The sequence below is a fragment of the Kitasatospora sp. NPDC038210 genome (genome assembly GCF_055600605.1).
This window is the reverse complement of the sequence record NZ_JBVJYK010000003.1, coordinates 281608-337472: the sequence shown is the minus strand read 5'-3', so window position 1 is coordinate 337472 and position 55865 is coordinate 281608. Positions and strand designations below refer to the sequence as shown.

At 72.6% G+C, this 55865-nt stretch carries 52 protein-coding genes and 4 tRNA genes (2 of these 56 only partly in view); 15 read left to right on the top strand and 41 right to left on the bottom strand.

What is annotated here, in order from left to right:
• The 8 genes from ACZ7KX_RS08000 to ACZ7KX_RS07965 form a co-directional block, all read right to left on the bottom strand.
• A protein-coding gene (locus tag ACZ7KX_RS08000; protein ID WP_350519877.1) for an SCO4651 family lipoprotein crosses the window boundary here: on the bottom strand, window positions 1-411 show its 5' portion. It extends 456 nt beyond the left edge of the window; only the first 411 of its 867 coding nucleotides appear in the window; it begins with the start codon at window positions 409-411; its stop codon lies beyond the left edge, outside the window.
• A 299-nt stretch (window positions 412-710) separates the two neighbouring features.
• A complete protein-coding gene (locus ACZ7KX_RS07995; RefSeq protein ID WP_470325797.1) occupies window positions 711-1553 on the bottom strand; it encodes an SCO4651 family lipoprotein in 843 nt (280 codons plus the stop codon).
• Window positions 1554-1687: 134 nt separating this feature from the next.
• Window positions 1688-2470 (bottom strand): hypothetical protein, encoded by a 783-nt coding sequence (locus ACZ7KX_RS07990; protein ID WP_470325796.1) that lies wholly within the window; start codon window positions 2468-2470, stop codon window positions 1688-1690.
• Window positions 2471-2695: 225 nt separating this feature from the next.
• Entirely contained in the window at window positions 2696-3418 is a 723-nt protein-coding gene (gene rplA, locus ACZ7KX_RS07985; protein WP_030290441.1) for a 50S ribosomal protein L1, read from the bottom strand.
• A 76-nt stretch (window positions 3419-3494) separates the two neighbouring features.
• On the bottom strand, window positions 3495-3929 hold the full coding sequence (gene rplK, locus ACZ7KX_RS07980) for a 50S ribosomal protein L11 (protein ID WP_030232334.1): 435 nt from the start codon (window positions 3927-3929) through the stop codon (window positions 3495-3497).
• A 165-nt stretch (window positions 3930-4094) separates the two neighbouring features.
• Window positions 4095-4979 (bottom strand): transcription termination/antitermination protein NusG, encoded by an 885-nt coding sequence (nusG, locus tag ACZ7KX_RS07975; protein WP_470325795.1) that lies wholly within the window; start codon window positions 4977-4979, stop codon window positions 4095-4097.
• 210 nt (window positions 4980-5189) lie between these two features.
• Window positions 5190-5549 (bottom strand): preprotein translocase subunit SecE, encoded by a 360-nt coding sequence (gene secE / locus ACZ7KX_RS07970; protein ID WP_350519872.1) that lies wholly within the window; start codon window positions 5547-5549, stop codon window positions 5190-5192.
• A 150-nt stretch (window positions 5550-5699) separates the two neighbouring features.
• Window positions 5700-5772: transfer RNA gene (locus tag ACZ7KX_RS07965), tRNA-Trp, on the bottom strand.
• A gap of 285 nt (window positions 5773-6057) precedes the next feature.
• Here ACZ7KX_RS07965 and ACZ7KX_RS07960 point away from each other — a divergent pair.
• Both ACZ7KX_RS07960 and ACZ7KX_RS07955 read left to right on the top strand, forming a co-directional pair.
• Window positions 6058-7305 carry a pyridoxal phosphate-dependent aminotransferase gene (locus ACZ7KX_RS07960; protein ID WP_350519871.1) on the top strand — a complete coding sequence of 416 codons (1248 nt, stop codon included), beginning with the start codon at window positions 6058-6060 and terminating at the stop codon, window positions 7303-7305.
• 109 nt (window positions 7306-7414) lie between these two features.
• Window positions 7415-8488, top strand: coding sequence for an adenosine deaminase (locus ACZ7KX_RS07955; RefSeq protein WP_470325794.1), 1074 nt, complete (start codon window positions 7415-7417; stop codon window positions 8486-8488).
• Window positions 8489-8539: 51 nt separating this feature from the next.
• Here the strand turns inward: ACZ7KX_RS07955 and ACZ7KX_RS07950 are convergent, their stop codons facing one another.
• From ACZ7KX_RS07950 to ACZ7KX_RS07915, 8 genes are all read right to left on the bottom strand, one after another.
• Complete coding sequence (locus ACZ7KX_RS07950; RefSeq protein WP_470325793.1) at window positions 8540-9583, bottom strand: UDP-N-acetylmuramate dehydrogenase; 1044 nt, start codon at window positions 9581-9583, stop codon at window positions 8540-8542.
• 79 nt (window positions 9584-9662) lie between these two features.
• Window positions 9663-11120, bottom strand: coding sequence for an MFS transporter (locus tag ACZ7KX_RS07945; RefSeq protein WP_470325792.1), 1458 nt, complete (start codon window positions 11118-11120; stop codon window positions 9663-9665).
• A gap of 107 nt (window positions 11121-11227) precedes the next feature.
• Complete coding sequence (locus ACZ7KX_RS07940; protein WP_470325791.1) at window positions 11228-11773, bottom strand: TetR/AcrR family transcriptional regulator; 546 nt, start codon at window positions 11771-11773, stop codon at window positions 11228-11230.
• Window positions 11774-11931: 158 nt separating this feature from the next.
• Window positions 11932-12354, bottom strand: coding sequence for a MaoC family dehydratase (locus tag ACZ7KX_RS07935; protein ID WP_470325790.1), 423 nt, complete (start codon window positions 12352-12354; stop codon window positions 11932-11934).
• A 5-nt stretch (window positions 12355-12359) separates the two neighbouring features.
• A complete protein-coding gene (locus ACZ7KX_RS07930; RefSeq protein WP_402221063.1) occupies window positions 12360-12818 on the bottom strand; it encodes an FAS1-like dehydratase domain-containing protein in 459 nt (152 codons plus the stop codon).
• A 132-nt stretch (window positions 12819-12950) separates the two neighbouring features.
• Complete coding sequence (gene rpmG / locus ACZ7KX_RS07925; RefSeq protein WP_006604855.1) at window positions 12951-13115, bottom strand: 50S ribosomal protein L33; 165 nt, start codon at window positions 13113-13115, stop codon at window positions 12951-12953.
• A gap of 83 nt (window positions 13116-13198) precedes the next feature.
• Window positions 13199-13271, bottom strand: a tRNA-Met gene (locus ACZ7KX_RS07920).
• 43 nt (window positions 13272-13314) lie between these two features.
• Window positions 13315-13387: transfer RNA gene (locus ACZ7KX_RS07915), tRNA-Thr, on the bottom strand.
• Window positions 13388-13639: 252 nt separating this feature from the next.
• Here ACZ7KX_RS07915 and ACZ7KX_RS07910 point away from each other — a divergent pair.
• The gene (locus tag ACZ7KX_RS07910) at window positions 13640-14908 is read left to right on the top strand and encodes an amidohydrolase family protein (protein WP_470325789.1); all 1269 of its coding nucleotides are present in this window, start codon (window positions 13640-13642) and stop codon (window positions 14906-14908) included.
• 334 nt (window positions 14909-15242) lie between these two features.
• Here the strand turns inward: ACZ7KX_RS07910 and ACZ7KX_RS07905 are convergent, their stop codons facing one another.
• The 12 genes from ACZ7KX_RS07905 to ACZ7KX_RS07850 all read right to left on the bottom strand — a co-directional run bounded on the left by ACZ7KX_RS07905 (window position 15243) and on the right by ACZ7KX_RS07850 (window position 29237).
• Window positions 15243-15917: a response regulator gene (locus tag ACZ7KX_RS07905; RefSeq protein ID WP_350519863.1), complete on the bottom strand. Its 675-nt coding sequence runs from the start codon at window positions 15915-15917 to the stop codon at window positions 15243-15245.
• Window positions 15910-18528, bottom strand: coding sequence for an ATP-binding protein (locus ACZ7KX_RS07900; RefSeq protein WP_470325788.1), 2619 nt, complete (start codon window positions 18526-18528; stop codon window positions 15910-15912). The genes ACZ7KX_RS07905 and ACZ7KX_RS07900 overlap by 8 nt, the downstream gene beginning before the upstream one ends.
• Before the next feature lie 125 nt (window positions 18529-18653).
• Entirely contained in the window at window positions 18654-19289 is a 636-nt protein-coding gene (gene kdpC, locus ACZ7KX_RS07895) for a potassium-transporting ATPase subunit KdpC (protein ID WP_470325787.1), read from the bottom strand.
• Between the two features lie 23 nt (window positions 19290-19312).
• Window positions 19313-21427: a potassium-transporting ATPase subunit KdpB gene (kdpB, locus tag ACZ7KX_RS07890; protein WP_470325786.1), complete on the bottom strand. Its 2115-nt coding sequence runs from the start codon at window positions 21425-21427 to the stop codon at window positions 19313-19315.
• Window positions 21427-23091 carry a potassium-transporting ATPase subunit KdpA gene (kdpA, locus tag ACZ7KX_RS07885; RefSeq protein WP_470325785.1) on the bottom strand — a complete coding sequence of 555 codons (1665 nt, stop codon included), beginning with the start codon at window positions 23089-23091 and terminating at the stop codon, window positions 21427-21429. The genes kdpB and kdpA overlap by 1 nt, the downstream gene beginning before the upstream one ends.
• A gap of 1 nt (window position 23092) precedes the next feature.
• Window positions 23093-23182: a K(+)-transporting ATPase subunit F gene (gene kdpF / locus ACZ7KX_RS07880; RefSeq protein WP_350519858.1), complete on the bottom strand. Its 90-nt coding sequence runs from the start codon at window positions 23180-23182 to the stop codon at window positions 23093-23095.
• Window positions 23183-23579: 397 nt separating this feature from the next.
• Window positions 23580-25409: an APC family permease gene (locus ACZ7KX_RS07875; protein WP_470325784.1), complete on the bottom strand. Its 1830-nt coding sequence runs from the start codon at window positions 25407-25409 to the stop codon at window positions 23580-23582.
• Between the two features lie 938 nt (window positions 25410-26347).
• On the bottom strand, window positions 26348-27361 hold the full coding sequence (locus ACZ7KX_RS07870; RefSeq protein ID WP_470325783.1) for an ImmA/IrrE family metallo-endopeptidase: 1014 nt from the start codon (window positions 27359-27361) through the stop codon (window positions 26348-26350).
• A complete protein-coding gene (locus tag ACZ7KX_RS07865; protein ID WP_470325782.1) occupies window positions 27334-27657 on the bottom strand; it encodes a hypothetical protein in 324 nt (107 codons plus the stop codon). Before ACZ7KX_RS07865 ends, ACZ7KX_RS07870 begins: the two co-directional genes overlap by 28 nt.
• Window positions 27650-27925, bottom strand: coding sequence for a colicin E3/pyocin S6 family cytotoxin (locus ACZ7KX_RS07860; protein ID WP_470325781.1), 276 nt, complete (start codon window positions 27923-27925; stop codon window positions 27650-27652). The genes ACZ7KX_RS07865 and ACZ7KX_RS07860 overlap by 8 nt, the downstream gene beginning before the upstream one ends.
• Before the next feature lie 209 nt (window positions 27926-28134).
• On the bottom strand, window positions 28135-28824 hold the full coding sequence (locus ACZ7KX_RS07855; protein ID WP_470325780.1) for an HAD family hydrolase: 690 nt from the start codon (window positions 28822-28824) through the stop codon (window positions 28135-28137).
• A complete protein-coding gene (locus ACZ7KX_RS07850) occupies window positions 28821-29237 on the bottom strand; it encodes a hypothetical protein (RefSeq protein WP_470325779.1) in 417 nt (138 codons plus the stop codon). Before ACZ7KX_RS07850 ends, ACZ7KX_RS07855 begins: the two co-directional genes overlap by 4 nt.
• 599 nt (window positions 29238-29836) lie before the next feature.
• Here ACZ7KX_RS07850 and ACZ7KX_RS07845 point away from each other — a divergent pair.
• The 4 genes from ACZ7KX_RS07845 to ACZ7KX_RS07830 all read left to right on the top strand — a co-directional run bounded on the left by ACZ7KX_RS07845 (window position 29837) and on the right by ACZ7KX_RS07830 (window position 33923).
• Window positions 29837-30124, top strand: a complete 288-nt coding sequence (locus ACZ7KX_RS07845; RefSeq protein ID WP_470325778.1) for a hypothetical protein — start codon at window positions 29837-29839, stop codon at window positions 30122-30124.
• Entirely contained in the window at window positions 30121-32097 is a 1977-nt protein-coding gene (locus ACZ7KX_RS07840; RefSeq protein ID WP_470325777.1) for a YfjI family protein, read from the top strand. The genes ACZ7KX_RS07845 and ACZ7KX_RS07840 overlap by 4 nt, the downstream gene beginning before the upstream one ends.
• Before the next feature lie 240 nt (window positions 32098-32337).
• Window positions 32338-32523 (top strand): helix-turn-helix transcriptional regulator, encoded by a 186-nt coding sequence (locus ACZ7KX_RS07835; protein ID WP_148644327.1) that lies wholly within the window; start codon window positions 32338-32340, stop codon window positions 32521-32523.
• Window positions 32523-33923, top strand: coding sequence for a tyrosine-type recombinase/integrase (locus tag ACZ7KX_RS07830; protein WP_470325776.1), 1401 nt, complete (start codon window positions 32523-32525; stop codon window positions 33921-33923). Before ACZ7KX_RS07835 ends, ACZ7KX_RS07830 begins: the two co-directional genes overlap by 1 nt.
• 20 nt (window positions 33924-33943) lie before the next feature.
• Here the strand turns inward: ACZ7KX_RS07830 and ACZ7KX_RS07825 are convergent, their stop codons facing one another.
• Entirely contained in the window at window positions 33944-34426 is a 483-nt protein-coding gene (locus ACZ7KX_RS07825) for a hypothetical protein (protein WP_470325775.1), read from the bottom strand.
• Window positions 34427-34888: 462 nt separating this feature from the next.
• A tRNA-Tyr gene (locus ACZ7KX_RS07820) sits at window positions 34889-34969 on the bottom strand.
• Window positions 34970-35186: 217 nt separating this feature from the next.
• Here ACZ7KX_RS07820 and ACZ7KX_RS07815 point away from each other — a divergent pair.
• Complete coding sequence (locus ACZ7KX_RS07815; protein ID WP_350521529.1) at window positions 35187-35675, top strand: YajQ family cyclic di-GMP-binding protein; 489 nt, start codon at window positions 35187-35189, stop codon at window positions 35673-35675.
• A 123-nt stretch (window positions 35676-35798) separates the two neighbouring features.
• On the opposite strand, the gene ACZ7KX_RS07810 is transcribed toward ACZ7KX_RS07815, so the two are convergent.
• Window positions 35799-36479, bottom strand: coding sequence for a hypothetical protein (locus ACZ7KX_RS07810; RefSeq protein WP_470325774.1), 681 nt, complete (start codon window positions 36477-36479; stop codon window positions 35799-35801).
• A gap of 106 nt (window positions 36480-36585) precedes the next feature.
• A complete protein-coding gene (locus ACZ7KX_RS07805) occupies window positions 36586-37074 on the bottom strand; it encodes a hypothetical protein (protein WP_470325773.1) in 489 nt (162 codons plus the stop codon).
• Window positions 37075-37772: 698 nt separating this feature from the next.
• On the opposite strand from ACZ7KX_RS07805, the gene ACZ7KX_RS07800 reads away from it, so the two are divergent.
• From ACZ7KX_RS07800 to mug, 4 genes are all read left to right on the top strand, one after another.
• A complete protein-coding gene (locus ACZ7KX_RS07800; protein ID WP_470325772.1) occupies window positions 37773-39161 on the top strand; it encodes a M20/M25/M40 family metallo-hydrolase in 1389 nt (462 codons plus the stop codon).
• Between the two features lie 101 nt (window positions 39162-39262).
• On the top strand, window positions 39263-40342 hold the full coding sequence (locus ACZ7KX_RS07795; RefSeq protein WP_470325925.1) for an aminopeptidase P family protein: 1080 nt from the start codon (window positions 39263-39265) through the stop codon (window positions 40340-40342).
• Between the two features lie 190 nt (window positions 40343-40532).
• Window positions 40533-41453 (top strand): phosphatase PAP2 family protein, encoded by a 921-nt coding sequence (locus ACZ7KX_RS07790; protein WP_470325771.1) that lies wholly within the window; start codon window positions 40533-40535, stop codon window positions 41451-41453.
• Window positions 41450-42028, top strand: a complete 579-nt coding sequence (gene mug, locus ACZ7KX_RS07785) for a G/U mismatch-specific DNA glycosylase (protein WP_470325770.1) — start codon at window positions 41450-41452, stop codon at window positions 42026-42028. Before ACZ7KX_RS07790 ends, mug begins: the two co-directional genes overlap by 4 nt.
• Here mug and ACZ7KX_RS07780 read toward each other — a convergent pair.
• On the bottom strand, window positions 41950-42975 hold the full coding sequence (locus ACZ7KX_RS07780; RefSeq protein ID WP_470325769.1) for a LysR family transcriptional regulator: 1026 nt from the start codon (window positions 42973-42975) through the stop codon (window positions 41950-41952). The two genes, mug and ACZ7KX_RS07780, sit on opposite strands and share 79 nt — an antisense overlap.
• 145 nt (window positions 42976-43120) lie before the next feature.
• Between ACZ7KX_RS07780 and ACZ7KX_RS07775 the strand changes: the two genes are divergently transcribed.
• Window positions 43121-44125 (top strand): NADP-dependent oxidoreductase, encoded by a 1005-nt coding sequence (locus ACZ7KX_RS07775; protein WP_470325768.1) that lies wholly within the window; start codon window positions 43121-43123, stop codon window positions 44123-44125.
• 102 nt (window positions 44126-44227) lie between these two features.
• Here ACZ7KX_RS07775 and ACZ7KX_RS07770 read toward each other — a convergent pair whose 3' ends face one another.
• Window positions 44228-45214, bottom strand: a complete 987-nt coding sequence (locus ACZ7KX_RS07770; RefSeq protein WP_470325767.1) for a sigma-70 family RNA polymerase sigma factor — start codon at window positions 45212-45214, stop codon at window positions 44228-44230.
• Between the two features lie 74 nt (window positions 45215-45288).
• Between ACZ7KX_RS07770 and ACZ7KX_RS07765 the strand changes: the two genes are divergently transcribed.
• On the top strand, window positions 45289-45978 hold the full coding sequence (locus tag ACZ7KX_RS07765; RefSeq protein ID WP_470325766.1) for an FMN-dependent NADH-azoreductase: 690 nt from the start codon (window positions 45289-45291) through the stop codon (window positions 45976-45978).
• A 12-nt stretch (window positions 45979-45990) separates the two neighbouring features.
• On the opposite strand, the gene ACZ7KX_RS07760 is transcribed toward ACZ7KX_RS07765, so the two are convergent.
• The 3 genes from ACZ7KX_RS07760 to ACZ7KX_RS07750 form a co-directional block, all read right to left on the bottom strand.
• Window positions 45991-46956, bottom strand: coding sequence for a M48 family metalloprotease (locus ACZ7KX_RS07760; RefSeq protein ID WP_470325765.1), 966 nt, complete (start codon window positions 46954-46956; stop codon window positions 45991-45993).
• 3 nt (window positions 46957-46959) lie between these two features.
• On the bottom strand, window positions 46960-47385 hold the full coding sequence (locus ACZ7KX_RS07755) for a BlaI/MecI/CopY family transcriptional regulator (protein WP_350521538.1): 426 nt from the start codon (window positions 47383-47385) through the stop codon (window positions 46960-46962).
• 145 nt (window positions 47386-47530) lie between these two features.
• Window positions 47531-48439 (bottom strand): DMT family transporter, encoded by a 909-nt coding sequence (locus ACZ7KX_RS07750; RefSeq protein WP_470325764.1) that lies wholly within the window; start codon window positions 48437-48439, stop codon window positions 47531-47533.
• Here ACZ7KX_RS07750 and ACZ7KX_RS07745 point away from each other — a divergent pair.
• Window positions 48438-49892, top strand: a complete 1455-nt coding sequence (locus ACZ7KX_RS07745) for an aminotransferase-like domain-containing protein (RefSeq protein WP_470325763.1) — start codon at window positions 48438-48440, stop codon at window positions 49890-49892. The genes ACZ7KX_RS07750 and ACZ7KX_RS07745 overlap by 2 nt on opposite strands.
• A gap of 109 nt (window positions 49893-50001) precedes the next feature.
• Here the strand turns inward: ACZ7KX_RS07745 and htpX are convergent, their stop codons facing one another.
• The 4 genes from htpX to ACZ7KX_RS07725 form a co-directional block, all read right to left on the bottom strand.
• Window positions 50002-50865 carry a zinc metalloprotease HtpX gene (gene htpX / locus ACZ7KX_RS07740; RefSeq protein WP_470325762.1) on the bottom strand — a complete coding sequence of 288 codons (864 nt, stop codon included), beginning with the start codon at window positions 50863-50865 and terminating at the stop codon, window positions 50002-50004.
• A gap of 234 nt (window positions 50866-51099) precedes the next feature.
• Complete coding sequence (locus tag ACZ7KX_RS07735; protein ID WP_470325761.1) at window positions 51100-52668, bottom strand: NADH-quinone oxidoreductase subunit N; 1569 nt, start codon at window positions 52666-52668, stop codon at window positions 51100-51102.
• A gap of 56 nt (window positions 52669-52724) precedes the next feature.
• A complete protein-coding gene (locus ACZ7KX_RS07730) occupies window positions 52725-54305 on the bottom strand; it encodes a complex I subunit 4 family protein (RefSeq protein WP_470325760.1) in 1581 nt (526 codons plus the stop codon).
• 53 nt (window positions 54306-54358) lie between these two features.
• Window positions 54359-55865: the 3' portion of an NADH-quinone oxidoreductase subunit 5 family protein gene (locus tag ACZ7KX_RS07725; protein ID WP_470325759.1), read on the bottom strand. The gene runs 554 nt beyond the window's last position; 1507 of the gene's 2061 nt are visible here — the last part of the coding sequence; its start codon lies beyond the right edge, outside the window — the gene reads right to left on this strand; the stop codon is at window positions 54359-54361.

Sequence of the window (55865 nt, the reverse complement as noted above, 5' to 3'; positions counted from 1 at the left end):
GGTGAAGCGCTCCCAGTGCCTGCCGCCCTGCCGGGCCGCGGTGGCCGCGTCGCCGCCCTGGTAGGCGACGGTGTCCACGACGATCAGCTGCTCGGCGTCGGCCGGGGTGGAGCGCTTGACCTGCAGCGCCGTCTTCGGCTGCCAGAACAGCGGGCCGGATCCGGCGTCCGCGCCGAGCCGGTAGCTGACCTTGGCCCGGCGGGCGGTCTGCATGGCCAGCTGGGCGGAGAGCAGCACGCCGTGCGGGGAGCGGTCGGTCGGCTTGGCCGCGGAGGCGGTCGGCGACGCGCTGGTCGGGGTCGGGCTGCCGGACGGCGCGGCCGAGCCGTCGGCTCCCCCGCCGCAGCCGCTCAGCCCGCTCGCCAGCAGGGCGACGACGGCCACTGCCGCCAACCGCTGCCGTCCCGCCACGTCCGTTCCCTTCCTCACCCTGCTCCGTCCGACGACGGCCCTCGTCCCGCCACCTTGCCACCCGTTACCGGCCCGCGCCGTGGCGGCCCCCTCAGCGGTCGGGCCGGTCCGGCCGGATCCACCGGGTCGGCCGAGCCGGGGCCGTGCGCGCCGGTCGGCCGGTGGCGCCCTCCTCCGGGCTCCGCGGGCTCGGTGGACGCCACCACGTCGGACGGGTCCGGGTGGTGGCGGTCACCGGGACGGCGTGGTCCGGGCCGTCGCCCACCGGGACGGCGTGGTCCGGGTGGGCGACGGCCGGATCAGCTGCCGAGCAGCTTGAGGAGCTCGGCCTGGTCGCCGAGGTCGGCGGCGGCGGGCGCGGTGATCGCGGCGGCCTTGCCGAGGTCCGAGTAGGTGACCGTGACGGCCTCCTTCGTGCCGTTCGTGTCGCCGTACTCCTGGTACTGGACGAGCTCCTGCTTGGCGTTCAGCCAGAAGTCGAAGGTGAGGGTCTTGCCGTCCTCCTCCAGCGTCTTCTGGACGGCCTTGCGCTGCTCCTCGGGGAGCCCCGACATCCCGGCCACCAGGGTGGAGGTCTCCTCGACCGCACGCAGGTGGGTGGTCGGGGTGCCCTTCAGGTCCTCCTGGCCGACCTTGGTCGGCTTGCCGCTCTGGGCCGCGACGGTGAGCAGGACGACCGGGTTCAGCATCTGGCCCGCCGCCCGGAAGCCGTCCCCGGCCTCGTTCCCGGCGGGCAGCTTCACCCAGTGCTTCCCGCCCAGGACCGCGGCCGCGTCGTCGCCGCCGAGGTAGGCGTCCGGCCCGACCACCCGGATCCGGAGCTTCTTGCCCCCCATGTCGCCGACCAGGTCCACGGCGGCCTTGGCCGGGTCCTTCCAGTCGGCGTCGCCGGTGCCGCCGCCCTTGGCGTCGTCCGGGGCGACCATGGTGACCTTGCCGTTGCCGGCCTTCTGCATGACCAGCGCGGAGGCGGCCAGCGCCGCCTTCGGGTCCCCGGTCAGGGCCGCCGCGATCGGGTCGCCGCCGCCCTTGGCGTCGCCGGCCTTGGCGTCGTTGCCGCCCTTGCTGCTGCTGCAGGCGGTGACCGCACCGAGCAGGACGACCGTCGTCGCGACGGCCGAGGCGAGGCGCACAGCGCGCATGAAGTCCCCCGTGAAGATCATCGTCGACCCGGACAGGAGCCGCTTCCCGGCTCTTCCCAGGTCTCTCCCAGTCATTCCCAGCCGGACTCTAACGGATCTCCCGAGCCGTCAGTCACCGGATTCCGGGCATCCCGTCAGCCGTCCGCGGCGGGCGACGCGTCGCCCGTCCCGGAGGACGGGACGTCCGTCGTGGTCACGGTGGTTCCGGCGGTGCCCCGGACCGTCTCGCGCAGTCTCATCAGCCGCTCGCCGGGCCCCACCCAGACGTCGAAGCCGATCGTCGTGACCCCGCGCTGCCGGTACCAGTCGACCGCGGCCGCGCGCCGCTGCGGGCTCGACTCCCGGTCCGCGCCGAAGAATCCGTCCACCGACACGGAGCCCTGGTAGTGCGCGACGGTCGTGCCGGCCAGCTGCTCGCCGCCGAGCGATCCGAGCGGGACGGCCTGGGCGATCGCGTAGGCGCGGCTGCCCGGGTCGGTGACCAGCGTGGTCGTCCAGCCGCCCGCGTAGCCGTCCGGACCGGGGCCGGCCGTCGGGTCCAGCGACTCGGCGCCGGCCCGGTCGGCGTGCTTGGCCGCGCCGCCCTGGTAGACGAGGTCGATCGCGCCGTTCCTCGACGTCAGCTGCCCGGTGCCCGCCTCGTCGGTGACGGTCAGCGCGGCCTCGTCCCGGGGGCCCCAGACCAGCGTGCCGCTCGCGGTGCGGCGCCCCTCGGGCCCCTCCCGCTCCACCTCGATCCGGGCACCGCCGGCGTCGTCCAGGGCCTGCGCGGCCGAGAGCACCACCTGCTTGGGCGGCAGGGCCGTGGGGACGCCGGGCGTGCCGGTGTCCGGTACGGCCAGCAGGCTGCAGCCGGTGCCGGCGCCGAGCAGCAGCAGGACGGCCGCCAGGGCGGCGGAGCGGGGGGCTGGCGGCACGGCACACTCCGTCGGTCGCGGGCTCTCCACATGATCTGACCGGCAGAGCGTACGACGATTCGTGCATGCGTTCCCATCCGGGCAGGTCCCGGCCCGGCGGCCGCTCCCGTCGCACCCCCGACCCCGGCTCCGGGAGCGGCTCCGACCGCGGGAACGACGACGGGCCCGCACCCCCGGTGAAGGGGGTGCGGGCCCGTCGTACGGACTGCTCTAGAGCGCTGGGGCTCAGACCGCGGCCGGGTCCTCCTCGACGAGGAGGTTGCGGGTGCGGTTCGGGTCCACCTGGATGCCGGGGCCCATGGTGGTCGAGAACGCGGTCTTCTTGATGTAGCGGCCCTTGGCGGCGGACGGCTTGGCGCGGAGCACCTCGTCCAGCGCGGCGGCGTAGTTCTCGACCAGCTGCTCGTCGGTGAAGGAGGCCTTACCGATGATGAAGTGCAGGTTCGAGTGCTTGTCGACGCGGAACTCGATCTTGCCGCCCTTGATGTCGTTGACAGCCTTGGCGACGTCCGGGGTCACGGTGCCGGTCTTCGGGTTCGGCATCAGACCACGGGGACCGAGCACGCGGCCCAGGCGGCCGACCTTGCCCATGAGGTCCGGGGTGGCGACGACGGCGTCGAAGTCCAGCTTGCCCTTCGCGACCTCGTCGATCAGCTCGTCGGCACCGACGATGTCGGCACCCGCAGCACGCGCGGCCTCGGCACGCTCGCCGGTCGCGAAGACCAGGACCCGAGCGGTCTTACCGGTGCCGTGCGGGAGGATCACGGTGCTGCGGACCATCTGGTCGGCCTTGCGCGGGTCGACGCCCAGACGCATGGCGACCTCAACGGTGCCGTCGAACTTGGTGGTGCTGGTCGCCTTGGCGAGGCGGACAGCCTCAAGGGGGGCGTAAAGGCGCTCGCGGTCGACCTTGGCGTCCGCGGCCTTCAGAGCCTTGCTGCGCTTCACTGCTGCTCCTGAATGGTGATTGGAGTTGTGGTGTCTCGGGCCTGCGCAGGCCCTACCACAGGGAACGAGAAGGGGATCAGCCCTCGACCGTGATGCCCATCGACCGGGCGGTGCCGGCGATGATCTTCTCCGCGGCGTCCAGGTCGTTGGCGTTCAGGTCGGGCATCTTGGTGGTGGCGATGTCGCGGACCTGGGCGCTGGTGAGCTTCGCGACCTTGGTCTTGTGCGGCTCGCTGGAGCCCTTCTCGATACCGGCGGCCTTCAGGATGAGGCGCGCGGCCGGCGGCGTCTTCGTGATGAAGGTGAAGGAACGGTCCTCGTAGACCGTGATCTCCACCGGCACGATCATGCCGCGCTGCGACTCGGTCGCAGCGTTGTAGGCCTTGCAGAACTCCATGATGTTGACGCCGTGCTGACCCAGCGCGGGGCCGACCGGCGGCGCCGGGTTGGCCGCGCCGGCGTTGATCTGGAGCTTGATAAGCCCCGTGACCTTCTTCTTCTTGGGAGGCATGTCTCTCCGGGTCCTTCCGAGAGGTGATTGCTGGTGCGTGCGGAACCGGGGCGACACCCGGCCGCCAGCACACACATCGGACCAGGCTAACGCGTTCGCGCCGCTGGACCAAAACGGATCCGGGGCGGGGCCGTCGGCCCCGCCCCGGATCCGAAGACCGTATGACTAGTTCTTCTGGATCTGGTCGAAGGAGAGCTCGACCGGGGTCTCCCGGCCGAAGATCTCGACCAGGCCCTTGACCTTCTTCGAGTCGGGGTTGATCTCGTTGATGGTCGCCTGCAGGGTCGCGAACGGGCCGTCGGTGACGGTGACCGAGTCGCCGACCTCGAAGTCCAGCACCTGGATCTCGCTCGGCTTGACCGGCGAGGGCTTGCCGGCCTCCTTGGCCGCCTGGCGCTCGACGTCGGGGGCGAGCATCTTGACGACCTCGTCCAGCGTCAGCGGGTACGGGTCGTAGGCGTTGCCGACGAAGCCGGTGACACCCGGGGTGTTGCGCACGACGCCCCAGGACTCCGGGGTGAGGTCCATGCGCACCAGGACGTAGCCGGGGAGCTTGTTCTGGCGGATGGTCTTGCGGTCGCCGTTCTTGATCTGGACGACCTCCTCCTGCGGCACCTCGGCCTGGAAGATGTACTCCTCGACGTTCAGCGAGACGGCGCGCTGCTCCAGGTTCTGCTTCACCCGGTTCTCGTAGCCGGCGTAGGTGTGGATCACGTACCACTCGCCCGGCATGAAGCGCAGGTCCTCGCGGAACTTGGCGACCGGGTCGACCTCCTCGGCCTCCTCGGCCTCCTCGACCTCGGCCTCCTCGACCTCGGTCTCCTCGGCGGCGGCCTCGACGTCGCCCTCCTCGTGCAGCGCGGCCTCCTCGGCGGGCTCGCCGGCCTCGGCCTCGTCGTACGCCTCGACCTCGTCCTCGTCGCTGTCCGCGGCGTCCACGATCTGCTCGGCGGACTCGACGTCGTCAGCCAGCTCGGCCGCGTCCAGCTCGGCGGCGACATCCGCCTCGCGGACGGTCTCGTCGGCGTCGTACAGGGGGGACTCAGACACGGTGGCTGCTTCTTTCCTGGAGATGGTGAAGGTGGCGCGCTCCGGAACCGGACCCGGCGCGCTGCCGCTCGCGCGGGCGCCTGGATGAGGCCTCGGAGACTTCAACAGTACCGAGTCAACGGTAACGGCGCGTACGACCTCCGCCGACAGCTCGACCCGGGCCGAAGGTCGGCCCGGGTCGGGAGGCTGTTTCGAAGGTGGGCGGCTGCGTCAGCCGAAGATCCAGAGGCTCAGCTTGGAGAAGCCGTAGTCCAGACCGGCCACGAAGGCCATCACGACGACGACGAACACGACCACGACGGTGGTGTAGTTGGTGAGCTCGCTCCGGGTGGGCCAGACCACCTTGCGCAGTTCGGCGATGATCTGGCGGTAGAACAGCGCCATGCGGGCGAACAGGCCCTTCTTCGCCCGCTTGCCGGACTTCTTGTCGCCGGAGCGGTTGGCCCGCTTGCGGTCGCGGCGCGAGAGCGCCTTCTCCTCGCCCTCGGCAGGCGTGGTCCCGGCAGCGCCGTCGGCACCCTCGGGGTTGCCGCTCTCAGGCGTTGCGGTGGAGCCCGTGGTCTCCGTCACTCGTCCTCACCTGAATCCGGGTCCTGCCGGACCGTCGCCGCGCACCCTAGATGGAGCACGACCGGCCGGCTTAGCGGTGCTGATCGGTGCCATCTCCGCATCAAGCCCGCTCGCTCTGTGGAGCGAACGGGCTAAGTGCGGATCTAGCAGCAGGGCAAGAGGGACTCGAACCCCCAACCGCCGGTTTTGGAGACCGGTGCTCTACCAATTGAGCTATTGCCCTACGGTGCCTCGCGGCTCCGGTGGCGACCAACCTACCGCATCTCTCCCCGCTGTCTGCACAGGCGGTTCAAGCTCCGGTCTTTTTCGGCGGGCCGTCGAGCAGCGAGTGTACGTGGTCGAGGGGCGTTTGGTCGAACCTCTTCTTCCGGGACGATCGATCGCCCGGCGGATGTCCGGTCCGGCGGGGCGCCCGCCGACGGATCGCCGGACGCCGGGATCCGGACGGAGCCGTACGGATACTGGAACCGCGCTGCCCGGTCCGTCCCGGTTCTGCGACGATGCAGGCATGAGCGCTTCCACCCCGCAGCCCGACCAGTCCATCCGCCCCGCCGACCGCCGGGTCTCCGCCCGGATCGGCGCGATCGCCGAGTCCGCGACCCTCGCCGTGGACGCCAAGGCCAAGGCCCTCAAGGCCGCCGGCCGCCCGGTCATCGGCTTCGGTGCCGGCGAGCCCGACTTCCCCACGCCGGACTACATCGTCGAGGCCGCCGTCGAGGCCTGCCGCGACCCGAAGAACCACCGCTACACCCCGGCGGGTGGCCTGCCCGAGCTGAAGGCCGCGATCGCCGCCAAGACGCTGCGCGACTCCGGCTACGAGGTGGACGCCTCCCAGGTACTGGTCACCAACGGTGGCAAGCAGGCGATCTACGAGGCCTTCGCCGCGATCCTGGACCCGGGCGACGAGGTCATCGTCCCGGCCCCGTACTGGACCACCTACCCGGAGTCGATCCAGCTGGCCGGCGGCGTCCCGGTGGAGGTCGTGGCCGACGAGACCACCGGCTACAAGGTCTCGGTCGAGCAGCTGGAGGCCGCCCGCACCGAGAACACCAAGGTGGTGCTGTTCGTCTCGCCGTCCAACCCGACCGGCGCGGTGTACACCCGGGCCGAGGCCGAGGCGATCGGCCGCTGGGCGCTGGAGCACGGCCTGTGGGTGCTCACCGACGAGATCTACGAGCACCTGGTCTACGGCGACGCCGAGTTCACCTCGCTGCCGGCCCTGCTGCCCGAGCTGGCCGACAAGTGCATCGTGGTCAACGGTGTCGCCAAGACCTACGCGATGACCGGCTGGCGGGTGGGCTGGGTGATCGGCCCCAAGGACGTCATCAAGGCCGCGACCAACCTGCAGTCGCACGCCACCTCGAACGTCTCCAACGTCGCCCAGCGCGCCGCGATCGCCGCCGTCGCGGGCGACCTCTCGGCCGTGCACGAGATGCGGACCGCCTTCGACCGCCGCCGCCAGACCATCGTGAAGATGCTCAACGAGATCGACGGCGTCGTCTGCCCCGAGCCGCAGGGCGCGTTCTACGCGTACCCGTCGGTCAAGGGCCTGCTGGGCAAGGAGATCCGCGGCAAGCGTCCGCAGACCTCCGCCGAGCTGGCGGGTCTGATCCTGGACGAGGTCGAGGTCGCCGCCGTCCCCGGTGAGGCCTTCGGCACCCCCGGCTACCTGCGGTTCTCCTACGCGCTCGGCGACAACGACCTGGTCGAGGGCATCAGCCGGATCCAGAAGCTGCTGGCCGAGGCCCGCGACTGACGTCAAGCAGACATTCGGGATTCACCCGGCACACCGCCCTCTTCCACCCCTTCGGGGGACGAAAAGAGGGCGGTTCCCGTTCTGGGGCCGCATACGGCAGTATCGGTGAATGGAACGCCTGTTGAACCCGCGAGACGTCAGGGGCCTCCCGAAGGCCCACCTGCACCTGCACTTCACCGGCTCGATGCGACCCGCCACGCTGCTGGAGCTGGCCGACAAGCACGGCGTCCGGCTGCCGGAGGCACTGAGTTCCGGCGAACCGCCCAGGCTGCGGGCCACCGACGAGCGCGGCTGGTTCCGCTTCCAGCGCCTGTACGACACCGCCCGCTCGGTGCTGCGGGACGAGGCGGACATCCGGCGGCTGGTCCTGGAGACCGCGCAGGACGAGCGGCGGGACGGCTCCCGCTGGCTGGAGATCCAGGTCGACCCGACCTCGTACGCGCCCCGGCTGGGCGGGCTGATCCCGGCGCTGGAGCTGATCCTGGACGCGGTGGACCAGGCCGCCCGGGCCACCGGGGTGGGCATCCGGGTGCTGGTCGCGGCCAACCGGATGAAGTCCCCGATGGACGCCCGGACGCTGGCCCGGCTGGCCGTCCGCTACGCCGACCACGGGGTGGTCGGCTTCGGCCTCTCCAACGACGAGCGCCGCGGCCTCGCCCGGGACTTCGACCGGGCCTTCGCGATCGCCCGCAAGGGCGGCCTGCTGGCCGCCCCGCACGGCGGGGAGCTGGCCGGCCCGGAGTCCGTCCGGGACTGCCTGGACGACCTGGACGCCGGCCGGATCGGCCACGGCGTCCGGGCCGCCGAGGACCCGCGGCTGATGGAGCGGCTGGCGGCCCGGCAGATCACCTGCGAGGTGTGCCCGTCCTCCAACGTCTCGCTCGGCGTCTACGAGAGCCCCGAGGAGGTCCCGCTGCGCAAGCTCTTCGACGCCGGGGTGCCGCTGGCGCTGGGCGCGGACGACCCGCTGCTGTTCGGCAGCCGACTGGCCGCCCAGTACGACCTGGCCCGGGACGTCCTGGGCTTCGACGACGCCGAACTCGCCGAGCTGGCACGGCAGTCGGTGCGCGGCTCGGTCGCGCCGGAGGCCGTCCGCAAGGAGCTGCTGGCGGACATCGACGCCTGGCTGGCGAACGGGCACGCCCCCGCGGGCACGCCCGTCACCGCCGCTGCGGCACCCTAGGCGCGCGCCGGCGGAGCACGCCGCGCAGCGCAGCCCAGCCGGGGCGCCGCGCTAGAGCGCGACGCCCACCATCACCGGCTCGTTCACCAGCTCCACCCCGAAGGCCTCGCGGACCCCGTCCCGGATCTCCCGGGCCAGGGCCAGCAGGTCCTCGGCGGTGGCCGAGCCGCGGTTCGTGAGCGCCAGGGTGTGCTTGGTGGAGAGGGTCGCCGGGCCGCTGCCGTAGCCCTTGCCGAAGCCGGCCTTGTCGATCAGCCAGGCCGCCGAGGTCTTGGTGCAGCCCTCCGGGGCCGGGTAGGCGGGGGCGTTCTCGGTGCCCGGGCGGGTCCGGAAGGACTCGTACTGCGCGGCCGTGAGGACCGGGTTGGTGAAGAAGGAGCCCGCCGACCAGGTGTCGTGGTCGGCCGGGTCCAGCACCATGCCCTTGCCGGCCCGCAGCCCCAGCACCGCCTCGAAGGCCTCGGCCAGCGGCACCCGCTCGTCCTGTCCGACCCCGAAGTGCTTGGCCACCTCGGCGTACTTGACCGGACTGGAGAGGCCGGCGTGGTCCGCCAGGGCGAACCGGACCCGCAGCACCACGTAGCGGTCCGGCTCGGCCTTGAACCGGCTGTGCCGGTAGGAGAACGCGCACTCGGCGTTCGAGAGCGTGACCACCTCGTCGGCGGTGCGGTCGTAGACGACCACCTCGGTGATCGTCTGGGCGACCTCCTGGCCGTACGCGCCGACGTTCTGCACCGGGGTGGCGCCGGCCGAGCCGGGGATGCCGGCCAGGAACTCGATGCCGGCCAGGCCGTGCTCGCGCACCGCCCGGGCGACCGCCTCCGACCACACCTCGCCGGCGGCCAGCTCCAGCACGGTGCCGTCCAGGGCGAAACCGGCGGTGGCGATCCGCAGCACGGTGCCGGGGAAGCCGGCGTCGCCGATCACCAGGTTGGAGCCGCCGCCGAGGACCAGCAGCGGCTCACCGGCCGCGTCGGCCTCGCGGACGGCGGCGATCACCTCGCCGTCGGTGTGGGCGGTCACCAGGCGGCGGGCCGGGCCGCCGAGCCGGAGCGTGGTCAGCGGGGCGAGGGGGGCGTCGTTTTCTACCAGCACGCCCACCAGCGTACGGGGGGAAGGGCGGCCCCCCGGCCGCCCTTCCCCCGCCCCGGTCCGGTGCGGGTCCGCCACCGGCTCAGACCCGGGCCGCACCGGCCCGGTCCGCCGCCGGCTGCCCGTCGGCGGCCCGGCCCGCGACCGCGGCCCCGGCCCCGCGCCGGCGCGGGATGAGCACCGCGGCGAACGCCCCGGCCCCGACGGCCAACGCGCCGACGTACAGGGCGGGCACCAGCCCGTCCGCGAAGGACCGGGCCGACTCGTAGCCGCCCTGCGCCGAGAAGACCGCCGAGAGCACGGCGACCCCGAGCGCCCCGCCGACCTCGCGCAGCGCGTTGTTGGCACCGGAGGCGATGCCCTGCTCCTTCGGCCGGACGCTCGCCATCACCAGCTGGGCGGTCGGGCCGAAGTACAGCGACATCCCGATCCCGCAGATCACGATGACCGGGACCTGCGCGGCGTAGTCGAAGCCGCCGCCGTCCGCGACGAGGCCGAACAGCGCGAGGCCGATCGCCTGGAGCGCCAGCCCGGCCACCACGATCGGCCGGCCGCCGATCCGGTCGGAGACGATGCCCGCGATCGGCGAGACCAGCAGCGGCATCGCCGTCCAGGGCAGCATGCGGATACCGGCCTCCTGCGGGCTGTAGCCGCCGACCCCCTGGAGGTACTGGCTGATCAGGAAGATCGAGCCGAACATCCCGAGGTACATCAGCAGGCTGGCGGCGTTGACGGCCGAGAAGGTGCGGCTGCGGAAGAGCCGCATCGGCAGCATCGGGTGGGCGGCCACGCGCTGCTCGTACCGGACGAAGGCGGCCAGCAGCACGACTCCGCCGATCAGGGCGCCGAGGACCAGCGGGCTGGTCCAGCCGTCCGGGTTGCCGCGGATCAGGCCGAGCACCACCCCGAACATCCCCAGGCTGACCAGCGCCGTTCCGGGCACGTCCAGGGCCCGGTCCGCGCCGTGGCTCTCGCCGAGCCGGCGGAAGGCCAGCGGCAGCAGGACGAGGCCGACCGGGACGTTCACCCAGAAGATCCACTGCCAGGAGAAGTGCTCGGTCAGCGAGCCGCCGATCAGCGGTCCGGCGGCGACCGCGAGGCCGCTGACGCCCGACCAGATGCCGAAGGCCAGCCCCCGCTTGGCCTCGGGCACGGCCGCGGTGAGCAGGGTGAGGGTGAGCGGCATCATCACCGCGGCTCCGACGCCCTGGACCGCCCGGGCGGCGATCAGCTCGCCGATCTCCGGGGAGAGGGCGGCCCCGGCGGAACCGGCCGTGAAGATCGCCAGGCCGACCAGGAAGATCCTCCGGCGGCCGAAGCGGTCGCCGAGGGCGGCGCCGAACATCAGCAGCACGGCGAAGCTCAGGGTGTAGGCGCTGACCGTCCATTCGAGGTCGGACAGACCGCCGCCGAGTTCCTCGCGGATCGACGGCAGTGCGGTGGTGACCACCAGGTTGTCCAGGGCGGCCATGAAGCCGGCCGCGCTGACGATCACCAGGGTCCAGATCGCGGTCCTGCCGAGGACCGGTTTCTCCGTCATGACTTCCCCCAGGTTCCTCTCGGGCGTTCCAGGAGTCTCAGGTAGTTATCGCTCAATAACTTTCAGGGGCCGAAAAGGGGCCGCACGGGTGCCACCGTGCGGCCCGCCTACTCGGCCTTGTCGCACTTGTCGTCGAAGCCGGTCCAGATCCGGTGGTCCGGCGGGAAGCCCAGGGCCACCAGGGTGTTGATCAGCATCCCGTGCGCGAAGAACTGCGTGGTGTCCCCCATGTCGCCGCCGATCCGGATCCTGACCCGCTCGAACAGGCCCTCCCAGAGCCGCCGGGCGCTCTCCCCGAGCTCCTCCTCGCCGGACGCCCTGGCAGCGAACACCGAGACGTAGAGCTGCATCTGCATCATGAGCTGGTCACGGTCCTCGACCAGCCCCAGGTACGCCCCGGACATCGCCTCGACGGCCGCCTCGCCGGTCAGACCGGCCGAGGCCTCGTCGAAGACCCGCCAGGTCTCCTCCACGCAGCGCTCGGCGGCCGCCTCGAAGATGGCCTGCTTGCCCGGGAACAGCCGGAACAGGTACGGCTGCGAGACGCCCACCCGGCGGGCGATCGCCTCGGTGGAGGTGCCCCGGTAGCCACCGCGGGCGAACTCGATCATCGCGGCACGGACGACGCTCTCGCGCCGATCGTCCGCACTCATCCTCATGCTCGACCTCGCCATGCATTCAAAGTTAGTGGCCAATCACTATCTTCGCAAGACCCGCGACCGCGGCCGGGGTTCCGCCGGACGGCCCCCGGGTGCGGCCCGGCCGGTCGAGCGAACGCCCGACCGGCCCGCAGCCCCGGACCGGCCGGCCCTCAGACCAGCCGGACGACCGCCTTGGACATCCCGAGGACCTTCTGCCCGCCCGTGGTGGCCAGCAGGTCGACCTGCACCTTGCGGTCGTCCAGCTTCTTGGCGACCTTGGCCGAGACCTCGACCACCGCGCCGACCCCGTCGTTGGGCACCGGCACCGGACGGGTGAACCGCACGCCGTACTCGACCACCGCGGCCGGGTCGCCGACCCAGTCGGTGACCACCCGGATCGCCTCGGCCATGGTGAACATGCCGTGCGCGATGACGTCGGGCAGGCCGACCTCCAGGGCGAACTTCTCGTTCCAGTGGATCGGGTTGAAGTCGCCCGAGGCGCCCGCGTAGCGCACCAGCGTGTCGCGGGTCACCGGGAACGTCTGCGCCGGCAGCTCGGTGCCGACCTCGACCTCGTCGTAGCTGATCGCCATCGCGCTCACTCCCCCGCCTCGTCGGCGGCCCGGGCCACCAGGGTCATGACCGACGTCACCACGTGCTCGCCGGTCGCGTCCGTCACCTCGCCGCGCACGGTGAGCACGTCGTTGCCCGCGAGCGACTTGATGTTGTCGATGGTCACCTCGACCGACAGCCGGTCCCCGGCCCGCACCGGGCGGGTGTAGGCGAACTTCTGGTCGCCGTGCACCACCCGGGTGAAGTCCAGGCCCAGCTCCGGGTCCTCGACGACCTGGCCGGCCGCACGGTAGGTGATCACGAACGGGAAGGTCGGCGGGGCGATCACGTCCGGGTGGCCCAGCGCCTTCGCCGCCTCCGCGTCGGTGTACGCCGGGTTGGCGTCACCGATCGCGATCGCGAACTCGCGGATCTTCTCCCGGCCGACCTCGTACGGCTCGGTGGGCGGGTAGCTACGCCCGATGAAGGAGGGGTCGAGCGCCATGGCAGCTCCTGGGATCACGGGTGGAAACGAAGCGGACGGATACGGAAAAGACTCCGGGCCGCACCCCCCGTGAGGGATGCGGCCCGGAGTCGAAGACCTGAATTCACACAGGCCCGATGCCCTACGACGAGGTCAGCGGGTCTCGCGGTGCGCGGTGTGCGAGTTGCAGCGGGGGCAGTGCTTCTTCATCTCAAGACGGTCCGGGTCGTTACGCCGGTTCTTCTTGGTGATGTAGTTCCGCTCCTTGCACTCCACGCAGGCCAGCGTGATCTTCGGGCGGACGTCGGTGGCAGCCACGGGAGTGCCTTCCTTGGACAACGAATAAGAACACAACAAGAGTAGCCGACCGGGAGTGCGATCTCCCGACCGACTACGCGGGGTAGCGGTGACCGGACTTGAACCGGTGACACAGCGATTATGAGCCGCTTGCTCTACCAACTGAGCTACACCGCCACAGTGATCCGCAGCACAGCCGAAACTGACTGCTTCTCACCAGAGCCCCCATGCGGAATCGAACCGCAGACCTTCTCCTTACCATGGAGACGCTCTACCGACTGAGCTATAGGGGCGAACGAGGAAGAGATTACACGTTTCGCGCCCGGAGGTGAAATCCGTATCCCGCGGCGAAGACCGCAGGTGGGCGAGGTGCACGGACGAGCGATCCAAGGCAGGTCGTTCGATCGGCCTCCGAGGCGCGCGGCCCGACCCGATACGACTATTGCCCGCCTCCCGGCACCCCGCCCCCGCGCGCCATAGGCTCGACGCTCATTGATCGGGATCGACTGGCCGACCGCACGGTCCGGCGCGAGAAGGAGCCGGCGATGGACAGCGCAGCCGCCGACGGGCCGCACCACGGGCCCGGCCCGGCGGCCAACCCCCTCGGGCACGGCCCGGTCCTGCTGCTCACCGGCGCCCGGTTGGCCGACGGGCGAGTGGTGGACGTCCGGATCAGCGGCGACCGGATCCAGGCCGTCGGCACCGTCGGCAGCCTCGGCCCGCTGCCCGCCCTGCCCGGCGCGCCCACCGTGACCACCGGCGCCCGGATCGACCTCAAGGGCTACCTGCTGCTCCCGGCCCCCGCCGAGGCGCACGCCCACTACGACGCGGCCTTCTCCGCCGCCCTGCCCGCCCCGCCGCCGGACACCCAGACCGACCTCACCCGCCGGGTCACCGAGGCCGCGCTCACCTCGCTGGGCTACGGCGCCACCGCCCAGCGCACCCACGTCCGGATCGGCGACGTGCACGGGCTGCGCCCGCTGGAGGCGGTGCTCACCGCCCGCCAGGCACTGCGCGGGCTGGCCGACCTGCAGGCGGTCGCGATGCCCCGGCTGCTCACCGGGCGGGCCGGTGCGGACGGCCGGGCGCAGCTGCGCGAGGCGCTCAAGCTGGGCGCCACGGCGGCCGGCGGCTGCCCGGAGCTGGACCCGGACCCGGCCGGCTACGTGGAGCTGCTGCTGGAGGCCGCCCGGGAGGCCGACTGCCCGGTGGACCTGCACACCACGGCCGCCGATGCGGCCCAACTCGCCCGGCTGGCGGGCGCCTTGGCACCGCTGAGGCCACGGGTGACGCTCGGGCCGTGCGGTGCGCTGCCGCGCGGCGCGTCGACGGTGCTGGCGACCAGCGGGGTGCGGGTGGTCTGCCTGCCGCAGAACGGCGGCTGCACCGGCCTGGAGGGCCGGCCTTCCGGCCTGCGGCCGGGCCTGCTGCGGGAGTTGGCGGCGGCCCGGGTGCCGCTGGCGGCGGGCAGCGGGGCCCTGCGCGACCCGTCCAACCCGGTCGGCCGGGCGGATCCGCTCGCGTGCGCCTATCTGCTCGCGGCGAGCGGGGAGCTGGCGCCGGAGGCGGCGTACGACGCGGTGGCGAACCAGGCCCGGGCGGCGCTCGGGCTGGCACCGGTCCGGGTGGACGCCGGGTTCCCCGCGGAGCTGCTGGCGGTGCGCGGGGACAGCCTGGCCGGGGCGCTCTCCGGCGGGCACAGCCGGCTGGTGGTGCACAGCGGCCGGGTGGTCAGCCGGACCAGCGCGGTACGGGAGTTCGCGGACACCGTGGCGCTGGCGCTGCCCCGGCAGTCCGGGAGCGCCGAGGGCTGAGCGACGGCCGGGGTCCGGGCTGCGGGGTCCGGGCTGCGGGGCCGACGTACGGGTTCCGACGTACGGGTTCCTGCGCGAACACCAAGGGGCGCGCGACGGGTTGTCGCGCGCCCCTCCCCCACCTGCCGGCCGTCGTTCGACGGCGGTGTGAGCGGCCCCGGGCTTCCCCACACGGAGCTGGGCCCGCTCGGTTCGGTACCGACGCTACGCCCACGGAGCACCACCGCCGGCCCGCCTTGACGCCCTCCTGTCGGCACGCGGCGGACTCTTGATGCCCCCTTGACGACCGGGCCTGCTCTTCCCTCCCCCTCCCTCTCCCCCTCGCCCACCCGCGCTACGGCACGTACCGGTACCCGATGCCCGGCTCGGTGATCAGGTGCCGCGGCCGGGCCGGGTCCCGCTCCAGCTTGCGGCGCAGCCCGGCGAGGTAGACCCGCAGGTAGTTGCCGCGCCCCTCCTGCGCCGGGCCCCACACCTCGCGCAGGATCTGCCGGCCGGGCACCAGCCGGCCGGGGTTGGCGAGCAGCAGGGCGAGGATCCGCCACTCGGTCGGGGTGAGCCGCACCGTGCCGTCGGGCCCGTTCACCGTGGTGGCCGCGAGGTCCACGGTGTGGTCGCCGATCACCGGCCGGACCGGCTGGACGCCGCCCAGCGGCCGGCGCAGCACCGCGCGTAACCGGGCCAGCAGTTCGTCCATCAGGAACGGCTTGGTCAGGTAGTCGTCGGCGCCCGCGTCGAGGGCGCCGACCTTGTCCGCGGCGTCGCTCCGGCCGGAGAGCACGATGATCGGCATCGCGCTGTGGGTGCGCAGGCCGCGCAGCACGTCCATCCCGTCGAGGTCGGGCAGGCCGAGGTCGAGCAGGACGGCGTCCGGGAGCGAGTGCGCGGCGCGGTCGAGCGCCTCGCCGCCGCTGGCCGCGGTGCGGACGGCGTACTGCCGGGCGCTGAGGTTGATCCTCAAGGTGCGCAGCAGGGCCGGTTCGTCGTCGACGATCAGGATCTCACTCATGCGGCGCCTCCTCCTCGGGGCCGACGGGCTCGGGGGTGATGGGCTCGGGGGTGATGGGCTCAGCTGCGACGGGCTCGGGGGCGGGGTGCGCCGTGGCGGCGGGCAGGGTGAGCAGCATGGTGGTGCCGCCGCCGGGGGTGTCCTCGACCTCCAGGCTGCCGCCCATGGCCTCGGCGAGGCCGCGGGAGAGGGCGAGGCCGAGGCCGACGCCGGTGGTGTTGTCGGTGTCGCCGAGGCGCTGGAAGGGCAGGAAGACCCGGTCGCGGTCCTCGGGGGCGATGCCGGGGCCGCGGTCGATCACCCGGACCTCGACCTGGTCGGCGTGGTGGCTGGCGGTGACCAGGACGGGCGCGCCGGGGGCGTTGTGGCGCAGCGCGTTGGTGATCACGTTGGCGAGCACGCGTTCCAGCAGGGGCGGGTCGGCGAGCACCGCCGGGGCGGTGTCGAGGTCGAGCGGCTGGATCGGCGCGTACGGGTCGGTGAGGCTGTCGAGCGCCCGGGGCAGGACCTCGTCGAGGTGGGTCTCGGTGAGGTGGAGGGTGAGCGCGCCGGCCTGGAGGCGGCTCATGTCGAGCAGGTTGTCGACCAGACGGGTGAGCTTGACCAGCGACTCGTCGGCGGTGGCGAGCAGTTCGGCCTGGTCCTCGGGCGAGAACTCGACGTCGGGGCTGCGCAGCGAGCCGACCGAGGCGCGGGCGGCGGCGAGCGGGGTGCGCAGGTCGTGGCTGACGGCGGCGAGCAGGGCGGTGCGCATCCGGTCGGCGGCCTTGATCGGTTCCACCTCGGCGGCGACGACGGCGAGCCGGTCCCGTTCCAGGGCGGCGGCGACGTGCGCGGCGAAGGCGGTGAGCACCCGCTGGTCGGCCGCGGGCAGCCGGCGGCCGGTGAGGACCAGGACGGCGTCCGGGCCGACCGGGACCTCGGTGGTCTCGTGCGGGCCGTCGCCGTCGTCCGGGTGCTCGTCCGTGCAGTGCGCGAGCACCTCGCCGTCGGCCCGGGAGAGCAGGGCGACGGCCCGCATGCCGAAGGCCGTCCGGGACTTCTCCAGCAGGGCGGGCAGCGCGTCGGCACCGCGCAGCACGCTGCCCGCCAGGGTGGAGAGGGTCTCGGCCTCGGCGGTGGCCCGGGCGGCCCGGGCGGTGAGCCGGCCGGCGTGGTCGACGACGGTGGAGACGGTGAGCGCGATGGCGGCGAAGACCACCAGGGCCACGATGTTGTTGGTCTCGCCGATGGTCAGGCTGTGGATCGGCGGGATGAAGTAGTAGTTCAGCAGCACCGAGGCGAAGAGCGCGGCCACCAGGGCGGACACGGCGCCGCCGAGCAGGGCCACGATGACCACGCCGAGCTGGAAGATCAGCGCGTCGGTGGTGAGGTTGATCCGGTGGTGCGCCTGGGAGAGCAGGGCGGTGAGCAGCCAGGGCAGGACGAAGCCGGCCGCGTAGCCGACGACGGTGCGGCGCCTGGAGTGGCGGCGGCCGAGCGAGGGCAGCCGGCCGCGGCCGGTGAACTCGTGGGTGACCATGTGGACGTCGATGTCCTCGGAGGCGTCCACGGTGGTCTCGCCGATGCCGGGGCCGGTGAGGAAGCGGTTGATCCGGCCGCGGCGGCTGGTGCCGAGGACCAGCTGGGTGGCGTCGTGGGCGCGGGCGAAGGCGAGCAGCGCGGTGGGGATGTCGTCGCCGACGACCACGTGGTAGCTGCCGCCGAGGTCCTCGACCAGCTGTCGCTGCTGGGCGAGCGCGCCGGAGGAGGCGCCGGCCAGGCCGTCGCTGCGGGTGACGTGGACGGCCAGCAGGTCGCCGCCGGCCGTCCGGTCGGCGATCCGGGCGGCGCGGCGGATCAGGGTCTCGCCCTCGGGGCCGCCGGTGAGGGCGACCACGACGCGTTCGCGGGTCTCCCAGACCCGGTCGATGTTGTGGCTGGCCCGGTAGTCGCGCAGTCCCTCGTCCACCCGCCCGGCGACCCACAGCAGGGCGAGTTCGCGCAGGGCGGTGAGGTTGCCGACCCGGAAGTAGTTCGAGAGTGCGGCGTCCACCTTCTCCGCCTTGTAGACGTTGCCGTGGGCCATCCGGCGGCGCAGGGCCTGCGGGGCCATGTCGACGAGCTCGATCTGGTCGGCCCGGCGGACCACCTCGTCCGGGACGGTCTCGCGCTGCGGGATGCCGGTGATCTTCCGGACGACGTCGTTCAGCGATTCCAGGTGCTGGATGTTCACCGTGGTGATGACGTCGATCCCGGCGGCGAGCAGTTCCTCGACGTCCTGCCAGCGCTTGGCGTGCCGGCCGCCGGGGATGTTGGTGTGCGCCAGCTCGTCGACCAGGACGACGGACGGGCGGCGGGCGAGCGCGGCGTCGAGGTCCATCTCCTCGAACTCGGCGTCCCGGTAGGAGCGGTGGACCCTCGGCAGGACCTCCAGGCCCGCGAGCATGCCCTCGGTGTGGCGTCTGCCGTGGCACTCGATGTACCCGACCACGACGTCGGACCCGCGGTCCCGTCTGCGCCGGGCCTCGTCCAGCATCCGGTAGGTCTTGCCGACCCCCGGCGCGGAGCCGAGGTACACCCTCAGCCGGCCGCGGCGGACGCCGGAGCCGGGGGTGAGGTCGCGGGCCATGGGCACTGCTCTTTCCATCGGATCGGAGGTGGCGGACGTCTGCGGACACGGGTCGGCCGGCCCGGGCGCGGGAGGCGTCCTCCCGTGCCCGGGCCGGCCCGGTCACCCGCTCGTGTGGGGCGGTGTCACTTCTGCTCGCTGAGCGCCCGGTTGAGCAGCACGACGTTGACCACCTCGTTGCCGAGGAAGCCGAGCGAACGGCTCTCGGTGTGCGCGTCGACCAGCGCGGCCACCTTCTCGACGGGCAGGCCGCGCTCCTTGGCGACCCGGTCGACCTGCTCCTTGGCGTAGGCCGCCGAGATGTCCGGGTCGAGGCCGGAACCGGAGGCGGTCAGCGCGTCGGCCGGGACGCGCGCCGGGTCGACGCCGTCGAACGCGGCGACGGCGGCGCGGCGGTCGTTGACGGCCTTCAGCAGGTCGTCGCTGTTCGGGCCCTGGTTGGAGGCACCCGACGAGGATCCGTCGTAGCCGGTCCCGGCGGCGGAGGGGCGGGGCTGGAACCACTTCGGGTCCGGCTGGGCCTCCTCCTTCGGGTCGTCCGGGTTCTTCTTCGGCAGGTTGAAGTTCTGGCCGATCAGGCTGGACCCGATCTCCTTGCCGTCGGCCTTCACGATCGAGCCGTTGGCCTTGTCGCCGAAGGCGACCTGGGAGATCCCGGTGACGAGCAGCGGGTAGGCGACTCCGAGGATCACCGTGAGCACCAACAGCACGCGCAGCGCGGTGAAGTGGGTGCGGACGGCGGTCGGCAGGGGCTTGGACATGGTGTTTCTCTCCTTTCCCTGCGTCAGTTCAGGCCGGGGATGAACTGGACGATCAGGTCGATCAGCTTGATGCCGACGAACGGCACCACCAGACCGCCGAAGCCGTAGATCCCGATGTTGCGGCGCAGCAGGGAACTGGCGTCGGACGGGCGGTACTTCACGCCGCGCAGGGCGAGCGGGATCAGGCCGATGATGACCAGGGCGTTGAAGATGATCGCCGAGGTGATCGCGGACTGGGGGCTGTGCAGGCCCATGATGTTGAGGTGGCTCAGGCCCGGGTAGACCCCGGCGAACATCGCGGGGATGATCGCGAAGTACTTGGCCACGTCGTTGGCGATCGAGAAGGTGGTCAGCGCGCCGCGGGTGATCAGCAGCTGCTTGCCGATCTCCACGATCTCGATCAGCTTGGTCGGGTTGGAGTCGAGGTCGACCATGTTGCCGGCCTCCTTGGCCGCCATGGTCCCGGTGTTCATCGCGACGCCGACGTCGGCCTGGGCGAGCGCGGGGGCGTCGTTGGTGCCGTCGCCGGTCATCGCGACCAGCTTGCCGCCCTCCTGCTCCTTCTTGATCAGGGCCATCTTGTCCTCGGGCGTGGCCTCGGCGAGGAAGTCGTCCACGCCGGCCTCCTCCGCGATCGCCTTGGCGGTCAGCGGGTTGTCGCCCGTGATCATGATGGTCTTGATGCCCATCCGGCGGAGCTCGTCGAAGCGCTCCCGCATGCCCTCCTTGACCACGTCCTTGAGGTGGATGACACCCAGGACGCGGGCGGGCTCGTCACCGATCCTGGTCGCGACCACGAGCGGGGTGCCGCCGGCGGCTGAGATGCCGTCGACCAGGGCGGAGACCTCGTCGCCGACCGAACCGCCGTTCTCGACGACCCAGTTGGTGACCGCGCCGGCCGCGCCCTTGCGGACCTGGTGGACTCCGTCGGTCTCGTCGAGGTCCACGCCCGACATGCGGGTCTGGGCGGTGAACGGCACCCAGGTGGCGTGCGTCAACTCGCCCTGGGCGCGGGCCCGCAGACCGTACTCGGTCTTGGCGAGGACCACGATCGAGCGGCCCTCCGGGGTCTCGTCCGCCAGCGAGGACAACTGCGCGGCGCCGGCCAGTTCGCCGGTGGACACGCCCGGGGCGGGCAGGAACTCGGCGGCCTGGCGGTTGCCCAGGGTGATGGTGCCGGTCTTGTCGAGCAGCAGGGTGTTGACGTCGCCGGCGGCCTCGACGGCGCGGCCGGACATCGCCAGCACGTTGCGCTGCACCAGACGGTCCATGCCGGCGATGCCGATCGCGGAGAGCAGCGCGCCGATGGTGGTCGGGATGAGCGCCACGATCAGGGCGACCAGCACGATCATCGACTGCGGGGCGCCCGCGTAGGTGGCCATCGGCTGCAGGGTCACCACGGCGACCAGGAAGACGATGGTCAGCGAGGCCAGCAGGATGTTGAGCGCGATCTCGTTCGGCGTCTTCTGCCGGGCGGCGCCCTCGACCAGGGCGATCATCCGGTCGATGAAGGACTTGCCGGGCTCCGAGGCGATCTTCACCACGATGCGGTCGGACAGCACCTTGGTGCCGCCGGTCACCGCGGAGCGGTCGCCGCCGGACTCGCGGATGACCGGCGCGGACTCCCCGGTGATCGCCGACTCGTCCACCGACGCGACACCCTCGACGACGTCACCGTCACCCGGGATGACCTGTCCGGCCTCGACCACCACGTGGTCGCCGAGGCGCAGGGCGGTGCCCGGGACCTCCTCCTCGTCCTGCGTGGCCGGCCAGTTCGTCAGCCGGCGGGCGACGCTCTCGGTCTTGGTCTTGCGCAGGGTGTCGGCCTGGGCCTTGCCGCGGCCCTCGGCGACGGCCTCGGCCAGGTTGGCGAAGATCGTGGTGAGCCAGAGCCACACGGTGATGGCCCAGGCGAACACGGACGGGTCGGCTATCGCGGAGATCGTGGTGACCACCGATCCCACCTCGACCACGAACATCACCGGGTTCTTGACCATCACCCGGGGGTCGAGCTTCTTCACCGCGTCCGGCAGGGACGCGACGATCAGCTTCGGGTCGAGGAGGCCGCTCGACACTCTGTGCGGCGCGGCGGGCTCGGCCGTGTCGGCCGGAGCGGGGTTGAGCGTTGGGGTGGACATCAGGAGGTGAGACCTTCCGCGAGCGGCCCGAGGGCCAGGGCCGGGAAGTAGGTGAGGCCGACGACGATCAGGATCACGCCCGACAGCAGGCCCACGAACAGCGGCTTGTGGGTGGGCAGGGTGCCCGGAGTGGCCGGGACGGGCTGCTGCTGGGCGAGCGAGCCGGCCAGCGCCAGGACGAAGACGATCGGCAGCAGACGGCCGAAGATCATCGCCAGGCCGAGCGCGGTGTCGTACCAGTCGGTGTTGACGGTGATGCCGCCGAAGGCCGAGCCGTTGTTGTTGGCGGCGGAGGTGAACGCGTACAGCACCTCCGAGAAGCCGTGGGCGCCCGAGTTGAGCATCCCGGCCCGCTCGCCCGGCAGGGCCATCGCCACACCGGTGCCCACCAGCACGATGGTCGGCGTGGTGAGGATGTAGAGGGAGGCGAACTTCATCTCCCGGCCGCCGAGCTTCTTGCCCAGGTACTCGGGGGTGCGGCCGACCATCAGACCGGCGACGAACACCGCGACGATCGCCAGCACGAGCATGCCGTACAGGCCGGAGCCGGTGCCGCCGGGCGCGATCTCGCCCAGCATCATGTTGAAGACCGTCAGCCCGCCGCCGAGCGGCGTGAACGAGTCGTGGAAGGAGTTCACCGCACCGGTCGAGGTCAGCGTGGTCGAAGCGGCGAAGAGACCGGAAGCCGCAATGCCGAAGCGCTGTTCCTTGCCCTCCATCGCCCCGCCGGCCGCCTGCAGCGCACTGCCGGAGTGCTGGGCCTCGGCGAGGGTGATCAGCGCGGTCGAGGCGATCCAGAACAGGCCCATCACGGCGACGATCGCGTAGCCCTGACGGTTGTCGCCGACCATCCGGCCGAAGGTCCGGGGCAGGGCGAACGGGATCACCAGCAGCAGGAAGACCTCGACCAGGTTGGAGAAGCCGTTCGGGTTCTCGAAGGGGTGCGCCGAGTTGGCGTTGAAGAAGCCGCCGCCGTTGGTGCCGAGCAGCTTGATGACCTCCTGGGAGGCCACCGGGCCGCCCGGGATCTTCTGGACGTCACCCGCGAGGTTGGTCACCTCGTGGAAGCCGTGGAAGTTCTGGATCACGCCGGTGGCGGCCAGGACGAGGGCGAACACGATCGAGATCGGCAGCAGCAGCCGCAGGTTGATCCGGACGAGGTCCACCCAGAAGTTGCCGACCCGGTCGGTCCTGTTGCGGGTGAAGCCCCGGATCAGCGCGGCGACGACGGCGATGCCGACGGCCGCGGAGACGAAGTTCTGCACCGCCAGACCGGCCATCTGCGCCAGGTGGCCCATCGCCTGCTCGCCCGCGTACGACTGCCAGTTGGTGTTGGCGACGAACGAGATCGCGGTGTTCCAGGCCTGGTGGCCCGCCATCTGCGGAACGCCCAGGTTCAGCAGCAGGTAGCCCTGCAGGCGGATCAGGCCGTAGAGGAAGAGCACGGAGACGGCCGAGAAGGCCAGCACCGAGCGCAGGTACACCGGCCAGCGCTGATCGGCGTCACCGTCGACGCCGATCACCTTGTAGATGCCGCGCTCGACTCTGAGGTGCTTGGAGGTGGTGAGGAGCTTGGCGATGTAGTCGCCGAGCGGGCGGTAGCACAGGGCCAGCGCGCCGACGAGGGCGAGGGCCTGCATCCAGCCCGCGAGAGTGGATCCCATGTCAGAACTTCTCCGGGAAGATCAGCGCCACGACGAGATAGCCGACGAGGGCGACGGCCACGATCAGACCAGCGACGTTCTCGGCGCTCATGCGCCCACCTCGCTGCGCTCGCCGGGCGCTTCGCGCAACACGCGCCCCTCGATGGTTCGTTCACTGCGCTCACTCACAGCTTCTCCACCCCCCGCGCGATCAGGGCGATGACGGCGAACACGGCGACCGTGACACCGACGTAGATGAGATCGGACATGGGCTCCACCAGCGTGGTTCGGGAGATGCCGCGACCGGAGCCGAGGGGCTCGCGCGGCGCCGGCGGACGGCCGGCAGATGCAGCAAACCAGCCGTCACGGGCGCGTTATCGGGCCCTGACGCCCTCCATACGGGTGATGGCGCCGCGTTGACGCGACCTTGACGCGCAGGGGTGATGCAACGGCGGAAGGCCCCGGACGGCAGGGTGCCGTCCGGGGCCTTCCGCGGGTTCCGCCGCTGGTCACATCCGCATCCGCAGTCGGCAGACCACGGCGTCGGTGTGCCGGCGCAGGGCGCGGTCGATCACGGCGCCGCGCCGGTTCTGCAGCGTCCGCTGCCACCAGCGGGCGGGCTCCACCTCGGGGATCAGCACGGTCAGCCGGTCGTAGGCGTGCTCCGCCCCGAGCTCGTTGACGAAGTCGGCGATCGGCCTCCCCAGCCGGCGGTGGTCGTCCGGGATCTCCACCAGCGGTACCCCCGGCTGCCACAGCTCCCAGTCGCGGCGCAGTGCCTCGGCCGCGGCCGGTTCGAGGACCACGGTGACCGCCATGACCTCGTCGCCGAGCGAGAGCGCGGCGGACAGGCCGTCCCGGGTGAGCCGGGTGATCGCGGTGACCGGGACGACGACCAGGCTGCGCTGTCTGGTCACCGGGCCGGGGACGCGGCCCAGCTCCAGGCGTTCGCCGATCCGCGCGTAGCTGCGGTGGACCGCCTCGAACAGCGCCACCAGCAGGGGAAGGGCGAGCACGATGCCCCAGGCGCCCTCGGTGAACTTGGTGCCGGTGACGACCAACGCCGCGACGCCGGTGAGCAGCGCGCCGGAGCCGTTCAGCGCGGTCTTCCACCGCCAGCCGGCCGGGCGGTGCAGCAGCCAGTGCCGGACCATCCCGACCTGGCAGACGGTGAAGCCGACGAACACGCCGATCGAGAACAGCGGCACCAGGCTGTTGACGTCCCCGCCCGAACCGATCAGCAGCGCCGCCGAGACCGCGGCCAGGAACAGCACACCGTAGCGGTACACCTGACGGTCGGCGCGCAGCGCGAACACGTGCGGGAGGTGGTTGTCCCGGGCGAGCAGGTCGAGCAGCACCGGCAGGCCGCCGAAGGAGGTGTTGGCGGCCAGGCCGAGCAGGACCACGGTGGCGAACTGGACGACGTAGAAGCCGATGCCGTGGCCGAGCGAGGCGTCGGCGAGCTGGGCGAGGACGGTGACGCCCTCGACGGGCTGGAGGTGGAAGCGGCCGATCAGCACGGCCAGCCCGATCAGCATCACGCCGAGCAGGGCGCCGAGCGCGACCTCGGTGTGCTGGGCGCGCCTGACCCGCGGGGTGCGGAACGAGGGGACGGCGTTGGCCACCGCCTCCACGCCGGTCAGTGCGGAGCAGCCGGCCGCGAAGGCCTTGAGCAGCAGCAGCGCGCCGACGGCGGTGGCGTTCTCGGCGAGCACCGAGGCGTGCCCGGCCGCGGCCGCGGTGCTGACCGGGGCGTCCCGGAACAGGCCGACCACGATGATCGCCATGACGGCGAGGACGAACACGGCCGTCGGCGCCATGAACCAGCGCGCCGACTCGGCGATCCCGCGCAGGTTCACCGCGGTGACCAGCGCGAGCACGCCCAGGCACAGCCAGACCCGCCGGTCGTACAGGCCCGGCACGGCCGAGGTCAGCGCGGCCACGCCGGCGGTGACCGAGACGGCGACGTTCAGGACGTAGTCGATCACCAGCGAGGCGGCCGCGGTCAGCGCCGTCCGGCGGCCCAGGTGCGCCTTGGCGACGGCGTAGGAGCCGCCGCCGTCCGGGAACGCCGCGATCACCTGCCGGTAGGACGCCACCAGCACCGCCAGCAGCACCGCGATCGCGGCGGTGACCGGCAGCGTGAAGCCCAGCCCGTACCCGCCGGCAGCGGCCAGCACCAGGACGATCGACTCCGGCCCGTACGCGACCGAGGCCATCGCGTCCAGTGAGAGCGCCGCCAGTCCGCCGAGCGCGCTGAGCCGGTGCCGCTCGTCGCCCGCGCCGGTATCGGGCGGCTCATCGGCCCTGACGGCCGGGGTCGTGGTGGCGCTGGACATCGGACGGAACCTCCGCGATCGGTAGTTGCTCCGATCCTGCGGTCCGCGTTCCCGGCCCTCCCCCGGCCCCTACGCGTCCCTGACGCGGCCACGAGCGGCTTTGACGGGCCCTTGACGTGCCCGTCGTCCTGCCCGGAGGGGCTGTTGGCGGGGGGTGGGGTGAGCCGTTGTCCCGGCGGGCGCCGGTTGGGAAGACGATCAGCTCGGTCGAAGGACTCCCACCCCCGGCATCCCACTCTGCTGCCTCATCATCGTAATTGCAAGCAGTGTGCAATAAGTGCACCCGCCTGCACCCTCTTGTGCGGGCCGGAATTCGGGCAAGACGAGGTGAGGCAAACCGCTCGGAACAGTCATCCGGCGTGACCGGCGTTCGGGCACGACAAAACAGCCCCTGATCTGCGTTTCCGCAGATCAGGGGCTGTTCTCTATCCTGTGGCTGGTGCAGGGTTCGAACCTGCGTAGCTTGCGCGACAGATTTACAGGCCGCTGACCAGGGGCGTTCTGACCAGGCAACTCTTGATTACAGGTCAGATCTGGTCCGCCACCGGTCCGGATCATGATCGCGACGACTCCTGCTGGCAGGTGCATGCAGGCCGGATAGGACGGGCTGATACGAGCGTCGCTCCTTCATCAAGCACCTGGCTGCGGCCCGCCCCTCCGAGTGGGATGGACCCAAGGCATGACCTGAGTCCCCGATGCCTCGCCGACATGCCTCCGGCGGGGGCGCAGCATACGCCAGGAGGAGCGGGGACTCCGCGAGCGAGTAACGGCCGATGGGGTGTGGCGGTGGGGCAACCCCGTCTCACCTGCCATCGACCCAGGCGGAGCTGGTCATAGGACCGGGCCCGCTCCACAGTACGTGAGTCCACAGCAGATGGGGTGGAAGCCAGAATCTCCATGGGGCCACTCTCGACCTTAATGGATCCGTCTATCTTGACTTACTTGGATACCTCTGACCGCTTTTGAACGATCGATTGCGCATGCTTGCTCAGATAGATCGGGAATTCGTGATCATTGAGAACTTCCCGCAGATTCTCTTTTTCCCCGATTCGACTCCGGACCACGGCGACAATGGCCTCTTCGTGCCAATTTAGATCGGAGTTGTTCGTCATTCCACCCACTACGCCATTAATGGACATCGCCTTAGTCCTGGCAGATTCTTCGCCAAACACCCTGGCGCAGCAAGCGACCAGAACCTGGAACGGCGACCGTGGGTCGACCGGATGCCTCTGCTCGAAGAGCTTAGGCCCCGCCGCCTCTGGGGTTATGGCCCAGTAAATCGTGCGCCCCTGGTGAGGAAACTCCTCAACAGTTACTGACCGCTCTAGGTATTGCTCGACCTCCGACCCACTCAGGGGAAATCTTCCCGGCCAGGGAGTGCCGCGGCTGATAGCGCAACTCCGATCAACAAAAAACGCGTGCCCCGGAAGGAGGTGCCGAGACAATGCGATTAGGCCGGCGTGCGCCGAAATTTCGGCAGTGGCGAGGGTGTCGAGCACCGTCTGCATGACTGGCCGGTCGAAGGATGTCAGCCCCCTGACCAGGGGGGATAGCCATTCATCGGGCGCGAGGAGCCGGGAAGCGAACTCGTTCGCCTCTCGCTCCTGCGTCCCTGCGACTGCGGCCAGCGAGTACTCACCATCCATGGAGGCAGCGTCGATGTGGCAGTTGACCGTACCTACGTGCCACGCGAGCTCAATGTGTGCCAACTCGTGGGCGAGCGTAAATCGCTCGCGCAGCGGGGGTAGGTCACTCCTGACGAAGACGCGCGGCGGAGCCTCACCGAGAACCGTGACAGCGTCACAATCGTGAGACCAGTCAGCGTAATCTACCTGAGCCCGCCCACACAGAAGGGACTTAATGTCAACCGGCGGGGTAAGGCCAAACTTGTCAACAAGAATCTTGGCCCGGTTTTGGGCAGCTTTTAGAGACGGCCAGTTTTCCGGAGCCAAGTAAGGACGCTTTCAGCTTCGTCGGCGGACCCAGCACGTGCGGCAAGAGCAAGTTCGCTCTGACTCTTGATGAGTTCCTCGCTGACGGTGTGACCGTTCCGATGCGCCGACAAGATGAAGCGCAAGGTATTCGGCTTCTCGACCCAGAGGCGATACTCGTCCCACGTCATGCCAAGAAATTCATGCAGCTCTAGATCGCTGGCATCAGCGTCATGCCAAGCGTCGACATAAGAGTCAATTTCGTCAACGCCTGCAACGCCTGCAAGTGCATCCTCAACGAACGTAGCCTTAGACATCGATCCTCCTTCCCCTTACTGCGGGCTTGATCGTCTCGCCTGTGATCGGATGGGCTACACCAAGGTGACGGCCCCGCTTGTCGAAGACCTCTACCTCGCCACCATGCTCCCCGTCCCATGTGTAGATGCGATCGCCGGCTTGGGAGTACCAACGCTTGGACGGGTGTATGTAGCGTGAGGTGAGACCATGCAAAAAGCAGTCTTCTGGCAAGTTTACCCAGGGCACAGCAAGTGATGCTAGCCGCGGTGCACGTTGCCTGCATGGCATTTGCCGGATGCAAGGGCAATCTCGACCAGCAATCTCATGCCGCGAGCACCAGGGGCCTAGAGCACAGCCGGATTGCCTGCAGTGCGATCCAGAGCCGGGCTACATGAGTCCTGGGCGATGGGTCCCGCCGACCCTGGGCCGTGCCGGGCCGGCCAGGAGCAACCCATCCTTGACAGTCGGCGACAGCAAACAGGCTGGTCAGGACCTGTTCATCGAGTCAGGCCGTCGGCGATGAGCTCCATCGAGTCCACGATCACCACGGCGCCAGCGGCAGCCAGCTTGGCGGCCTTCCCCGGCTTGTTGGCGTAGCCAATCGTCGGTGTGTCGGCGGCCTCCCCGGCCTCGACGTCGCGGGCTGCATCGCCAATGAAGATGCAGCGCTCCGGCCCGGTGCCCGCGGCCTCCATGGCTTCGAGCAGGAGGCGCGGGCTCGGCTTCATGGACGAGGGGTCGCCCGGGGCGCGTCCGAAGACGCCGGCCACGTAGTCGCTGAGGCCGTGCTCGGTCAGGTAGGTCTCGATGGCCACGCTCGCGTTGTTGCTGACCACGGAGACCAGTCGGCCGGAGCGGACAGCAGCGCGCAGAACCGATTCTCCGCCCGGGGTCGGGCGGGCTACCCGAACAGCTGTGGTCTCCAGCGCGGCCAGTGCGGCGTCCGTGGCCTCCGTGAGGTCGGGCCGGGCGTCCGAGATCAGCCGGAGCAGGGCGAGCGGGTCGCTCTCGTCCTCCGCCCCGGCCGGGGCCTGCTCGCCGGTGGCGAGCAGGCCCTCGCGGAGTCGGCGCGCGACCTCCGGAGCGGGGAGGCCGGCGAAGACCGAGCAGACCGGGCCGTCGAAGTCGAGGAGCACGTGCTTCACCGGCCGCAGCACGTCGGCGAGTTGCTGAGGGGTGGCGGTCATGGCTGCCGCTCGTAGGCGATCGTGCTCCACACGCTGTCGAACCACATCTGGGCCTGCTGGACGTACTGCGATCCGAGCGAGGCGTCGTCCGGGCCGGCGGCGTGGTGGAACAGGGTGGTGTCCTTGCCGGTCACGTCGTAGAAGGTGTGGGCGGTGTCGTCGATCGACACGGTGCGCTCGCGGAGCGGGTAGAAGCCGAAGAAGGCCTCGGACCGGTTCAGGATGTACAGCTTGAACAGGCTCGACGCCCGGTGCACCTTGACCTGGACGCTCGCCTTCTGGACCAGGCCCAACTCAGCCAGCATCTCCACCGAGTGCGCGATCCCGCCGGCGTTCGTCAGGGCGATGTTGCGGGCGCGCTGCCGGAGGGCGGCCTCGTCCTGGAGGCCGTCGACCAGGACCGGCACGGCCATCGGCGCCGTGGTGTCCGGCAGCAGCAGGCGGACCGTGATGGACTCCGGCGCCAGCCGGCCGGAGCGGACCTTGTCGAGCGGCTCCTGAAGCGCGTTGTGCAGCGTCTCGCTGGAGAAGCCGGCGAAGTCGAGGCCCCCGATCAGGCCTCCGCCAAGGCCCGCGACGAGACCTCGGCGGCGACCTCCCCGACCCCCGCCGACGCCCGCCGCGCGGTGGCCCTGACGCCCTCCACGCGCACCCCTCCACGGACCTCCACACCGGCCTCCTGGAGGAGGCCTCGGACGGCCCTCCCGGACCGCTTCCAGAGGGGGTGTTCGGCGGCCAGGTGGGCGGTCACGGCGGTGAGCGCGACGTGGGTGCCGGCGGCCCCGAGGAGGCCTCGTCCGCAGCTGCTGGCGCGAGTGGGAGCGCCGCCACGGGCTCACCTCGACCGAGGACTGAGCCAAAACCTCCCCCGCCCCCGAGAGCTGCCTCTGCGGCCCCGAGGACAACTGACCGACACAGCACGAAGCCCCGCAGCAACCGTCGACCTTGCCGGGTAACGGGCGGTTGCTGCGGGGCCGATCCGATCCCCTCTCAGAGACCAGAGGACTCCAGCATGCCCGGAAACAGCACTTCACCGCAGCCCCGCTGCGAGGCTGCCCACCTCGACGACGCCAGCCCCTGCGAGGGCCCGCGCGACGCCGTGACCGTCCTCGACCGGCGCGGAGACGCCGCCAAGGCCTGCGTGCACCACGGCATTCGCCTCTACGCCAGCCTCGTCTGCCCCCGGGTCCGCCCCGGCAGCGTCCCCGACGCGGCCATCGAGGTCTACAACCGCGCCCAGAGCACCCCCGCGTTCGCCTGGCTGGACCGCCACCAGGTCCCCACGGAGGATGAGCGGTGAGCGAGTACGCCCCGAACGTGATCCCGTTCCGGCCCGAACCCGCCGAGGTGAAGGCCGCCGAGCAGGCCGTCATCGGCGCCGCACTGCTCGACCCCGCCCAGATCCCGGCCCTGGCCACCCAGCTCGGTGACCCGGGCGCGTTCTACCACCCCGCGCACGAGACGATCTGGCGCGCCATCGTCCGCATGGCCGACGGCGAGCGGCCGGTCGACCCGGTGCTGCTGGCCGGTGTCCTGCGCGCCCAGGGCGACCTGGTCCGCGTCGGCGGCCCCGGCTACCTGCACACCTGCATCGCGGCCACCCCCACCGCCGCCAACGGCGACTACTACGCCGAGGTCGTGCGTGTGGCCGCCGAGCGGCGCCACATCAACACCGCCACCAGCCGCCTCGCCCACATGGCCGGCGACGACCAGGCCGACCTGGACGCCGTCCGCACCGCCGCCCTCACCGCGCTCGCGGACCTGGCCTCCGGCGAGACCTGGCTCGACCCGGTGCCGCTCGGCTCCCACGGCGCCCTGCCGACCTTCCCGGTGCAGGCCCTACCGGGCTGGGTGGGCGCGTACGTGGAGGCGGTGGCGGAGTTCACCCAGACCCCGGCCGACATGGCCGCCACCATGTCCCTGGCCGCGCTGTCGACCGCCGCCGGCGGCCGGGTGAACGTGGAGATCCGGCCCGGCTGGCGCGAGCAGTCGAACCTCTACCTGGTCTGCGCGATGCCGCCCGCCAGCCGCAAGTCCGACGTGTTCGCGTTCCTGACCGGCCCCGTCTACCGGGTCGAGGACGAGCTGCGGGCCGAGGCCCGGGCCCGGATCATCGAGGCCGAGACCGCCAAGGACGCCGCACTGGCCGAGGTCGAGGCACTCATGGCCAAGGCCCGCAAGAACCCCGACCTCGACCGCGCGCACCTGGTGGCCGAGATCTCCGCCGCACGGATGCTGGCCGACGAGATCGTCGTCCCGCCGAGCCCGCGGTTGACCCTCTCTGGGGACATCACCCCCGAGACCGTCACCCACCAGCTCGGCGTCCACCGCTGCCTGGCCGCGCTCTCGCCCGAGGGCGACCTCTTCGACAGCATCGTGGGCCGCTACAGCAGCAAACCCAACCTCGGGGTCTTCCTCCAGGCGCACAAGGGCGAGCGGCTCCAGGCCGACCGGATCACCCGCGAGCAGCCCACCGTCGACAAGCCCGCGCTCACCATCGGTGTGACCCCGCAGCCCGCCGTCCTCCAAGAGCTCGGCGCCGCTCCTGGCGCCCGGGACCGCGGTTTGCTCGCCCGCTTCCTGTACTCCCTCCCGCCCTCCAACCTCGGCTACCGCAAGATCCGTACGACCCCTGTTCCGGACGCCGTCGCCACCACCTACGACGTCCGGCTGTCCGCCCTCCTGCGCACCCTGACGGCCCTGGACGAGCCAGTCACCGTGACGATGACCGAGGCCGCCGACCTCGCCGTCGAGAAGCTGCAGGAGAAGTTCGAGGTCCAGCTCCGCCCGGACGAGCCGCTCGCCCACATCAAGGACTGGGCCGGGAAGCTCGTCGGCCACATCGCCCGGATTGCGGTCCTCCTCCACCTCGCCGACCACATCGCCGGCGACTGGCGGGCGCCCGTCGAGGCCGCCACCGTCGACCGCGCCGCCGAGATCGCCGAGTACTACACCGCCCACACCCTCGCCGTCTTCGACCTCATCTCCGCCGCCCCCGCCACCGAGGACGCCCACGCCCTCCTCCAGTGGCTCCAGCGGCCGAAGAAGGACGGCACCCACCGCACCCACATCAAGGCCCACGACGCCGTCGCGTCGTCCCGGCGGTTCAAGAAGGTCCCCGACGTCGAACCCGCGCTCGCGCTCCTCGAACAGCACGGCTGGCTCCGCACCGACCAGCCGCCCGCCGGCGGCCAGCGAGGCCGGCCTCAAGCCGTCACCTACCGTGTCCACCCGCTCCTGAGCACCCCCGCGGACACGAGCCTGATCACGTAACCGTCAGGAACGTCAGGACAACCCCCTGGCCTGGAGAAACACCGCCAGACGAGCAGTCAGGGCATGTCAGGGCCGTCAGGAGAACCGGCTACCCCTGACAGCCCTGACAACGCCTGACGTCCGGCCAGGGGCCGTATCGGCAGGTCAGCGAGTTCCCCTGACACGCCTGACGCCTTCCGCCCTCCGCCGTCAACCGCGAGAGGGCTCGTAACCCTCCGCACCCACCGCAGGAGATTCGCCATGCCCAAGCGCGAACTGCTCAAGCTCCCCGTCGTCCTCGCCGAACTCGGCATGTCCCGTGCCGCCTTCTACCGGATGCGCGCCCGGGGCAAGGGCCCGCGCCTCATCAAGCTCCCCAACGGTCAGGTCCGGATCGACCGGGCCGACCTGGACGCGTGGCTCGACTCCTGCGAGGTGGCCGCCTGATGCCCACCTCCTACAAGGTCACGTTCTGGGAGCACCGCCACCGGCCCGACCGCCGCAAGCCGTGGCAGGTGCGGTGGACCGTGAACGGCCTGGAGTTCTCCGAGTCCTACCTCACGAAGACCCAGGCGGACGGCCGGAAGGCTGAGCTGCTGATCGCGGCGGCCTCCCACCAGCCCTTCGACACCGAGACGGGCCTCCCGCTCGCCGAGCTTCGCAAGCGCCAGCAGGAGCAGAACTCCGTCACCTGGTACCAGCACGGCCGGAACTACGTCGAAGCCCGGTGGGACGGCGCCCCCGCCAAGACTCGGACGACGTGGGCGGACGCCCTGGCCAGCGTCACGTTCGAGCTGGTCAAGAGCAAGACCGGGATGCCGGACAAGCTGCTCGTCCGGCGCGCGCTGTACGGCTGGGCCTTCAACGTGAACCGGTGGACCGATGAGCCGCCGGCCGACGTCGCCAAGGCCTTGACCTGGGTGGCGCGGAACTCCGTCGAGGTGTCCGAGCTGGCGGACCCGAAGATGGTCCGGCGCCTGCTCGCCGCCCTCTCGGTGAAGCTGGACGGCACCAAGGCCGCCGCGTCGACCATCCTCCGGAAGCGCCGGATCTTGAACCACGTCCTGGGCCGCGCGGTCGAGGACGGACTCCTGGCCGCCAACCCACTGCCGTCGGTGCAGTGGCAACCGCCCCGTACCGAGGAGGAGGTCGATCCCGAGTACGTCATGAGCCCGGAGCAGGCCGCCGCGATGCTGGAGGCCGTCGGCCGGCAGGGGCGACGCGGTCCGCGGCTGGTGGCGTTCTTCGGGTGCATGTACTACGCGGGCATGCGACCGGGCGAGGTCGTCCACCTCCGCAAGGACCGGTGCGTCCTGCCGGCAGAGGGCTGGGGAAAGCTCAACCTCAACGGGAACAGCCCCCGCGTCGGGTCCTCCTGGACCGACAGTGGGGCGTCGCACGACCCCCGCGGCTTGAAGCACCGGGCGGAGTCGGCCACCAGGCCGGTTCCCATCCCGCCCGAGCTGGTGAAGCTGCTGCGGGAGCACATCGAGCTGTACGGCACGGCGCCGGACGGCCGGCTGTTCCGGACCTTCCGGAACGGCATGGTGCAGGAGAGCGGGTACGGGGTCGTCTGGGCTGCAGCACGGGCCGCGGTGCTCAGCGAGGAGGAGCAGGCCACCCCGCTCGCCAAGCGCCCGTACGACGCCCGGCACGCCGGGATCTCCCTCTGGCTGGCTTCCGGCGTCCCCGTGGCCGAGTGCGCCCGGCGGGCGGGACACAGCATCGCCGTCCTTCTCCGGGTCTACGCGAAGTGCATCCACGGTGACGAGGACCACGCCAACCAGCTCATCACCGAACGGCTTCAGCGACGGACGACGTCGACGCCGACAACCGAGGACCCCTGAGCCGCACCTGACCCGTGCAGTCAGGGGGCAACAGCCAACGCCGCTCGTAGCGGGTCGCTCAGGGTCATGTCGGAATCGTGGACGGCGCCGTCCTGGTCGACCTTCCAGCCAGCGCCGTCCTGGACGAGTCGGATCGCGCGCCGATCAGTGCTGCTGGTGCCGCCTGGCTGGGTGACCTGGAAGATCACCATCACGCCGGTGCCGGCCGGGTGCTGACTGAGCGCAGGAACCTGTTCGGTTCGCTCGACGGTTACTGGACTGATCGTCGCGCGTCGGGTGTCGGCTGGGCTTGGGGTGGCCATCGGAGGGACGGTTGAACCGTCCGCGTAGATGCCCGCCGGCAAGGAAGGGGTTGCGCTCGGCTTGCTTGAGCTGGTCGTCTCCGGGGTGCTCTCCACGTTGTCGGCGGTGCAGCGCTGGAGGCTGCCGCCCTGGTAGGCGACCGTCCTCAGCTGGCACATGGTGGCCCAGTCCCGGGCATTCACCGCCTGCTGATAGCGCACAGCAGCACTCTGAGCACCATCGGCTGGCTGGGAATTCGCGTCCCCACCGGTGCTGGCGGTTCCGGACGGGCCGCACCCCGCAAGTAGCGCAGTGCCAGCGGCCACGCCCAGGGTGGCCAAGCGCCTGTTCCTCGCCTTGTTGCCAGCTCGTTCGCTGGTTCCGGCCGTAGATCATCCCACTGCCATTGGCCAGGCCGGGCGTGATCGCCGAAATGCCAGCAGCTCCGTCTGGTCCGCCAGGCCGACACGCGACCGACCGATGGTCCAACTCGGCGAACCGCACCCCAGTCACCCCTGAGTCTGGTCCGCCCCTGGTCCGGAACCGCTGGTCAGGACTGGGATCCGGGCGAAACGATGTGAGACAAACCACGCAAAACGACCATCCGGCGTGACCGGCGTTCGAACACAACGAAACAGGCCCTGACCTGCGTTTCCGCAGATCAGGGCCTGTTTTCTATCCTGTGGCTGGTGCAGGGTTCGAACCTGCGTAGCTTGCGCGACAGATTTACAGTCTGCTCCCTTTGGCCGCTCGGGCAACCAGCCAGGATCTTCGCCGCCCGGGGTGTTCGCCCCGTTCGACTTGGTAAACCATACCTGATGCCGGGGGGTGCTTCGCCACTCGGTGGATCACCCGACGATCAAGGAACACCGGGCGGTCGTCGCGGGCGAGGGCGGGGCAGCGCTGGATAGGCTGGGGCGGCGGGCGTCCGGTGGGGCGGGCCGTGTCAGTGAAGCCAGAGCATCAAGGAGACCAACACCCATGGCCGACTCCAGTTTCGACATCGTCTCGAAGGTCGAGTGGCAGGAGGTCGACAACGCGATCAACCAGACCTCCCGTGAGATCGCGACGCGCTTCGACTTCAAGGGCGTGGGCGGCGAGATCAGCCGCTCCGGCGAAAAGATCGAGATGAAGGCCAACGGCGAGGAGCGTGTGCGCGCCATCCTCGACGTGCTGCAGACGAAGTTCGTCAAGCGCGGCCTGTCGCTGAAGGCTCTGGACGCCGCCGAGCCGCAGCTCTCCGGCAAGGAGTACAAGATCTTCGCCAACGTCAAGGAGGGCATCACCACGGAGGACGCGAAGAAGGTCGCGAAGATCATCCGTGACGAGGGCCCGAAGGGCGTCAAGGCTCAGGTCCAGGGCGACGAGCTGCGCGTCAGCTCGAAGAGCCGCGACGACCTCCAGGCCGTGCAGGCCCTGCTCAAGGGCAAGGACCTGGACTTCGCGATCCAGTACGTGAACTACCGCTGATCGCGGACCACGCCTGACCACGGACCACGCCCGGTCGTGGTCCGCCGTCGGCCTCCGGCCGGCGGGACGAACGGTACGGCCCCGCTCCCGGCTTCGGGAGCGGGGCCGTTCGCGTCGCCGGGGTCAGCCGGCGGCGGGGTGGGTGCGGGCCGCCGCGGTCAGTGCCTGGGCCCGGGCCCGGAGGGCGTCGAGCTGCTGCTGCACGGTGGCCGCGGAGGGCGGGGTGGCGGTGTCGGAGAGCCTGGACGGCGCCGGGGCGGGCAGCGACGGGAGGGCCGGGAGCTGCGGGAGGGCGGGGAGCTGCCCGATCAGGCCCTGCAGAGCAGCCTGGAGAGCAGCGATGAGCTGCTGGAGGGCTCCGAGGTCGGGAACGGCGGAGGTCACCGTCGAGAGCAGGTCGGTGACCAGCTTGACGATGTCGTCCACCGCCCCGAGCGCCGCGCTCGGGTCCGGTGTCGCGGGGAGGCCCGACGTGTCGGGGAGGGCGGACGTGTCGGGGAGGGCGGACTCGGCGGGGAGGGCCGACGTGGCCGGGGCTGCCGGTTCGGAGGCCGGGAGGGTGCTCGGCAGGGCCGGCACCGTCACGGGGGCGACGGACAGCGCGGACAGGCCGAACAGGCCGGGCACGGCGGACAGACCGGGCACGGCGGACAGACCGGGCACGGCGGGCACGGCCGCGCCGGGAACGGTGGCACGGGTGGCCGCGGCTCCGTTGCCGGCGGCGGTGGCGGTGGCGGACGACGTGGCGACAGTGGTCAGCGCGAACGCTGCGGTCAGCACGACGGCCATCCGGGTGGCACGCATGGGTACTGCTTCCTCTCGCTGTGGATCAGGCGAGATCGCCTGATCACACGGTCGGGCAGTCCTCCGGGGGCGGCCACCGCGCCTACGCCGAACGGTGCGTGACGGCTCAGTCGTTCCCGGCCCAGCCTCCGGTACTGCGGTACGCCCCCAGGCCGACCGAGTCGAACTCGTCCGCCCGGCCCTCCTCGGTGCGCGCGCCCAGCCGCCGAAGGGCTTGGGAGATCGGTGTGTCGGCCGGTGCGGGCTCGAACTCGCCGATGGTGAGCGGGCCGAGGACGATCCGGCCGTTCTCCCAGACCACGGCGCGCTGCGTGCCGCTGCCGCCGTAGTACTCGGCCTCGACGCAGGCGATCGGGCCGGCCTTCGACCAGGCGGCCAGCCGGAGTTCGAAGCCGTCGGAGTGCCAGCCGAATCCGGATCCGCCGACGGGCTTCAGCACGCTGCCGTCGCCCTGGAGCGCGGCGAGGACCCCGGAGGTGACCGGTATCAGCGCCATCCCCTGCGCCAACGCCACCACCCGGGCTGCCGGAACCTCCGCCGCTGCCACCCTGAGCAGCTCCAATGTTCCTATCAGCGCCTGGAGTTCGTAGGACATGCCGGTCATGGTGTCCCACCGCACCGACAGTCGGCCCGGAATTTATGATTCCGTGCCCGGTCGGAGACCGTAGAGCAGACTGAGCACCGTCAAGCACCGGGCCGCGGCACCGAACGTGCCGCCGCCCGCGGCCGGTCACCCACTCGGGCGCGTGCCGCATGCGGCGGCCCCGGCATCCGGATGGACTGGCCGGGTACGGCCCGCCGCGGGGCCCTTCCCCCGGCTCCCGCGCCATCGGCCGACGCCGACCGTGACCGGTCGCCGACGACCGACGCCCGCCGCCGTCTGCCGCGGCCCCGGCGTGGGCGGCCGCTTCCACCCGCAGTCGAGCGCAGCCGACCGGGGCCGTACCGGAGGAGGATCGGATGAGTTCCACGGACGCGACGTCCTGGGTGCTGCTCGCGCTCGCGGCGACCGCTTCGGTGGCCGGTCCGCGCTCCGCCCCCGCCGCGGCGGTCCTCGGCCTGGCCCGCGCCCTCCTCCGCCCCGTCCCGCCGTTCGGGTTCGACGACCGCGGGGATCGTGGGCGGCGGCCCGCCGGTGCCCGGCCCGCTCGTGCACCCGGGCACGGGCACGGCACCGGTCACCGGACCGGCGGCGCAGCGGGCGTACGGACCGCGCGGCCCCGCGGCGACCCGGTGCGGGCACCGGACCCGACAGGCGACACCGCCCGCAGCCCGACCCCAGGGAGCCTCCGCATGAGCGACACCGCGCACACCGGCCCGAGCAGCGACGACAGCGACGAACTCGCGCGCCGGATCGCCGGGTTGATGCCCCGCGCGCGGGAAGACCTGGCCGAGCTGGTGGCCATCCCGTCGGTCGCCGACCCCCGGCAGTACCCGCCGGAGAAGTGCCGCCAGGCCGCCGAGTGGGTCGCCGCCGCCTTCACCGAGGCCGGCCTGCGCGACGTCCACCTGGAGGAGACCCCGGACGGCAGTCACGCCGTGATCGGCCACCGCCCGCCACCGCCCGGCGCTCCGACCGTGCTGCTCTACAGCCACTACGACGTCCAGCCCCCGCTGGACGAAGCCGCCTGGGACTCACCGCCGTTCGAGCTGACCGAGCGCGACGGCCGCTGGTACGGGCGCGGCGCCGCCGACTGCAAGGGCAACATCGTCATGCAGCTCACCGCGCTGCGCGCGCTCGACGGGGACGTGCCGGTCGGCCTCAAGCTGGTGGTCGAGGGCTCCGAGGAGCAGGGCACCGGCGGTCTGGAGCGGTACCTGCCGCCGCACGCCGGGGAGTTGCACGCGGACGCCCTGCTGATCTGCGACACCGGCAACGCGGCCGTCGGCGTCCCGACCGCCACCACCTCGCTGCGCGGGGTCACCGACGTGGTGGTCACCGTACGGGCGCTCGCGGGCGACCTGCACTCCGGCATGTTCGGCGGCCCCGCCCCGGACGCCCTCGCCGCGCTGATCCGGATGCTCGACTCGCTGCGCGACGCCGACGGCGGCACCCGGATCGACGGGCTGGACCACGGCGGGACGTGGAGCGGCGTCGGCTACGACGAGAGCGCCTTCCGCACCGACGCCGGTGTCCTGGGCGGCGTCCGGCTGACCGGCTCCGGCACGGTCGCCGACCGGCTCTGGGCCCGCCCGTCCGTCACCGTGCTCGGCATCGACTGCCCGCCCGTGGTCGGCTCGGCCGCCGCCGTCCCGGCCATCGCCCGGGCCCGGGTGAGCCTGCGGGTGCCGCCCGGCACCGGGGCCCGCGCCGCCCAGGACGCGCTGGTCGCGCACCTGGAGGCCGCCGCGCCGTGGGGCGTGCTGGTGGACGTCGAACGGGAGGGCGCCGGCTCGCCGTTCCGGGCCGCCACCGGCGGGCCCGCGTACGCCGCGCTCGACCGGGCGATGCGGGAGGTCTACGGCGCACCGGTCTCCTTCCTGGGCCAGGGCGGCTCGATCCCGCTCTGCAACGTCCTCGCCACCACCTACCCCGACGCGGAGATCATCCTGATGGGCGTCGAGGAGCCGCGCTGCCTGATCCACGCGCCGAACGAGAGCGTCGACCCGGGCGAGATCGCGCACATGGCCCACGTCGGGGCGCTGTTCCTCCGGCACTTCGCCGACTCCGGGAGGCGCTGAGGGAATTCGAGGACGATGGAGTCCCAGCAGCGCCGCCCGTCCGCCCCCGAGGAGGAACCGCCGTGCCCCGACCCTTCACCGTCGAGGACCACACCGCCCGGATGACCCGGGCCGCCGCCGAGGCGGCCGCCGCCGGGCTGGCCGGCCTGGTCGTCGCCCCCGGCCCCGACCTCTCCTACCTGTGCGGCTACACGCCCACCGCGATCACCGAGCGGCTGACCGCCCTCGTCCTCACCGCCGGGCGCGAACCCGTCCTGGTCGTCCCGAGGTTGGAGCGCCCGGACGCCGAGAAGGCGGTCGGTGCCCGGGCCGTCCGGCTGCTCGACTGGTCCGACGGCGAGGACCCGTTCGCCACCGCCGGCCCGCTGCTCGATCCGGCCGGACGCTACGGCGTCTCCGACAACGCGTGGGCGATGCACCTGCTCGGCTTCCAGGCGGCGCTGCCCGGCGCCTCGTTCACCTCGCTCACCGAGACCCTGCCGATGCTGCGCGCGGTCAAGGACGACGAGGAGCTGGACCGCCTGGCCGCGGCCGGCGGCGCCGCGGACGCCGCCTACCGCGGGATCCTGGAAGTCGACTTCGCCGGCCGCCGGGAGACCGACGTGGCCGCCGACCTCGGCGCGCTGCTCATCCGGTACGGCCACAGCCAGGTGGACTTCACCGTGGTCGGTTCCGGACCCAACGGCGCCGATCCGCACCACGGGGCCGGTGACCGGGTCATCCGAACGGGTGACACCGTGGTGCTGGACTTCGGTGGCCTCAAGGACGGCTACGGCTCCGACACCACGCGGACGGTGCACGTCGGTACGGACGTCCCGGCCGAGGTGCGGAAGGTGCACGAGCTGGTCCGGCTCGCCCAGCAGAGCGCCTTCGAGGCGGTCCGTCCCGGTGTCGGCTGCCAGGAGATCGACCGGATCGCCCGACGGGTGATCACCGAGGGCGGCTACGGTGAGCACTTCATCCACCGCACCGGCCACGGCATCGGCACCACCACGCACGAACCGCCGTACCTGGTCGAGGGTGAGGAACGGCCGCTGGTGCCCGGGATGTGCTTCTCGATCGAGCCCGGGATCTACCTGCCCGGCCGGTTCGGGGTGCGGATCGAGGACATCGTCACCGTCACCGCGGCCGGCGGCCGCCGTTTCAACAACACCCCGCACGAGCTGGGCATCGTCGCGTGAACGCGATGCCCGGGACGACGCCGACAACGGCGCCGACCGGATCTGACGTTCTTACGATCTGGTCATATTTCATCCAGAGTCCTCCAAGTTTCGATTGCTAGTTTCGGTGCGCATGACCAAGACCCTCCCCCCGGCCCCGCCCCGCGCGCGGGCCGGGCGACCGCGCCCGGTGCCTCGACTCCGCCCCCGCGTGACGGGCTGGTCGAGACTCCGCTTCCTGGCCTGGCCGCTCTACCTCACCGGCCTCCTCTGGTTCCTGAGCGAGGAGGGCATCCCGGCCGCCAACGACGTGCTGTTCCTCTGGCTGATCGGCGCCCTGCTCACCGGCGCCGTGCACAGCGGGCACGGCCCCCGCGGCTTCGTCCTGGTCCTGCGCGACTGGGTGCCGGTGATGGCCGTGGTCTGGACGTACTCCCTGCTGCGCGGCTACGGCGCGCACACCCCGTGGGCCCCGCACTGGCTGCCGCAGTTGCGCTTCGACGAGGTGCTCGGCTTCGGCGAGACCTGGACGGTCCGGCTCCAGCACGCCCTCTACACCCCCGGCTCGCCGCACTGGTACGACTACGCGGCGGTGGGCGTCTACCTGTCGCACTTCTTCGTCGTCTTCCTGCTGCTCGCGGTGCTCTGGCGACGCGCGCACCACCGGTTCCGACAGCTGCTCGCCTGCTACCTGACGCTCACCTTCGCGGGCTTCGCCACCTACCTGCTCTACCCGGCCGACCCGCCGTGGCTGGTCGCCCAGCAGGGCAACCTGCCGCAGGTGTCCCGGGTGGTCTGGGAGGTGATCTCGGTGAGCGGGCTGCCCCAGGCCGACTCGCTGCTGGAGAACGGCAGCCAGTTCGCCAACGACGTCGCCGCGATGCCCTCGCTGCACTCCGCCTACCCGGCGATGCTGCTGTTCTTCTTCTGGCCCACCGCCCGTCCCTGGCTGCGGGCGGTCCTGGTCGCCTACCCGCTCGCGATGACGTTCACCCTGGTCTACGGCGCGGAGCACTTCATCATCGACGTCTTCGTCGGCTGGGCGTACGCGGCCGTGGTGGTGTTCGGCCTGCGATGGCTGCGCAGCCGCCGCACGGCACCGGCGGAGGGAACGGCAGACTTGGCCGGGTGAAGCCGCACCCACCGACGAAACCCACCGCCGAACAGCTGCTGGCCGCCGAGGACACCACCATCCCGGACGTCTCCGGGCCGGGGCTGCGGGTGCTGTTCTGCGGCATCAACCCGGGCCTGTGGTCCGGCGCCACCGGGCACCACTTCGCCCGGCCCGGCAACCGCTTCTGGCCGGCGCTGCACCGCTCCGGCTTCACCGGGCGCCAGTACCGGCCGGACGAGCAGGAGCAGCTGCTCGCACTCGGCCTGGGCATCACCAACGTCGCCCCGCGCACCACGGCCAAGGCGGACGAGCTGAGCGCCGAGGAGCTGCGCGAGGGCGGGGCCGCGCTGCGCGAGCGGGTGCTGCGGCTGCGCCCGCGGGTGCTGGCCGTCCTCGGCATCGGCGCCTACCGGACGGCCTTCGGGCACCGGCGGGCCGCCATCGGGCGCCAGCCGGAGGGCATCGGGGACACCGAGGTGTGGGTCCTGCCCAACCCCAGCGGCCTCAACGCGCACTACACGCTGGACGCGCTGGCCGGGGAGTTCCGCAAGCTCCGGGAGGCCGTCGAGGGCGAGCCGGCGACCGGGGGCTGAGCCGGCGTCGAGGACGGGCCCGCGACCGGGGGCCGAGCCGACGCCGCAGGCCGGGCAGGTGCCAGTCCCGCCGGCAGCCGCACCTCGCGCAGCTCGCGGATCACCGCCCGGACGGCGGCCGTCCCGGCCAGCTCGGGCGTGGTGACGTACCCGACCGAGCGGCTCGGCGGGCACGGCCCGAGGTCCGCGACGGCGAGGCCGGACGGGGCGCCGAGCAGCGCCGTCCGGGGCATGATCGCCATGCCGAGGCCCTGGGCGACCAGCGAGAGGGCTACCGTGTCGTCCTCCACGTCCACGGTGGCGGGCGGGATCCAGTCCTGCCGCTGCCACCAGTCCCGGGTGTACGAGCCGCAGTTCTCGTCCCAGTCGACCAGCGGGAGCTCACGCGGCGCCGGGTGGCCCTGCGGGTGCGCGAGCGCGTACGACTCCTCGTACAGGCATACCGCGACCAGGCCCGGGACGGGCGGCGGACCGCCGGCGTCCAGGGTGGCCAGCCCGAGGTCGGCACGGCCGTCGGCGACCTCCCCGGCGCTGCCGCGACCGATCTCCCGGACGATCCGGACGTGCGTGGCGAGCCCCGGGTGCCGCTCGGCGAGCCGGGCCAGGACGGGCGGCAGCAGATGGGCGGCGGCGCTGCGGAAGGCGGCGATCCGCAGCGTGCCGGTCAGCGGGCCGTCGGCGCCCGCGCCGCGCACCTCGGGACCCATCGCGTCCAGCAGCCGCAGGATCCGACGGGCGTACGCCACGGCCCGGGCGCCGGCATCGGTGGGACGTGCGCCGTGGCGCCCGCGGTCGAAGAGCACCGCACCGAGCTTCCGCTCGCAGGCGCGCACGGCGTGCGAGACGGCGGACTGGGTGGTCTCCAGGCGCGTGGCAGCCGCCGTGAAGCTCCGCTCCTCGTCGACGGCGACCAGGATCCGCAGCTCGTGCGGGGCGAGATCGGTCATGCGCCCGAATCTAGTCCCGGACGTATCGATCCATCGATCCGGCTCATGGAAGCCGCCGTTCCATCGACCACGGCCCCTGCCCGGCCGCTCCCCCGCTTCCTACGGTGATCACGTCCCGCCCGTCCTCACCCGTCCGGAGCACCCGATGTCCCGCCCCACCGCCCACGCCGTCCACCTGGTCTCCCGCCCCGACGGCGCGCCGGCCGCCGCGAACTTCGCCTTCGTCGAGGAGACCGTCCCGGCGCTCGCGGCGGGCGAGGCCCTCGTCGAGAACCTCTACCAGTCCGTCGACCCGTACATGCGCGAGGAGATGGACGAGGGCGGCTGGGCGCTGCACGCGCCGCTGGAGGGCCGCACCCTCGGCCGGGTGGTGGAGTCCCGGGCCGACGCCCTGCCCGTCGGGGCGCTCGTCCACCACCGCCAGGCCTGGCGGACCCACTCGGTGGTCACCGCCGAACGGGCGAGCCTGCTGCCCGACTTCGCCGGGGTCCCGCTCAGCGCCCACCTGTCGGTGCTCGGCGGCACCGGCCTGTCCGCCTGGGTCGGCCTGACCCGGATCGCCCGCCTCCAGCCCGGCGAGACCTTGTTCGTCTCGGCGGCCGCCGGCGGCGTGGGCACCGCCGCCGGACAGCTCGCCCGACTGCTCGGTGCCGGACGGATCGTCGGCAGCACCGGCTCCGCCGCCAAGGCCGCCCACCTCACCGAACGTCTCGGCTTCGACGCCGCCTTCGACTACCACGACACCCCGATCGCGGAGCGCCTGCGCGAGGCCGCCCCCGAGGGACTGCACGTGTACCTCGACAACGTCGGCGGCGACCACCTGGAGGCCGCCATCGGCGCGCTGCGCGACCACGGCCGGATCGCCTGGTGCGGCGCCGTCGCCCAGTACGACCACCCGCAGACCCCGCCGGCGGCGCCGCGCAACCTCTACGACGTGGTCGGCAAGAGCCTGCGGCTGGAGGGCTTCCTGGTCCGCAACCACCTCGACGCCCGGCCCGAGCTGTACGACTTCCTCGTCCCGCACCTGCGGTCGGGCGCCGTCGTCCCGGACGAGACGGTGGTGGACGGCTTCGAGCACGTGGTGGACGCCTTCCTCGGCATGCTGCGCGGTGCCAACACCGGGAAGATGCTGGTCCGGATCGCCGACTGACCCGTTCGCCGTCCGGCGCGTTCGACGAGCGACCCGTCGCCGACCGGACGCGTTCGACGGCGGGACGCGTCCACCGACCGGACCGCGACCGGTCGGCGGAGGTCACCCCGGCAGCACGGCCAGGTCGAGGGCGGCGAGCCGGGCCGGGTCGGCGACCACCTCGTAGCCGGCCACCCGGCCGTCCGCCACCGCCACCCGCAGCACCAGCCACAGCCGCCCGCCCGGCGCGATCAGGATGCCGGGCACCCCGTCCACCAGGGCCACCGCACCGTGCCGGGCGCGGCGGCCGAGGACGGTGGTCTCCCGGGCGACCGTCGCCGCGCCCCGGGCCACCGGGGAGCGCCCGGGCGGCAGCGCCGCCGGATCGGCCCGGCGCACCACGTCCGGGGCCAGGACGGCCAGCAGTCCGGCCAGGTCCCCGTCGCGGGCCGCGGCCAGGAAGGCCTCCACCACCCGCCGGTGCCCGGCCAGCGGCTCCGGGGGCAGCGCGGCCGTGCCGCGGACCCGCTGCCGGGCGCGGCTGGCCAGCTTCTTGGCGGCGACCGGGGTCCGTCCGACGATCGGCGCGATCTGGTCGAAGGGCACCGCGAAGCCGTCGTGCAGCACGAAGGCGACCCGCTCGGCCGGGCCCAGCCGGTCCAGCACCACGAGCAGCGCCCGGCCCACCGACTCGACCAGCAAGGCCTCCCGTTCCGGATCCGCGCCGCCGCCCGCCGCGTCCGGCAGCGCCTCACCGGTCGGCTCCTCGCGGCGCGCGGCGCGGGCCCGCAGCAGGTCCAGGCAGATCCGGGAGACCACGGTCGTCAGCCAGCCGGGCAGGTTCTCGATCTCCGCCGGGTCGGTCCGGACCAGCCGCAGCCAGGCCTCCTGCACGGCGTCCTCGGCCTCACCGGTCGATCCGAGCATCCGCCGGGCGATCGCCAGCAGCCGCCCGCGCTCGGCCTCGAACCGCGCCGCCGTCCCCTCGGGCGTCACCCCGCCGGCGCCCAGCCCCTCCGCGGTCAGCCCCTCCGCGCCCGGCCCCTCCGCGCCCGGCCCCTCCGCGGCTGCGCTCTCGGCGGTCGCTCCCGTCGTCCCGTCCCGGTCCATCGGTCACCTTTCCTCGGCCCGGCCCGTCACCGCTATGACGATCCGTCCGCCCCCGAGGTGACAAGGAGACCGCCATGACCTCCGCCACGCTGCTCCACCTGGACTCCGGCATCAGCCCGACCGGCTCGGTCAGCCGCGCCCTGACCGACCGCTTCGCCACCGCCTGGCGCGCCCGGCACGGCGACACCGCCCGGCTCCGGTACCGCGACCTCGCCGCCGACCCGGTGCCCGCGGTGGGCGCCGCCTACGAGACCCTCGGCCGCCGGGCCGAGCGCAAGGGCCCGCTCCCGCCGGAGGACGTCGCCGCGCTGGCCGGGAACCCGGACGAGAGGCGCGAGTGGGCGCTCAGCCGCCCGCTGATCGAGGAGCTGCGGGCCGCCGACACCCTGCTGCTCGGCAGCCCGATGTACAACCTCACCGTCTCGTCCGGCCTCAAGGCGTGGATCGACCGGGTCTCCTTCCCCGGCGCCTACGTCGATCCGGGCACCGGCGAGCGGTTGCTGCGCGACACCCGCGTGGTGGTCGTCGCCGTCCGCGGCGGCGGCTACGGGCCCGGGACCCCGCGCGAGCACGTCGACTTCCAGGTCCCGTACCTGCGGGCGTACTTCGGCAACCTCGGGGTCACCGCGGAGCACCTGCACGTCGTCACCGCCGAACTCACCCGGGCCGCGGACGTCCCCGCGCTGAACGGGCTGGAGCCGCTCGCCGCCGAGTCCCTGGCGGCAGCCGAGGCCGCCGTCGACGAACTGGCCGCGGCGCTCTGAGCCGCACCGGCCCTACAGCGGGGTGACGGCCTTCAGCACCAGCAGCAGGGCCACGGCGGCGTTGAGCGCGCACAGCGCCGACGCCGCCGTGCCGACGGCGGCGACCATCGCCGCCAGGCCCGCCGGGGTCTTGGCCGGCGGCCAGTTGCGGGAGGTCGGCACCGGGCCGAGCAGTGCGGCGACCCTGCGCGGCACCGGGCCGGCCGCCGCCGCAGCCGCGGCCGGGGAGGCGAAGGCCGCGAAGCCGGGCGCCGGGGCCGCGTGCGAGACCAGCGCCGCCCGGGCCACCGCCCGCGCGGTGATCCGGCGGTCCCCCACGGCCTGCGCCGAGTCCTCGTCCGCCCACCGCTCCGCGCTGTACGCGACCGCCGACTGCAGCGGCCGCAGGAAGGGGTTGACGCAGGCGGCGAGCTGGGTGGTCAGCAGGTACCGGTGGTGACGGTGGCGCAGGTGTGCCCGCTCGTGCGCGAGCAGCGCCTCCCGCTCGTCGGCCGCCAGACCGTCCAGCATCCCGGTGGAGACCACCACCCGCCCGGGCGAGCCCGGCAGCGCGTACGCGTACGGGCTGCGGTCCGGCAGCACCGCGAGGTCACCGGCCGTCTCCGGCCCTCCGGGCAGCCCGGACAGCGCCCGCCGGGCCCGGGCGCGCACCCGCAGGTGCCGGACGACCGTCCGGGCGCAGGCGAGGCCCACCAGCGCCAGCAGCCACATCGCGGCCGTCCCGACGCTCTCGTGGTACGGCAGCGCGGCCCGGACTTCCGGGTCGGACCAGCTGTCCGGCAGCGGGTTGCCGGGGATCTGCGCGGTGCCCACCACGCCGATCAGCCCGAGGCAGAGCACGCTGCACACCGCCATCACCGCGCTGATCGCGGTCATCAGCCGGGCCGCGCCGCGCGGGTGCAGGTGCTGCTCGGTCAGGCGCGCGATCGGAACCGCGGTGAGCGGCAGGACGAGCGGGAGGAAGACGAAGAAGCCCACGGGTCAGCTCTCGCGGTCGGTCGCCGTCGGATCGGCGGAGGCCGCGTCGAGCAGCGCCCGCAGCAGGTCCTCGTCGTGCGGCAGCAGCGCGCTGACGAAGCTGGCCAGGACGGCGTCCCGGTCCGCCTCCCCGTCGAGCATCCGCCGCATCCGCAGCGCCGCCAGCCCGGCGGCGTCGGAGGAGGCCTGCCACAGGTAGGACCGGCCGGAGCGGGAGCGCGAGACGGCGTTCTTGGCGTGCAGCCGGGACAGGATGGTCATCACGGTGGTGTACGCCAAGTCGCCCTCCAGGCGCTCCTGGACCCACCCCGCGGTGGCCGGGCCGGGCGCCTGCTGGAGCACCGCCAGCACCTGCGCCTCCAGTTCGCCCTGGCCGCGTCGTCGGGCCGGCGCGTCCCCGGCCGCCGGGGCGTGCCTCTCGTCTGCCATGACGGCCCACTCCCTCCGGATGCCGCGCCCGGACCGACGGGCGCGGCTTCATCCTAACGAGCGCAGGAGTGCTCGGAAGCGGTCGGCGCGGGGGTTCGGGGGCGTACGGTCGGCCGCGTCCGGGCCTCCCGTCCGCCCTCCCGGGTCAGGCCCGGGCCCGCTGGGTCACGGCGATGCAGACCAGCACCACCGCCGCCGTGACCGGTGCGGCGGCCGGCAGGTCCTCGCCGAGCAGCAGCACCGACCAGACCAGCGTCAGCAGCGGCTGACCGAGCTGCAGCTGACTGGCCCTCGGCACGCCGATCGCGGCCATCCCCCGGTACCAGAGCACGAACGCGCCGAACTGCGACACCGCCGCGACGTACACCAGCCCGACCAGCGCCTTCGCGCCGAACCGCACCGGCTCGGTGGCTAGCCCGAACGCCGAGGTCAGCAGCATCACGGGCAGCGCGGCCAGCACCGCCCAGGCGATCACCTGGGCGCCCGGGAGGTCCCGGGAGAGCCGCCCGCCCTCCGCGTACCCGGCCGCGCAGACCACCAGGCCGACGAACAGGTAGAGGTCGGCGAGGGTCGGCCGGCCGTGGCTCTGCAGCAGGGTGAACACCAGGACGGCCGCCGCCCCTGCCAGCGCCGCCGCCCAGAACGCCCGGGACGGCCGGCGGCCGGTCCGCAGGGCCGAGACCACCGCCGTGGCCAGCGGCAGCACCCCGATCACCACCGCCGAGTGGGCGGTCGAGGAGGTGCGCAGGGCGAGCGTGGTCAGCAACGGGAAGCCGAGGACGCAGCCGCCGGAGACGACCAGCAGGGCGGGCCAGTGCCGCCGCTCCGGCAGCGGGGCCGCGGCGGCCAGCAAGTAGAGCGCCGCCAGCACCCCGGCCAGGACACCGCGCAGGCCGGTCACGGACCACGGGCCGAAGCCGGTCAGGGACCACGCGGTGGCCGGGAAGCTGAGCGAGAAGGAGGCCACCCCGAGGGCGGCGAGGGCGGTGCCGGAGGCCGCGGCCTGCTTCGGTGCTATCGCCCGGGGAAGAGTAGCGCTATCTTGTACCGTCATGAACGAGCGTAGCAGTGTGGCCGAACTCGCCGACATCCTCCGGCGAGAGGTCGAGCGCTATCCGGAGGGACGGAAGCTGCCCGCCAGTCGGGCGCTGACGGAACGCCACCAGGTCAGCCCGGTGACGGTCTCCCGGGCCATCGCGATGCTCGTCGCCGAAGGACTGGTGGTCTCCCGGCCCGGGGCCGGGGTCTTCCGGGCGGCGGCCTTCGCCGCGGCCCCGACCGCCCCCGCCGCACCGCCCGTGCGCACCGGCGACCTCTCCTGGCAGGAGATCGCGCTCAGCGCCGAGTCCGGCCCGCGCGACCTGCTCGCCGACCCGGTGTTCGCCACCCTCCGGGTGCCGCCGCCCGACGTCATCGACCTCAACAGCGGCTACCCGCACGCCTCGCTGCTGCCCGAACGCCTGCTCGCCACCGCCCTCGCCCGGGCCGGCCGACGCCCCGGCGCCTGGGACCGCCCGCCCGTCGACGGCCTCACCGAACTGCGCGGCTGGTTCGCCCGCGACATCGGCGGCCACGGCGGACCGATCGGCGCCGGGGACGTCCTGATCACCGCCGGCGGCCAGAGCGGGCTCACCGTCGCCATGCGCTCGCTGGCCGCGCCCGGCTCGGCGGTCCTGGTGGAGTCACCGACGTACCCGGGCATCCTGGCGGTCGTCCGGGCCGCCGGGCTGCGGCCCGTACCCGTCCCGATCGACGCCGACGGCGTCCGCACCGACCTGCTGGCGGACGCCTTCGCCGCCACCCGGGCCCGGGTCTTCGTCTGCCAGCCGCTCTTCCAGAACCCCACCGGCGCGGTGCTCTCCCCCCGGCGGCGGGAGGAGGTGCTGCGGATCGCCCGCGCGGCCGGGGCGTTCGTGATCGAGGACGACTTCGCCCGGCTGCTGGCCCACACGGACGCCCCGGCACTGCCGCGCCCGCTCGCCGCCGACGACCGGGACGGCGTCGTGGTGCACCTGCGCTCACTGACCAAGGCCGCCTCGCCCAACCTGCGGATCGGCGCCCTCACCGCCCGGGGCCCGGCCCTGGCCCGGCTGCGGGCCACCCAGGTGGTGGACAGCTTCTTCGTGCCCCGCCCGCTCCAGGAGGCGACGCTGGAACTGGTCGCCGACCCCGCCTGGGCCCGCCACCTGCGCACCCTCGGCGCCGAGCTGCGCGACCGCCGCACCGCCGCCGTCGCCGCCCTGCACCGCGAGCTGCCAGGGCTCCTCACCATCCACCGCCCGGGCGGCTACCACCTGTGGCTGCGCCTGCCGGACGGCACCGACGACAGCGCCCTCGTCGCGGCCGCCCTGCGCACCGGCGTCCAGATCACCCCCGGCCGGCCGTACCACGCCGCCGAACCCCCGGCCCCCCACCTGCGCCTCAGCTACGCCGCCGCCGAGAGCCCCGCCCAGGTGGCCGAGGGCATCCACCGGCTGCGCCTGGCCTACGAGGAGACGACGAGCTGACGGTGGGGCGACGGACCGCGGACCGCGGACGGCTGACGGCTGACGGCTGACGGCCGGAGCGCCCCGGGCAGCGAACCGGCGGGGCCAGCGCGCCCCGGCAGCGGACCGCCTACCGCCCGTGACCCGCCATCCGCTCCAGGCGGGCGATGCGCTCCGCCATCGGGGGGTGGGTGGAGAACAGCCTGGCGCCGGCCTCGCCCGGGCGGAACGGGCTGGCGATCATCATGTGGCTCGCCGTCTGGAGCTGCGGCTCGGGCGGGAGGGGGAGTCGGCGGGTGCCGGCGTCGAGCTTGCGCAGGGCGCCGGCGAGGGCGAGCGGGTCACCGGTGATCCGGGCGCCGTCGGCGTCGGCCTGGTACTCGCGGGAGCGGCTGACCGCCATCTGGATCAGTCCGGCCGCGAGCGGCCCGAGGATCATGATGGCGAGCATCCCGAACAGCCCCGGCCCGTCGTCGTCGTCGGAGCGGCCGAAGGGGATCAGCCAGGCGAAGTTCACCAGGAACATCACCACCGAGGCGAGTGCCCCGGCGACCGAGGAGATCAGGATGTCCCGGTTGTGGACGTGGCTCAGCTCGTGCCCGAGCACGCCCCGCAGCTCCCGTTCGTCCAGGATCTGCAGGATGCCCTCCGTGCAGCAGACCGCCGCGTTGCGCGGGTTGCGGCCGGTGGCGAAGGCGTTGGGCGCCGGGGTCGGGGAGATGTAGAGGCGGGGCATCGGCTGACGGGCGGCCGTGGAGAGCTCGCGCACGATCCGGTACAGCTGCGGTGCCTCGAACTCGCTGACCGGCCGGGCCCGCATGGCCCGCAGCGCGAGCTTGTCGCTGTTCCAGTACGCGTAGGCGTTGGTCCCGAGGGCGATCAGAAGGGCGATGATGAAGCCGGTGCGGCCGAAGAAGCTTCCGATCACCAGGATCAGCGCCGAGAGGCCGCCGAGCAGGACGGCGGTCCTCAGTCCGTTGTGCCGGCGGTGCACGTCAGGCCCTCCAGTGGTGCGGTGGGGAAGCCCTTTCTGCCTCGTCCCTCTTGCCCCGTCAACGGGCGGGGCCGGGGACCTTGTTCCCTTGTGACCGACGCGACACGCACGCGACCGCGACGCGACACCGCAGCCGCACCGCAGCAGCCCCGCCCCACGGGCCCGGCGCACCGCACCGCCGGTGCCGGCGCCGCACCACGCCGCGGGCCCCGGCCGGCCCACGCGGGTGCGGGCTCAGAACAGCGAACCGCCCGCGACCTGCAGCACGAGCTGCGGTGCCACCGACAGGACCACCGCCGCCGAGGCGGTGAGCACCAGGGTCGCGGACAGGCCGACCGGCAGCCGGCGCTCGGTCTCGACGGCGGCGCCCGCCGGCGCCTCGGCCGCCGGGGCGAACAGCCGCGCCGTCCACAGCAGGTAGTAGTACAGGGCGACGACCACGTTGACGGCCATCACCACGGCCAGCCAGCCCAGCCCGGCGTCGACGGCCGAGCGGAACACCACGACCTTGCCGAACAGGCCGATCACGCCCGGCGGCAGCCCGGCCAGGCAGAGCAGGAAGAAGGCGAGCGCGAGCGCCGTCCAGCGGCGGCGGGCGAAGAGGCCGCGGAAGTCGTCCACGCTGGTCCCGGCCCGGCGGCCGACCGCCGCGACCACCCCGAAGGCACCGAGGTTCACCACGCCGTAGATCAGCGCGTACGCGGCGGTGGCGCCGAGCTGGTCGGCCCCGGTCGGCGCGTAGCCGGCCGCGGCGAGCGGCACCAGCAGGTACCCGGCCTGGCCGACCGAGGACCAGGCGAGCAGCCGGACCGCGCTGTACCGGGTGTCGAAGCGCTGGCGCAGCGCGCCGACGTTGCCGACGGTCATGGTGACGGCGGCCAGCACCGCGAGCACCAGGCCCCAGGTGTGCGCGTAGGGCCGGAAGGCGACGGTGGTGGCGAGGGCGAGCCCGGAGAGGCCGGCCGCCTTTCCGACCACCGAGAGGTAACCGGCCACCGGCAGCGGGGCGCCGGTGTAGGTGTCGGGGACCCAGAAGTGGAACGGGACGGCGGCGACCTTGAACGCGAAGCCGACCAGGGTCAGCACCGCGCCCGCCTCGGCCAGCGGCTTGAGCTGTCCGGGGGCGTGCTCCAGGCCCTGGGCGACGGCGCCGAGGTGCAGGCTGCCGCTCGCCGCGTAGACGAAGCCGACGCCGAGCAGCATCACGGCGGTCGCGGTCACGGACGAGACGAAGAACTTGAGCGCGGCCTCCGCGCCCCGGCCGTCCCGGCGCAGCGCGACCAGGGCGAAGGCGGGCAGCGAGGCGACCTCCAGGGCGATCACCATGGTGGCGAGGTCGCGGGAGGCGGGCAGCAGGGCGGCGCCGGTGGCGCTGGAGAGCAGCAGGAACCAGTACTCGCCCCGGGGGAGCTTCTCGTCGTCCACCGTGTGGATCGACAGCAGCGCCGCGATCAGCGCACCGCCGAGGGCGAGCAGCTGGAACACCAGCGCGAAGTGGTCGGCGACGTAGGAGCAGCCGGCCGCGGCGGCGCCGATCGGCGGAGTGTCAGTGGCGCCTGTTACGTTCTGCACGCAGAAGGTCGCTCGGGGTGACCCGCCGGTGAGGGGAAGGAGCGCGATGAGGGCGAGGGCGAGTCCGGCCGCGGTGAGGCGGCCGAGCCACTTCTTGTGCCGCTCGGGCAGGAACAGGTCCGTGACCAGCACGGCGAGGGCGGCCACGGCGGCGATCAGCGGGGGCGCGATCGCCACCCAGTCCACGGACTGGATCAGGCTGCCCGGGTTGGCTACGGCGAGGGAGGTCACAGTGTGCTGCCCCGTGGAGTGAGGTCCGAGTGCGGCGGTCTGGGCTGCGAGCACGGTCAGCCACCCCCGAGGAGGTGCTTGACGGCGGGGTTCGAGAGGCCGAGCAGCAGCGCGGGCCAGAGGCCGGCGAGCAGGGTGAGCGCGGCCAGCGGCGTCCAGCTGACGGCCTCGTACGGGCGCACGTCGGCCACCTCGGCCACCGGCGCGGGCTGCTCGGGGTCGCCCATGCAGACGCGCTTGACCATGATCAGCAGGTAGGCGGCGGTGAGGAGGGTGCCGAGACCGGCCAGGACCATGTAGGTGACGAAGGCGGGGCGCGACAGGCCCTCGGCCGGGTCGAACGCGCCGAACATGGCGAGCACCTCGCCCCAGAAGCCGGCCAGGCCGGGCAGGCCGAGGCTGGCGACGGCGGCGAAGGCGAGCAGTGCGCCGAGCCGTGGCGCCCTGCCGTACAGCGCGCCGCCGGTGGCGCCGGCGAGGGTGTCCAGGTCGGCCGTGCCGTAGCGGTCCTTGAGCGCGCCGACGACGAAGAACAGCAGGCCGGTGATCAGGCCGTGGGCGATGTTGGCGAACAGCGCGCCGTTGACGCCCACCGGGGTGAGGGAGGCGATGCCGAGCAGCACGAAGCCCATGTGGCCGACGGAGGAGTAGGCGATCAGGCGCTTGAGGTCGCCCTTGGCGCCGGGGCGGGCCAGCGCCAGGCAGGCCAGTGAGCCGTAGACGATGCCGACGGCCGCGAAAGCGCCCAGGTAGGGGGCGAGCGTCGTGGTGCCGTCCGGCACGATCGGGAGGAGGACGCGGACCAGACCGTACGTACCCATCTTCAGCAGCACGCCGGCGAGCAGCACCGAGCCCACCGTCGGGGCGGCGGTGTGCGCGTCGGGGAGCCAGCTGTGCAGCGGCCAGGCGGGGGCCTTGACCGCGAGGCCGAGCAGGATCGCGAGCCCGGCGATCACCTGGGTGGTGTGGCTCATCCCGCTGCCGTGGGCGGCGGCCAGCGCCTGCATGTCGAAGGTGCCGGTCTTGGTGCCGATCAGTAGGAAGCCGAGCAGCATCACGGCCGAGCCGAGCAGCGTGTAGAGGATGAACCGGTTGGCGGCCGGGGCCTTCGCGCCGCTCCCCCAGCGGGCGATCAGGAAGTACATCGGGATCAGCACGATCTCGAAGGCCAGGAAGAAGAGCAGGAGGTCCAGCACCGCGAAGGTGGCGAGCATGCCGACTTCGAGGAGGAGGAACAGCCCGACGAAGGCCTGCGCGGACGGACGGGGCTCGTCGGGGGCTCCGCCCCGGGCGTCCCCGTTCGGCAGTCGCTTCTCCGAGTACAGCGCGCAGAGGAAGGTGAGCAGCGCGGTCAGCACGATCAGCGGCAGCGAGACGCCGTCCACGCCGAGGTGGAGGCGCACGTGCAGGGCCGGGATCCAGGACACGTCGGTGGTGGCCTGCATCCGGGCGGGCTCGTCCTGGTCGAAGCCGGCCGCGAGGGCGATGGCGAGCAGGAGCGCCACGCCGGTGACGACGGTGTTCAGCCGCAGTGCCCGACGGTCGGCGACGGCTCGCTCCGGGCCGAACACCGGCGCCAGGGTGAGCGCGGCGCCGAGCAGCGGCAGCACCAGGAGGGCGATGAGGACTGCGTTCATCGGGGGCTCCTACGTGCGGCGGTCGAGCGGACGGGGGTGAAGGACAGCACCGGCTACACCGCCACCAGGACGGTCAGCAGGACGACGGCGGCCAGCAGGGCGCTGAGGTACGTCTGCGCGTTGCCGGTCTGGGCGAGCCGGACGGCCCGGCCGAGCAGGTTGGCGCCCACGCCGCTGCCGCGCACGTAGGTCTCGATGACCTCGCGGTCGAGGAAGCGGACCAGTCGGGCGGCGGAGACCACCGGTCGGACGAACAGCACGTGGTACAGCCGGTCGACGCCGAAGCCGTGCCTGGCCGGTCCGAACAGCGGGCCGAGCAGGGTGCGCCCGGGGTCGGCGACGATCACCTCGACGGCCGGAGCTCCGGCCTGCTCCGGCACCCGGCCCGCTGCGGCCGGGACGGGCCGGCCTGCGCCCAGCCGGGCGGTCGCCGAGCGCCAGGCGCCGTACGCGGCGAGCATGCCGACCACGGCGAGGGTGGTGCCGGTGACGGCGGTGACCCCGGAGGGCCGCAGCGAACCGCCGTCCAGCAGCGCGGGCAGCCAGTCCGTGCGCAGGCTGGTGACGCCGAAGGCCATGGTCGGGACGGCCAGCACCCAGAGCGGCCAGCGCATCGCGGGCGGCTCGGCGGTGGCCGGGTCGGCCTCGTCCAGCTCGGGCGAGTACGGCGCGTCCGCCTCGTGGTCGGCCACGACGGTGGCCGCGTCGGCGGCGGGCAGCACCTGCGGTGCGGCAGCGGCGGCACCGGCCGGGCTGTGGAAGGCGACCAGGAAGAGCCGGGTCGCGTACGCGGCGGTGAGCAGTGCGGTGAGCGCGGCGGAGATCAGCACGACCCACCCGGCCGCCTCCGGCACCGCCGAGGCCGGGCCGAGGCCGTTGGTGAGTGCCTCGCCGTTGGCGGCGTGCTCGGCGGCGGTCAGCACCGCCTCCTTGCTGAAGAAGCCGGAGAACGGCGGCAGCCCGATCAGGGCGACCAGCGCGATGCCCATCGTCCAGTAGGCGTCCGGGACGCGCTTGCGCAGCCCCGACATCCGGGACATCGCGGAGATCGAGTTGGTGTGGGCGGCGTGGATCACCACACCGGCGGCCAGGAACAGCAGCGCCTTGAACGCGCCGTGGCTGACCAGGTGGAAGACGGAGGCCTCGCGGTCGCCGCTGGCCAGCGCGCCGGCCATGTAGCCGAGCTGGCCGACGGTGGAGTAGGCGAGCACCCGCTTGAGGTCGTCCTGGGCGAGCGCGCACAGCGCCGAGCCGATCATCGTCACGGCGGCCATCACCGCGAGCACGACCAGCGCCGCGCCGGACAGCAGGAAGACCGGCAGCAGCCGGGAGACCAGGTAGATGCCGGCCGCGACCATGGTGGCGGCGTGGATCAGCGCGGAGACCGGCGTCGGGCCGGCCATCGCGTCCGGGAGCCAGGTGTGCAGCGGGAACTGCGCGCTCTTGCCGGCGACCCCGCCGAGCAGCAGCAGTGCGATCAGCGTCGGGTGGCCGAGCCGGCTCTCGGTCGCGGCGGCCAGCACGTCGGTGATCCGGAAGCTGCCGGCGTCCGCGCCCAGC

What these genes read in the sequence shown, in the direction of transcription:
- ACZ7KX_RS07995 (WP_470325797.1), bottom strand. Translation starts at nt 1,553, where the DNA reads ATGCGCGCTGTGCGCCTCGCCTCGGCCGTCGCGACGACGGTCGTCCTG.
- rplK (WP_030232334.1), bottom strand. Translation starts at nt 3,929, where the DNA reads ATGCCTCCCAAGAAGAAGAAGGTCACGGGGCTTATCAAGCTCCAGATC.
- ACZ7KX_RS07960 (WP_350519871.1), top strand. Translation starts at nt 6,058, where the DNA reads ATGAGCGCTTCCACCCCGCAGCCCGACCAGTCCATCCGCCCCGCCGAC.
- ACZ7KX_RS07955 (WP_470325794.1), top strand. Translation starts at nt 7,415, where the DNA reads ATGGAACGCCTGTTGAACCCGCGAGACGTCAGGGGCCTCCCGAAGGCC.
- ACZ7KX_RS07945 (WP_470325792.1), bottom strand. Translation starts at nt 11,120, where the DNA reads ATGACGGAGAAACCGGTCCTCGGCAGGACCGCGATCTGGACCCTGGTG.
- ACZ7KX_RS07940 (WP_470325791.1), bottom strand. Translation starts at nt 11,773, where the DNA reads ATGAGTGCGGACGATCGGCGCGAGAGCGTCGTCCGTGCCGCGATGATC.
- ACZ7KX_RS07935 (WP_470325790.1), bottom strand. Translation starts at nt 12,354, where the DNA reads ATGGCGATCAGCTACGACGAGGTCGAGGTCGGCACCGAGCTGCCGGCG.
- ACZ7KX_RS07930 (WP_402221063.1), bottom strand. Translation starts at nt 12,818, where the DNA reads ATGGCGCTCGACCCCTCCTTCATCGGGCGTAGCTACCCGCCCACCGAG.
- ACZ7KX_RS07910 (WP_470325789.1), top strand. Translation starts at nt 13,640, where the DNA reads ATGGACAGCGCAGCCGCCGACGGGCCGCACCACGGGCCCGGCCCGGCG.
- ACZ7KX_RS07905 (WP_350519863.1), bottom strand. Translation starts at nt 15,917, where the DNA reads ATGAGTGAGATCCTGATCGTCGACGACGAACCGGCCCTGCTGCGCACC.
- ACZ7KX_RS07900 (WP_470325788.1), bottom strand. Translation starts at nt 18,528, where the DNA reads ATGGCCCGCGACCTCACCCCCGGCTCCGGCGTCCGCCGCGGCCGGCTG.
- kdpC (WP_470325787.1), bottom strand. Translation starts at nt 19,289, where the DNA reads ATGTCCAAGCCCCTGCCGACCGCCGTCCGCACCCACTTCACCGCGCTG.
- kdpB (WP_470325786.1), bottom strand. Translation starts at nt 21,427, where the DNA reads ATGTCCACCCCAACGCTCAACCCCGCTCCGGCCGACACGGCCGAGCCC.
- kdpA (WP_470325785.1), bottom strand. Translation starts at nt 23,091, where the DNA reads ATGGGATCCACTCTCGCGGGCTGGATGCAGGCCCTCGCCCTCGTCGGC.
- kdpF (WP_350519858.1), bottom strand. Translation starts at nt 23,182, where the DNA reads ATGAGCGCCGAGAACGTCGCTGGTCTGATCGTGGCCGTCGCCCTCGTC.
- ACZ7KX_RS07875 (WP_470325784.1), bottom strand. Translation starts at nt 25,409, where the DNA reads ATGTCCAGCGCCACCACGACCCCGGCCGTCAGGGCCGATGAGCCGCCC.
- ACZ7KX_RS07865 (WP_470325782.1), bottom strand. Translation starts at nt 27,657, where the DNA reads ATGTCTAAGGCTACGTTCGTTGAGGATGCACTTGCAGGCGTTGCAGGC.
- ACZ7KX_RS07860 (WP_470325781.1), bottom strand. Translation starts at nt 27,925, where the DNA reads ATGCCATGCAGGCAACGTGCACCGCGGCTAGCATCACTTGCTGTGCCC.
- ACZ7KX_RS07855 (WP_470325780.1), bottom strand. Translation starts at nt 28,824, where the DNA reads ATGACCGCCACCCCTCAGCAACTCGCCGACGTGCTGCGGCCGGTGAAG.
- ACZ7KX_RS07850 (WP_470325779.1), bottom strand. Translation starts at nt 29,237, where the DNA reads ATGGCCGTGCCGGTCCTGGTCGACGGCCTCCAGGACGAGGCCGCCCTC.
- ACZ7KX_RS07845 (WP_470325778.1), top strand. Translation starts at nt 29,837, where the DNA reads ATGCCCGGAAACAGCACTTCACCGCAGCCCCGCTGCGAGGCTGCCCAC.
- ACZ7KX_RS07835 (WP_148644327.1), top strand. Translation starts at nt 32,338, where the DNA reads ATGCCCAAGCGCGAACTGCTCAAGCTCCCCGTCGTCCTCGCCGAACTC.
- ACZ7KX_RS07830 (WP_470325776.1), top strand. Translation starts at nt 32,523, where the DNA reads ATGCCCACCTCCTACAAGGTCACGTTCTGGGAGCACCGCCACCGGCCC.
- ACZ7KX_RS07815 (WP_350521529.1), top strand. Translation starts at nt 35,187, where the DNA reads ATGGCCGACTCCAGTTTCGACATCGTCTCGAAGGTCGAGTGGCAGGAG.
- ACZ7KX_RS07810 (WP_470325774.1), bottom strand. Translation starts at nt 36,479, where the DNA reads ATGCGTGCCACCCGGATGGCCGTCGTGCTGACCGCAGCGTTCGCGCTG.
- ACZ7KX_RS07805 (WP_470325773.1), bottom strand. Translation starts at nt 37,074, where the DNA reads ATGTCCTACGAACTCCAGGCGCTGATAGGAACATTGGAGCTGCTCAGG.
- ACZ7KX_RS07800 (WP_470325772.1), top strand. Translation starts at nt 37,773, where the DNA reads ATGAGCGACACCGCGCACACCGGCCCGAGCAGCGACGACAGCGACGAA.
- ACZ7KX_RS07795 (WP_470325925.1), top strand. Translation starts at nt 39,263, where the DNA reads ATGACCCGGGCCGCCGCCGAGGCGGCCGCCGCCGGGCTGGCCGGCCTG.
- ACZ7KX_RS07780 (WP_470325769.1), bottom strand. Translation starts at nt 42,975, where the DNA reads ATGACCGATCTCGCCCCGCACGAGCTGCGGATCCTGGTCGCCGTCGAC.
- ACZ7KX_RS07775 (WP_470325768.1), top strand. Translation starts at nt 43,121, where the DNA reads ATGTCCCGCCCCACCGCCCACGCCGTCCACCTGGTCTCCCGCCCCGAC.
- ACZ7KX_RS07770 (WP_470325767.1), bottom strand. Translation starts at nt 45,214, where the DNA reads ATGGACCGGGACGGGACGACGGGAGCGACCGCCGAGAGCGCAGCCGCG.
- ACZ7KX_RS07765 (WP_470325766.1), top strand. Translation starts at nt 45,289, where the DNA reads ATGACCTCCGCCACGCTGCTCCACCTGGACTCCGGCATCAGCCCGACC.
- ACZ7KX_RS07755 (WP_350521538.1), bottom strand. Translation starts at nt 47,385, where the DNA reads ATGGCAGACGAGAGGCACGCCCCGGCGGCCGGGGACGCGCCGGCCCGA.
- ACZ7KX_RS07745 (WP_470325763.1), top strand. Translation starts at nt 48,438, where the DNA reads ATGAACGAGCGTAGCAGTGTGGCCGAACTCGCCGACATCCTCCGGCGA.
- ACZ7KX_RS07750 (WP_470325764.1), bottom strand. Translation starts at nt 48,439, where the DNA reads ATGACGGTACAAGATAGCGCTACTCTTCCCCGGGCGATAGCACCGAAG.
- ACZ7KX_RS07730 (WP_470325760.1), bottom strand. Translation starts at nt 54,305, where the DNA reads ATGAACGCAGTCCTCATCGCCCTCCTGGTGCTGCCGCTGCTCGGCGCC.